Annotated in this window: 39 protein-coding genes and 1 pseudogene; 14 read left to right on the forward strand and 26 right to left on the reverse strand. The window is 69.8% G+C overall.

The window, feature by feature from the left end; translation table 11 throughout:
- Positions 1 to 2,551, forward strand: a 2,551-nt coding sequence (locus ACVNF4_RS02910; protein ID WP_461801039.1) for an ATP-binding protein, incomplete at its 5' end; no start/stop codon positions are given.
- A gap of 45 nt (positions 2,552 to 2,596) precedes the next feature.
- Here ACVNF4_RS02910 and ACVNF4_RS02915 read toward each other — a convergent pair.
- The 3 genes from ACVNF4_RS02915 to ACVNF4_RS02925 form a co-directional block, all read right to left on the reverse strand.
- Positions 2,597 to 3,406, reverse strand: a complete 810-nt coding sequence (locus ACVNF4_RS02915; protein WP_461801040.1) for an ABC transporter permease — start codon at positions 3,404 to 3,406, stop codon at positions 2,597 to 2,599.
- Positions 3,403 to 4,428: an ATP-binding cassette domain-containing protein gene (locus tag ACVNF4_RS02920; protein ID WP_461801041.1), complete on the reverse strand. Its 1,026-nt coding sequence runs from the start codon at positions 4,426 to 4,428 to the stop codon at positions 3,403 to 3,405. The genes ACVNF4_RS02915 and ACVNF4_RS02920 overlap by 4 nt, the downstream gene beginning before the upstream one ends.
- A 78-nt stretch (positions 4,429 to 4,506) precedes the next feature.
- A complete protein-coding gene (locus ACVNF4_RS02925; RefSeq protein WP_461801042.1) occupies positions 4,507 to 5,100 on the reverse strand; it encodes a dihydrofolate reductase family protein in 594 nt (197 codons plus the stop codon).
- Positions 5,101 to 5,172: 72 nt separating this feature from the next.
- On the opposite strand from ACVNF4_RS02925, the gene ACVNF4_RS02930 reads away from it, so the two are divergent.
- Entirely contained in the window at positions 5,173 to 5,754 is a 582-nt protein-coding gene (locus ACVNF4_RS02930) for a TetR/AcrR family transcriptional regulator (RefSeq protein WP_461801043.1), read from the forward strand.
- Between the two features lie 2 nt (positions 5,755 to 5,756).
- Here the strand turns inward: ACVNF4_RS02930 and ACVNF4_RS02935 are convergent, their stop codons facing one another.
- From ACVNF4_RS02935 to ACVNF4_RS02950, 4 genes are all read right to left on the reverse strand, one after another.
- Positions 5,757 to 6,977, reverse strand: coding sequence for an MFS transporter (locus ACVNF4_RS02935; RefSeq protein ID WP_461801044.1), 1,221 nt, complete (start codon positions 6,975 to 6,977; stop codon positions 5,757 to 5,759).
- Positions 6,978 to 7,120: 143 nt separating this feature from the next.
- Positions 7,121 to 8,164 carry an endonuclease/exonuclease/phosphatase family protein gene (locus ACVNF4_RS02940; RefSeq protein WP_461801045.1) on the reverse strand — a complete coding sequence of 348 codons (1,044 nt, stop codon included), beginning with the start codon at positions 8,162 to 8,164 and terminating at the stop codon, positions 7,121 to 7,123.
- Positions 8,165 to 8,353: 189 nt separating this feature from the next.
- A complete protein-coding gene (locus ACVNF4_RS02945; protein WP_461801046.1) occupies positions 8,354 to 9,022 on the reverse strand; it encodes a TetR/AcrR family transcriptional regulator in 669 nt (222 codons plus the stop codon).
- Between the two features lie 84 nt (positions 9,023 to 9,106).
- Positions 9,107 to 10,699 carry an MFS transporter gene (locus ACVNF4_RS02950; RefSeq protein ID WP_461801047.1) on the reverse strand — a complete coding sequence of 531 codons (1,593 nt, stop codon included), beginning with the start codon at positions 10,697 to 10,699 and terminating at the stop codon, positions 9,107 to 9,109.
- Between the two features lie 190 nt (positions 10,700 to 10,889).
- On the opposite strand from ACVNF4_RS02950, the gene panB reads away from it, so the two are divergent.
- Positions 10,890 to 11,756: a 3-methyl-2-oxobutanoate hydroxymethyltransferase gene (panB, locus tag ACVNF4_RS02955; RefSeq protein ID WP_461801048.1), complete on the forward strand. Its 867-nt coding sequence runs from the start codon at positions 10,890 to 10,892 to the stop codon at positions 11,754 to 11,756.
- An 85-nt stretch (positions 11,757 to 11,841) separates the two neighbouring features.
- Here panB and ACVNF4_RS02960 read toward each other — a convergent pair whose 3' ends face one another.
- The 5 genes from ACVNF4_RS02960 to ACVNF4_RS02980 form a co-directional block, all read right to left on the reverse strand.
- Positions 11,842 to 13,596 carry an NAD+ synthase gene (locus ACVNF4_RS02960; protein WP_461801049.1) on the reverse strand — a complete coding sequence of 585 codons (1,755 nt, stop codon included), beginning with the start codon at positions 13,594 to 13,596 and terminating at the stop codon, positions 11,842 to 11,844.
- A 101-nt stretch (positions 13,597 to 13,697) separates the two neighbouring features.
- The gene (locus tag ACVNF4_RS02965) at positions 13,698 to 15,641 is read right to left on the reverse strand and encodes a S53 family peptidase (protein WP_461801050.1); all 1,944 of its coding nucleotides are present in this window, start codon (positions 15,639 to 15,641) and stop codon (positions 13,698 to 13,700) included.
- A gap of 200 nt (positions 15,642 to 15,841) precedes the next feature.
- Complete coding sequence (locus ACVNF4_RS02970; protein WP_461801051.1) at positions 15,842 to 16,474, reverse strand: DUF305 domain-containing protein; 633 nt, start codon at positions 16,472 to 16,474, stop codon at positions 15,842 to 15,844.
- The gene (locus tag ACVNF4_RS02975) at positions 16,471 to 17,139 is read right to left on the reverse strand and encodes a DUF3105 domain-containing protein (RefSeq protein ID WP_461801052.1); all 669 of its coding nucleotides are present in this window, start codon (positions 17,137 to 17,139) and stop codon (positions 16,471 to 16,473) included. The genes ACVNF4_RS02970 and ACVNF4_RS02975 overlap by 4 nt, the downstream gene beginning before the upstream one ends.
- Positions 17,140 to 17,284: 145 nt before the next feature.
- The gene (locus ACVNF4_RS02980; RefSeq protein ID WP_461801053.1) at positions 17,285 to 17,560 is read right to left on the reverse strand and encodes a hypothetical protein; all 276 of its coding nucleotides are present in this window, start codon (positions 17,558 to 17,560) and stop codon (positions 17,285 to 17,287) included.
- 269 nt (positions 17,561 to 17,829) lie between these two features.
- Between ACVNF4_RS02980 and glnA the strand changes: the two genes are divergently transcribed.
- The gene (gene glnA, locus ACVNF4_RS02985) at positions 17,830 to 19,191 is read left to right on the forward strand and encodes a type I glutamate--ammonia ligase (protein WP_461801054.1); all 1,362 of its coding nucleotides are present in this window, start codon (positions 17,830 to 17,832) and stop codon (positions 19,189 to 19,191) included.
- Positions 19,192 to 19,266: 75 nt separating this feature from the next.
- Here the strand turns inward: glnA and ACVNF4_RS02990 are convergent, their stop codons facing one another.
- The 6 genes from ACVNF4_RS02990 to ACVNF4_RS03015 form a co-directional block, all read right to left on the reverse strand.
- Positions 19,267 to 20,535 (reverse strand): tyrosine-type recombinase/integrase, encoded by a 1,269-nt coding sequence (locus ACVNF4_RS02990; RefSeq protein ID WP_461801055.1) that lies wholly within the window; start codon positions 20,533 to 20,535, stop codon positions 19,267 to 19,269.
- Positions 20,536 to 21,373: 838 nt separating this feature from the next.
- Positions 21,374 to 21,613, reverse strand: coding sequence for a helix-turn-helix transcriptional regulator (locus tag ACVNF4_RS02995; RefSeq protein ID WP_461801056.1), 240 nt, complete (start codon positions 21,611 to 21,613; stop codon positions 21,374 to 21,376).
- A gap of 250 nt (positions 21,614 to 21,863) precedes the next feature.
- Entirely contained in the window at positions 21,864 to 23,540 is a 1,677-nt protein-coding gene (locus ACVNF4_RS03000; RefSeq protein ID WP_461801057.1) for an ATP-binding protein, read from the reverse strand.
- Positions 23,537 to 24,088: an HNH endonuclease gene (locus tag ACVNF4_RS03005; protein WP_461801058.1), complete on the reverse strand. Its 552-nt coding sequence runs from the start codon at positions 24,086 to 24,088 to the stop codon at positions 23,537 to 23,539. The genes ACVNF4_RS03000 and ACVNF4_RS03005 overlap by 4 nt, the downstream gene beginning before the upstream one ends.
- Complete coding sequence (locus ACVNF4_RS03010; RefSeq protein ID WP_461801059.1) at positions 24,085 to 24,993, reverse strand: sigma-70 family RNA polymerase sigma factor; 909 nt, start codon at positions 24,991 to 24,993, stop codon at positions 24,085 to 24,087. The genes ACVNF4_RS03005 and ACVNF4_RS03010 overlap by 4 nt, the downstream gene beginning before the upstream one ends.
- A 115-nt stretch (positions 24,994 to 25,108) precedes the next feature.
- Positions 25,109 to 25,540 (reverse strand): hypothetical protein, encoded by a 432-nt coding sequence (locus ACVNF4_RS03015; protein ID WP_461801060.1) that lies wholly within the window; start codon positions 25,538 to 25,540, stop codon positions 25,109 to 25,111.
- A gap of 227 nt (positions 25,541 to 25,767) precedes the next feature.
- Here ACVNF4_RS03015 and ACVNF4_RS03020 point away from each other — a divergent pair, with 227 nt between their 5' ends.
- The 3 genes and pseudogenes from ACVNF4_RS03020 to ACVNF4_RS03030 form a co-directional block, all read left to right on the forward strand.
- Complete coding sequence (locus ACVNF4_RS03020; RefSeq protein ID WP_461801061.1) at positions 25,768 to 26,103, forward strand: GntR family transcriptional regulator; 336 nt, start codon at positions 25,768 to 25,770, stop codon at positions 26,101 to 26,103.
- A gap of 160 nt (positions 26,104 to 26,263) precedes the next feature.
- Complete coding sequence (locus tag ACVNF4_RS03025) at positions 26,264 to 27,511, forward strand: XRE family transcriptional regulator (protein ID WP_461801062.1); 1,248 nt, start codon at positions 26,264 to 26,266, stop codon at positions 27,509 to 27,511.
- Between the two features lie 994 nt (positions 27,512 to 28,505).
- Positions 28,506 to 28,592, forward strand: a pseudogene (locus tag ACVNF4_RS03030) (glutamine synthetase); the annotation flags it as partial.
- A 51-nt stretch (positions 28,593 to 28,643) separates the two neighbouring features.
- On the opposite strand, the gene ACVNF4_RS03035 reads toward ACVNF4_RS03030, so the two are convergent.
- From ACVNF4_RS03035 to ACVNF4_RS03055, 5 genes are all read right to left on the reverse strand, one after another.
- A complete protein-coding gene (locus tag ACVNF4_RS03035) occupies positions 28,644 to 28,961 on the reverse strand; it encodes a hypothetical protein (protein WP_461801063.1) in 318 nt (105 codons plus the stop codon).
- Between the two features lie 3 nt (positions 28,962 to 28,964).
- Positions 28,965 to 29,258 carry an AbrB/MazE/SpoVT family DNA-binding domain-containing protein gene (locus ACVNF4_RS03040; RefSeq protein WP_461801064.1) on the reverse strand — a complete coding sequence of 98 codons (294 nt, stop codon included), beginning with the start codon at positions 29,256 to 29,258 and terminating at the stop codon, positions 28,965 to 28,967.
- Positions 29,259 to 29,323: 65 nt separating this feature from the next.
- Positions 29,324 to 30,343: a TolB family protein gene (locus ACVNF4_RS03045; protein WP_461801065.1), complete on the reverse strand. Its 1,020-nt coding sequence runs from the start codon at positions 30,341 to 30,343 to the stop codon at positions 29,324 to 29,326.
- On the reverse strand, positions 30,340 to 31,644 hold the full coding sequence (locus ACVNF4_RS03050; RefSeq protein ID WP_461801066.1) for an MFS transporter: 1,305 nt from the start codon (positions 31,642 to 31,644) through the stop codon (positions 30,340 to 30,342). Before ACVNF4_RS03050 ends, ACVNF4_RS03045 begins: the two co-directional genes overlap by 4 nt.
- Position 31,645: 1 nt before the next feature.
- Entirely contained in the window at positions 31,646 to 32,536 is an 891-nt protein-coding gene (locus tag ACVNF4_RS03055) for an alkaline phosphatase family protein (protein WP_461801067.1), read from the reverse strand.
- A 299-nt stretch (positions 32,537 to 32,835) separates the two neighbouring features.
- On the opposite strand from ACVNF4_RS03055, the gene ACVNF4_RS03060 reads away from it, so the two are divergent.
- On the forward strand, positions 32,836 to 35,832 hold the full coding sequence (locus ACVNF4_RS03060) for a bifunctional [glutamine synthetase] adenylyltransferase/[glutamine synthetase]-adenylyl-L-tyrosine phosphorylase (RefSeq protein WP_461801068.1): 2,997 nt from the start codon (positions 32,836 to 32,838) through the stop codon (positions 35,830 to 35,832).
- Between the two features lie 156 nt (positions 35,833 to 35,988).
- On the opposite strand, the gene ACVNF4_RS03065 is transcribed toward ACVNF4_RS03060, so the two are convergent.
- Together ACVNF4_RS03065 and ACVNF4_RS03070 are read right to left on the reverse strand one after the other, a co-directional pair.
- The gene (locus ACVNF4_RS03065) at positions 35,989 to 37,008 is read right to left on the reverse strand and encodes a phosphatase PAP2 family protein (protein WP_461801069.1); all 1,020 of its coding nucleotides are present in this window, start codon (positions 37,006 to 37,008) and stop codon (positions 35,989 to 35,991) included.
- A gap of 98 nt (positions 37,009 to 37,106) precedes the next feature.
- Positions 37,107 to 38,144, reverse strand: coding sequence for a LacI family DNA-binding transcriptional regulator (locus ACVNF4_RS03070; RefSeq protein ID WP_461801070.1), 1,038 nt, complete (start codon positions 38,142 to 38,144; stop codon positions 37,107 to 37,109).
- Between the two features lie 292 nt (positions 38,145 to 38,436).
- Here ACVNF4_RS03070 and ACVNF4_RS03075 point away from each other — a divergent pair, with 292 nt between their 5' ends.
- The 4 genes from ACVNF4_RS03075 (at position 38,437) to ACVNF4_RS03090 (ending at position 43,723) form a co-directional block, all read left to right on the forward strand.
- Positions 38,437 to 39,705, forward strand: a complete 1,269-nt coding sequence (locus tag ACVNF4_RS03075) for an extracellular solute-binding protein (protein ID WP_461801071.1) — start codon at positions 38,437 to 38,439, stop codon at positions 39,703 to 39,705.
- A gap of 267 nt (positions 39,706 to 39,972) precedes the next feature.
- The gene (locus ACVNF4_RS03080) at positions 39,973 to 40,983 is read left to right on the forward strand and encodes a carbohydrate ABC transporter permease (protein WP_461801072.1); all 1,011 of its coding nucleotides are present in this window, start codon (positions 39,973 to 39,975) and stop codon (positions 40,981 to 40,983) included.
- 14 nt (positions 40,984 to 40,997) lie between these two features.
- A complete protein-coding gene (locus ACVNF4_RS03085; RefSeq protein ID WP_461801073.1) occupies positions 40,998 to 41,873 on the forward strand; it encodes a sugar ABC transporter permease in 876 nt (291 codons plus the stop codon).
- A gap of 185 nt (positions 41,874 to 42,058) precedes the next feature.
- Positions 42,059 to 43,723, forward strand: coding sequence for a glycoside hydrolase family 13 protein (locus ACVNF4_RS03090; protein ID WP_461801074.1), 1,665 nt, complete (start codon positions 42,059 to 42,061; stop codon positions 43,721 to 43,723).
- 46 nt (positions 43,724 to 43,769) lie between these two features.
- Here the strand turns inward: ACVNF4_RS03090 and ACVNF4_RS03095 are convergent, their stop codons facing one another.
- On the reverse strand, positions 43,770 to 45,809 hold the full coding sequence (locus ACVNF4_RS03095; RefSeq protein WP_461801075.1) for a carbohydrate-binding module family 20 domain-containing protein: 2,040 nt from the start codon (positions 45,807 to 45,809) through the stop codon (positions 43,770 to 43,772).
- 197 nt (positions 45,810 to 46,006) lie between these two features.
- On the opposite strand from ACVNF4_RS03095, the gene pulA reads away from it, so the two are divergent.
- Positions 46,007 to 51,361 carry a pullulanase-type alpha-1,6-glucosidase gene (gene pulA, locus ACVNF4_RS03100; RefSeq protein WP_461801076.1) on the forward strand — a complete coding sequence of 1,785 codons (5,355 nt, stop codon included), beginning with the start codon at positions 46,007 to 46,009 and terminating at the stop codon, positions 51,359 to 51,361.
- 23 nt (positions 51,362 to 51,384) lie between these two features.
- Positions 51,385 to 52,227 (forward strand): response regulator (locus tag ACVNF4_RS03105; RefSeq protein ID WP_461801077.1); only part of this gene is annotated, 843 nt, incomplete at its 3' end.

The raw sequence follows: 52,227 nt of genomic DNA on the forward strand, positions 1-52,227 counted from the left end.
GCCCCTGTCCTCGACCCCACCCCCACCCCCGCCTCCCCCTCCCCCCGGCAACCTCCGCGCCCGCCTCACCTCCTTCGTCGGCCGTGAATCCGACATCGCGACCATCCGCGGCGACCTCGCCACCGCGCGCCTCGTCACCCTCCTCGGCCCCGGCGGCGCCGGGAAGACGCGGCTCTCGCAGGAGGCCGCGGAGACGGTGGCGGCCAGGGACGGCGTGTGGCTGGCGGAACTCGCCCCCGTCTCCGACCCCGCCGCCGTCGCGCAGGCGGTCGTGACGGCGGTCGGTGCCCGGGAGACCGTGCTGTACGGGGCCGGCGCGGAGGAGTTCCGGGCGGCGGGGGACCGGCACGACGACCCGGTGGAGCGGCTGGTCGACCACTGCTCCCGCCGCCGCATGCTGATCATCCTCGACAACTGCGAGCACGTCGTGACGGCGGCGGCCCACCTCGCGGAGGAACTCCTCGCCCGCTGCCCCGAGTTGACGATCCTCGCGACGAGCCGCGAACCCCTCGGCGTCCCCGGCGAACTGCTGCGCCCGGTCGAACCCCTCCCGGAACCGGTCGCGTTGCGCCTCCTCACGGACCGGGGAGCGGCGGCCCGACCCGGCTTCCGCCTCACCGACGACCCCGAGGCCTGCGCCGAGATCTGCCGCCGCCTCGACGGCCTCCCCCTCGCGATCGAGCTGGCGGCGGCCAGGCTACGGATCTTGACGCCCCGTCAGATAGCCGACCGCCTCGACGACCGCTTCCGCCTCCTCACCTCGGGCAGCCGCACGGTCCTGCCCCGCCAGCAGACCCTGCGGGCCGTCGTCGACTGGTCCTGGGAACTCCTCGACGAGGACGAACGGGACGTCCTGGGCCGCCTGTCGGTGTTCGCGGGCGGCTGCGACCTCGCCGCCGCCGAGGCGGTCTGCGGCCCCGCCGCGCTGGACGGCCTCGGCTCCCTCGTCGACAAGTCCCTCGTGGTGGCGGCCCCTTCGGCCGAGGGCGCGATGCGCTACCGCCTCCTGGAGACCGTCGCCGAGTACGCGGGCGAACGCCTCACGGAGTCCGGCGCCCGCACCGCCGCCGAACGCGCCCACCTCACCTACTACCGTGAACTCGCCCGCACCGGCGAGCCGTTGCTGCGCGGTCCGCGACAGGTGACGGCGGTCGAGCGGTTCCAGGCGGAGTACGAGAACCTGCGCACGGCCCTGCGCCGCGCGGTCGACGCCCCCGACGAGCAGGAGGCCCTCAGCCTCGCCCACTCCCTGCTCTGGTACTGGCAGATGCGCGACATGCGGATCGAGGCCCGGAACTGGTTCAAGGAGGTCACCGAGCTGGCCCCCGACCCCTTCGCCGGCTCGCTCCCGCACCGCGCCGAGCCGGTGTGGGAGCGGGTCACGGCTCAACCCCCGCCCTTCACGGGGGAGTTCCTCGCGGAGGCCCGAAGGGGCGCGCACCTCACCCATCTCGCCTACATGGACACGGAGATGGAGCTCTGGCAGACCCCGGAGGCCGAGCGCAAACTCGCGCTCATCAAGGACACCTACCGCCCCGGTCTGCCCCAACTCTGCTGGATCCCCGGCCTGCACGTGTTCTACGCCATGGTGCTGAGCGGCGACATGGACATGGTCCGGGACGTCCTGCACGCCAACATCGAGATCTGCCGCGCCCACCCCGCCCTCGAATGGGACCTCGCGTTCTGCCTCCAACTGCGCGGCAACTTCCTCGCCAACCGCAGCGACTGGGCCAGCGACGGCGCCCGCGACGCCGGAGAGGCGCTGGACATCTTCCGCCGGCTCGGCGACTCCTGGGGCGCCGCCGAGTCCCTGTCGGCCCGCGGTGAGGCGTACGAGCGGCTCGGCTTCCACGAGCAGGCCGGCGCCGACTACCGCGAGGCCATGGACCACGCCGAACGCCTCGGTGCCCGCGCCCAGTTGACGATCCTGCGGGTGCGGTACGCCAACGTCCTGCTGGAGGGCGAGGACCCGGCCGACGCGGTGGAGGGCGAGGCCATTCTGCGTTCGGCCATCACCGAGGCCGAGGGCTATGTCAACGAGTCCCGGCCCGCCGCCCGGCTCTTCCTCGCCGCCTGGCTCGGCGAGACCGGCCGCCGCGAGGAGGCCCGCGAGCAACTCCGGGAACTGCGCGAGGACTTCGCGCTGACCCGGTTCATGGTCTTCGAGCCGTTCATCGACGGCCTCCAGGCCTGGATCGACGCCTGTGACGGACTGACCGACAGCGCTCTGACCACCGTCCGGCGGGCCCTGACCGCCTCGGGAGCGCCGCTGTCGACGGTCATCGCGCCGCACATGCGGGCCCTCTACCTGTGCACGGCCGCGTTCGTCCTGACCAGCACCGGGGAACCGGACCGCGCCGCCGACGCGGCCCGCTGTCTCGGTGCCAGCGACGCCATGCTGCCGCCCGGCCACATCGCCCTGCGCCAGGAGCGCATGCAGCGCGTGGAGGCGGAGACGCAGGCGCGTCGGCTGCTCGGCGACGAGGCGTACGAGGCGGCGTACGCCGAGGGCGGCGGCCTCGGTTACGAGGAGGCCACCGCCCTGGTCTGACCCACGGGACACCGAGCGCGGAACACCGGGCGCGGGGCGTCGACGTCAGGTCTTCGTACGGAACTTGTGGATCGCGACCGGCGCCATCACCGCCGTGATGGCCGCCGACCAGCCGAGCGTGATCCACAGGTCGTGGGCGACCGGACCGCCGACCATCAGTCCGCGCGCCGTGTCGGCGAGCGTGGACAGCGGGTTGTAGTCGGTGAACTTCTGTAGCCAGCCCGGCATTTGGCCGGTCGGCGTGAAGATCGACGAGCCGAACTGGAGCGGGAACAGCACCAGGAAACCCATCGCCTGCACGGACTGCGCGCTCTTCATGATCACGCCGAGCGTGAGGAACACCCACATGATCGACGAGGCGAACACGGTCGCGAGTCCCACCGTCGCGAGCAGTCCGGCCCAGTTGGTGATCTCGAACCCGACGAGGACGGCGACGACCATCAGGACCGCCGTCGCGAACAGCATCCGCACGATCTCCACGGCGATCTTCGCGAAGAGTACCGAGCCGCGCCCGATCGGCAGGGACCGGAACCGGTCCATGACACCGGAGTTGAAGTCCTGGCTGAAGCCGGTGCCGACACCCTGCGACAGGGTCATCGACATCATCGCGATCATGCCGGGGATGACGTACTGCACGTACTTGTCCTGGCCGCCGCCGAGCGCCTGCCCGATGGCGCCGCCGAAGACGTACACGAACAGCAGGGTGAAGATCACCGGCATCAGCAGGGCGTCGGCCATCGACTCCGGGTCCTTGCGGATCCACAGCAGGTTGCGGCGGATCAGCGCGCCGGTGTGCCGCAGGTGCGACCTCAGCGGGATGCGGTCGTCGGTGAGGTGAACGGTGGCGGCGCTCATACGGCGACCTCCTCGCGGGGTTCGGCGGGCGTGATGTCCTCGACGGCACCGGCGCGGTGGCCGGTGAGGGAGAGGAACACCTCGTCCAGGCTGGGCAGTTCGGTGGAGATGGCCGAGATGGTGATGCCGCGCGCGGTCACCGCGCCCACCACGGCGGTCAGTTGCTCGTCGCTGAGCACCGGGACCAGCAGCGTGCCGGACTCGGCGTCCACGGTCGTCTGGGCGAGGCCGGTGATACCGAGGTCGTCCAGCATCCGCGCGAGCGGCGTCAACTCCCCGGCGTCCAGCGGCTTCACGCGCAGGGTCCGGCCGCCGACCCGCGCCTTCAGCTCGTCCACCAGGCCCTCCGCGACGACCTTCCCCCGGTCGACGACGGTCAGTTCGGAGGCCAGCCGCTCGGCCTCCTCCATGTACTGGGTGGTGAGCAGGACGGTGACGCCGTCGCCGACCATCCGCTGCACCTCGTCCCACACCTCGTTCCGCGTACGCGGGTCGAGGCCGGTCGTGGGCTCGTCGAGGAACAGGACGTCGGGGCTGCCGATCATCGACGCGGCGAGGTCGAGGCGGCGGCGCATACCGCCGGAGTACGTCATCGCGGGGCGGCGGGCGGCTTCCGTGAGCGAGAAGCGCTCCAGCAGTCCGTCCGCCCTCGCGCGGGAGTCCTTGCGGGACAGATCGAGCAGGCGCCCGATCATGTAGAGGTTCTCCCAGCCGGAGAGCTTCTCGTCCACGGACGCGTACTGGCCGGTCAGACCGATCACGCGGCGCAGCTGCCGGGGCTGCCGCAACACGTCGTAACCGGCTACCGTCGCCTCTCCAGAGTCGGGCCGCAGCAGGGTGGAGAGGATACGGACGAGGGTGGTCTTGCCGGCGCCGTTCGGCCCGAGCACGCCTCGTACGGTGCCCTCCCGGACGTCCAGATCGACTCCGTCCAGCGCCCTGGTCTCGCCGTAGTGCTTGACCAGCCCCCGTACGGTGACGGCGCTTCCCCCGCCGCTGGGCTTGATGTCGGTTCGCTTCATGTCCTCCACACTGGCAGGGGGTACCGACAAAGCGCCGACAGGCGGCCGACAGGGTGCGCGGGGAGGGGTGTCGGCGGTTTATCGGCGGGTGAACCGGGTCAGCGTCACGCCGTTCGTGAACGCCGTCCGCTCGGCCGGCTCGAACAGCGTCGGGTCGAATCCGCCGTCGAACGCCGGGATCCCGGCCCCCGCGACCACCGGATAGCTCTTGATGACCAACTCGTCGATCTCCGGCAGCAGTTGCCCGGCCAGCTTCCCGCCGCCGCAGAGCCAGATGTCGAGTTCGCTCTCCTCCTGCTTCAACTCCCTGACGAGCGCGAGGGGTTCACCGCTGACGACGGTGACGTCCGGGTGCGTCGCGGCCGGGTCGAGGCTGCTCGACACGACGTACTGGCGCAGGTGGGCGTACGGGCTCCCGATCCCGGCGTCGAGGGCGGGCCGGTAGGTGCCGAGGCCCATCAGGACCGTGTCGTAGCGCCGGTTGGGGACGTCGGTCAGACCCGATCCCGCGCGCAGGGCCGTTGGGACCGTGTCGGGGTACAGCGCGTTCGTCCCGGAAAGGTAGGCGGCGGCCTGCTCGGCGTCGCCGAAGGGGTAGAAGTCGTACTCGCCGCCGGGACCCGCTATGCGGCCGTCGAGAGAGAGCCCGACGTAGTACGAGAGCTTGCGCAAACCGACCAACTCCAGTCGTAGTACTCTGCCTGTAGTGGTGTGAAAGTTAGTACTACACATGGAGTGGTGTCAATGGCGAGACGGAACGACGAGCGCAGGGTGGCTCTCATAGACGCGGCCCTGGAGGTCCTCGCCCGCGAAGGGGCCCGTGGCCTCACCTTCCGCGCGGTCGACAAGGAGGCCGCCGTCCCGCCCGGCACCACCTCCAACTACTTCCTCAACCGCGACGACCTCCTCACCCAGTCCGGCGCCCGCGTCTACGAACGCCTCCAGCCGGACGAGGCGACGATCGAACGCCAGCGGACGGCGGGGCGTGACCGGGAGACGTACGCCGCTCTCATGCGCGAACTGGTCACCCGGGTCTCGGCGTTCCGCACGGGTTACCTGGCCCTCCTCGAACTCCGTCTGGAGTCCACCCGCCGTCCCGCCCTCCGCGCCCTCCTCACGGACCGAGTCCGCGCGGACATCGACGCGAACATCGCGTACCACGAGGCGAGCGGCCTCCCGGGCGACGCCACCGCCGTCAAGCTGCTGATCCTGACGCTGAACTGGCTGATCGTGGAGCAGCTCACGCTGCCGGAGGTGTTCGGGGAGGAGGAGCGGGAGGCGTTGGTGACGGCGGCGGTGGAGCGGATCGTGGGGGAGACCGGCTGAGGTCAGTGCTGTGCGGCCGTCGCCCGTTCCGGCATGTGCCCCGCGACGACGCGTTCGTGTCCGGTGCGCGGTCCGCGTCGTACGTCGACCGCGTACGCGACTCCCGCGACCCCCAGCCCCAGCACGGCCAACAACGCCCCTGCGACCGCAGGCGAGTTCACCCCGAACCCGGCGGCCAGCGCCAGCCCGCCGATCCAAGCACCCCCGGCGTTCGCCAAGTTGAAGGCGGCCTGGTTGGCGGAAGAAGCCAGCGAAGGAGCAGTAACCGCCTTCTCCATCACCATCAGCTGAAGCGGCGACCCCGTGATGAACGCGGCAACTCCCAGCAACGTCACGGCAAGCGCCGCACTCCACTGAGCCGACATCAGCACCGGGAACAGAGCCAGCACCACCCCCAGCGAACCCATCCCGCCGAACAGCGTCCTGCGCAGCGAGTGATCCGCGAGCCGTCCCCCGACCAGGTTCCCCACGGTCGCCCCGACCCCGAACAGCGCGAGCAGCAGCGTGACGCTGGACTCGGTGAACCCGGCGGAGCCGGTCAGCATCGGTGTGACGTAGCTGTACGCCGAGAACAGCGCGCCGAACCCGGCGACGGTGGTGCCGAGCGCGAGCCAGACGGGAAGCGACTTGAGGGCGGCGAGTTCACCGCGGAGCCCACTCGCGACGGCGGCCCCGGGACGGTCGTCCGGAATGAGAGCCGCGAGGGACGCGATCGCCGCGAGGCCGATCACGCTGACGCCGAGGAACGTGGCCCGCCAGCCGAGATGCTGGCCGACGAGGGTGGCGACGGGGACGCCCGCGATGTTGGCGACGGTCAGGCCGAGGAACATCAGGGAGACCGAGCGGGCCTTGCGCTCGGGGGAGACGAGGTTCGTCGCGACGACCGCGCCGACCCCGAAGAACGCCCCGTGCGGCAGCCCGCTCAGGAACCGCGCCGCGAGCAGCGAGTCGTACCCCGGCGCGAACGCGGACAGCGCGTTCCCGGCGACGAAGAGGACCATGAGGCCGATCAGGACCTTGCGGCGGGCCATCCGCGCGGTGACCGCCGCGAGCAGCGGGGCGCCGATGACGACGCCGAGGGCGTACGCGGAGACGAGGTGACCGGCGCTGGGGACGGAGACGCCGAGGTCGTCGGCGACGTCGGGCAGCAGGCCCATCATCACGAACTCGGTGGTGCCGATGCCGAACGCGCCGATGGCGAGGGCGAGCAGGGCGAGGGGCATGGGAGGGCAACCTTTGCGGAAGAGGGCGCGGGGGCGCGAGGGCAGGCGGGGGCGGTACTCTCATCGTACCGCTTGTTTGTTCGCCTAAGAAACAAACCCCGCCGACCTGCTATTCCGAACCCGGAACCCGGAACCCCGGCCCGTCACTCCTTCGTGAGGTCCACCCGCGCCGCCACCGGCAGATGATCACTCCCGGTCTGCGGCAGCGTCCACGACGACACCGGCTCGACCCCCTGCACCATGATCTGGTCGATCCGCGCCATCGGGAACGACGCCGGCCAGCTGAACCCGAACCCGCTGCCCGCCGCCCCCTGCGTGGACCGCATCTGGGACGTCACCCCGTTCAGCGAGCGGTCGTTCATGGTGCCGTTGAGGTCGCCCAGCAGGATCTTGCGGGGGAGCCGCTCGTCCGCGATGGCCTCGCCGAGCGCGTCGGCGCTCTTGTCCCGCTGCCGGGCCGTGAACCCGGCCTTCAGCTTCACGCGCACGGACGGCAGGTGCGCGACGAAGACGGCGACCTCCCCCTCGGGCGTCCGCACGGTCGCCCGCATCGCCCGCGTCCACCCCAACTGGATGTCCACGGCGGAGACTTGACTGATCGGGTACTTGCTCCACAGCCCGACCGTGCCCTCGACGGCGTGGTACCGGTACGTCGGCGCGAGCGCCTTCTCGTACGTCGGCACCGCGGACGCCTTCAGCTCCTCCAGCGCCAGCACGTCCGCCCCCGCCGAGGCGACGTCGCGTGCGGTGCCGGCCGGGTCCGCGTTGTCCGCGTTCACGTTGTGCGTCGCGACGGTCAGGTCGCCGCCGGTGCCGGTGCGGTCGAGGAGGAGCCCGCCGAAGAGGTTCAGCCACACCGCGACCGGCAGGACCAGCGCGATCAGGGCCGTCGCCGACCTGCGGATCAGCGCCGGCACCAGCAGCACCGGCACGAACACCGCGATCCACGGCAGGAACGTCTCGACGAGGCTGCCGAGGTTGCCGTACCGGTTCGGGATCTGGGAGTGCACGGCCATCACGCCCGTCAGCGCCAGCGCGAACGCGGCCAGCACGATCCCGCGCCGCCAGATGCCCCGGCCCCGCCACCCCGAGGCCACGCGGGTCACCAGGCGCCGGATCCGGTCTCCTCGACGTTCGGGACCGGGCCCGCCGTCCGCCGTCTCCGTCAAGTACGCCTGCTGCGCCATACCGTGTCGCCTCACTGCCCGCCGTGCACACCGTCCGTCCCCCGTGTGTACGACCCTAGGGGATGATCGGCTCCGATCCGGCCGTCCCATGACGGCCGTATGGAGACTTGGACGAGGGCGAGGGTGCGGGGAGTTCCGTTCCCGCTGTTCGTGACGGGGTCTGTGACGGAATACGGACAATCCGAATTCTTATGGGGAGCTGACGGGACGTGTCCCGGTGACGGGGCTGTTTTCCGGCGGTTTCTCCGCTGAGCCGACGGGTCGTAGCCCTTCGAGCAGAGTGTCCACGACGTCCTCGGCCAGCCCCTCCGGGAGGTCCCCGTCGGGGCGCAGGATCGAGCGGGTCAGGACGGGGCCGACGAACAGGTCGTTGATCAGTTCCAGGTCGAGATCGGCGCGGAGTTCGCCGTTCTCCTGGCCCCGGCGCAGGACGTCGAAGGCCATGCGGCGCCGGGGCTCGATGACGACGCTGTGGTAGAACGCCCAGAGTTTCGGGCTGCTCTTCATCACGGCGTGCACGCTGTAGAGGATGGTCGAGGAGCGGTGGGCCAGCCCTCTCCTGCGCAGGGCCTCCAGCAGGGTGACGAGGTCGTCGCGCATCGAGGCGCCGGTGAGGCCGGGGTCCTCCGGTTCCGCCGCGCGGATCACGTCGACGAAGAGCTCTTCCTTGTTGCTCCAGCGGCGGTAGATCGCCGCCTTGCCGACGCCTGCCGTGCGGGCGACGCGCTCGATGGAGAGCTCGGCGAGGGAGACGCCGTCCTCCAGGAGCTTCATCGCGCCTTCGATGATGGCCCGCTCGACCGCCTCGCTGCGGGGGCGGCCTCGGGGGGGAGGGGCCGGGTCCGTGTCAGTCGTCATCTGGGGATTTTCGTTCATGTGGGGGACGGGTGCGGCGGGGGGTGGGCAGGAAGGGCCGCCGGGGAGGCGTCAGCCCTTCCGTGTTCAGCGCTTGTGCGCCAACTCACCCTCCTTCTGCTCCCCTTGAGCCTCCGCCGGCGGCTTCCCCGGCAGGAACAGCGCGACGACGACGGCGCCGATCACCGCGACCCCGGCTCCCCAGAACGCCGTCACGTGCATCGCGTGGAGGAACGCGTCGTGCGCCGGGTCGATCAACTCCCGCCCGCGCGGCCCGAGTTTCGCCGCCACGCCGAGCGTCGCCTCGATCGACTCACCCGCCGTCTCCCGCAACCCGGGAGGCACGGCACCGAGACGGCCGTCGATGCCGTCGCGGTACGACGTCGACAGGACCGACCCGAGGACGGCGATCCCGAGCGCCCCGCCGACCTGGCGGAACGTGTTGCTGAGGGCCGACGCGGAGCCCGCCTTCTCGCGGGGGAGGGCCTGCATGATGACGACCGAGGTGGGCGTCATGATGTGGGCCATACCGGCGCCCATCAGGAAGAAGATGACCTCCAGGATCCAGATCGGCGTGTCCCGGTCGAGCGCCGCGAAAGCCACCAGCGTCCCCGCGATCACCACGAGCCCGGCGGTCGTCGTCGCCTTGTTCCCGAACCGGTCGACGACCAGCCGGGCGCGCGGCGCGAAGACCATCTGCGCGACGGCCAGCGGCAGCATCAGCAGACCCGTCTGCAACGGGGAGTAACCGCGCACGCTCTGCGTGTAGAACACCGAGAAAAACGTCACACCCATCAGCGCGAAGAAGACGAGCGCGATCGCCGCGATGGCCGCCGAGAACACCTTGTTCTTGAAGTACGTGATGTCGATCGACGGGTGGTCGCTGCGCTTCTCGTGGACGACGAACCCGGCCAGCACCGCGAGCCCCGCGAGGATCGTCGCAAGGACGGTCGTGTCCGTGAAGTCCGCCAGCTCCCCGCCCTTGATGATCCCGTACACCAGAAGGACCAGGCCGACGACGGACAGGGCCACCCCCAGGGGGTCGATCCGGCCGGGGTTCGGGTCACGGGAGTCGGGGACGAGCCACACCATCAACGCGACCGCGACGATCACGATCGGGACGTTGATGAGGAACACCGAGCCCCACCAGAAGTGGTCGAGCAGGACCCCGCCGGTGATCGGCCCGATCGCGATCGCGAGACCGACGCCGCCCGCCCAGATGCCGATCGCCTTGGGCTGCTCCTCGCGCTCGAAGACGTTCATCAGGACGGCCAGCGTCGCGGGCATCACGAACGCCGAGCCGAGCGCCATCAGCGCCCGGAAACCGATGAGTTGACCGGGGGAGGCGGACTCGGCGGCCAGCGCGGAGCCGATCCCGAACACGACGAGCCCGCCGATCAGGACCTTCTTGCGGCCCATCCGGTCACCCAACAGCCCCGCGGAGAACAGGAGTCCGGCGAAGACGAGCGTGTAGGCGTTGATCGCCCACTCCAACTCGCTCTGCGTCGCGCCGAGTCCGACCGGGGCCGGGGTGGAGATGGTCTTGATCGCGACGTTCAGGATCGAGTTGTCCAGGACGACGATCAGCAGGCTCAGCATCAGCACGCCGAGGATCGCCCAGCGTCGTCTGTGGACGGCTTCCGGTATCCGGGGTGCCGCGGGTGCGGCTGGAGTGGTCATGTTCCGAGCCTAGGCCGAATTCCGATACGGCACCGATCCGTATCGTAAAGATTTACCTCTCTCTTACCCGTAGGGGGCGGGGGCCGGGGAAGGCGGGGGCGCTCTGGCTCCCGTAGTCCTCAGGTGCGACCATGGGAGTGATCCGGGGACGCCGTAAGGGCGCTTCGAGATGACAGAAGGAGCCGTTGCCATGACGCAGCTTTCGGCTGCCCAGAACAAACCCTCCGACGGCGGCAAGACGCTGTACGGAGGAAAGGGCACCCGCCGCATCACGGTCCGCGACATCGCCCTCGCCAAGGAGCGCGGCGAGAAGTGGCCCATGCTCACCGCGTACGACGCGATGACCGCGTCCGTCTTCGACGAGGCCGGGATCCCGGTGATCCTGGTCGGCGACTCGGCGGGCAACTGCCACCTCGGCTACGAGACGACCGTCCCCGTCACCCTCGACGAGATGACGATGCTCTCCGCCGCCGTCGTCCGGGGCACCACCCGCTCGCTGATCGTCGCCGACCTCCCCTTCGGCTCCTACCAGGAGGGCCCCGTCCAGGCCCTGCGCTCGGCCACCCGCCTGGTCAAGGAGGCCGGCGTCGGGGCGGTCAAGCTGGAGGGCGGCGAGCGCTCCCACGGCCAGATCCGCCTCCTCGTCGAGTCCGGCATCCCGGTCATGGCCCACATCGGCCTGACCCCCCAGTCCGTCAACGCGATGGGCTACCGCGTCCAGGGCCGGGGCGAGGAGGCCGCCCAGCAGCTCCTGCGCGACGCCAAGGCCGTCCAGGACGCCGGCGCCTTCGCGGTCGTCCTCGAACTGGTCCCGGCGGAACTCGCCGCCGAGGTCACCCGCGTCCTCCACATCCCGACCGTCGGCATCGGCGCGGGTCCCGAAACGGACGCCCAGGTCCTGGTGTGGACCGACATGCTCGGCCTGACCTCCGGCCGCGTCCCCAAGTTCGTCAAGCAGTACGCGGACCTGCGTCAGATCATGACCGGCGCGGCGCGCGCCTTCGCCGAGGACGTCGTGGGCGGAACGTTCCCGCAGGAGGAGCACTCCGTCCACTGAGTGAGCGGCCCTGAGCCATCTCCGGCACGACGAAGCAGCCCGCCGACCGTCCCCCGTCGGCGGGCTGCTTCGTCGTGCGGGCCCCTTACACCGACTCCCGCCACCCGTTCGTGATCGGCAGCCGACGGTCCTTGCCGAAACCCTTCGCCGAGATCTTCGTGCCCGGCGGGTACTGGCGGCGCTTGTACTCGGCGGTGTCGACCATGCGGAGGGTCTTGACGACGAGGTCGCGGTCGTAGCCGGCGGCGGTGATCGCGTCGGCGCCCTGGTCGCGGTCCACGTACAGCTCAAGGATCGCGTCGAGGACGGGGTAGTCGGGGAGGGAGTCCGAGTCGACCTGGCCGGGGCGAAGCTCCGCGCTCGGGGGCTTGGAGATGGAGTTCTCCGGGATCGGCGGGGTCTGGCCACGGGCGGCTGCCGCGCGGTTGCGCCACTCCGCCAGGCGGAAGATCGAGGTCTTGTAGACGTCCTTGATCGGGCCGTACGCGCCGACGGAGTCGCCGTAGAGGGTCGAGTAACCGACCGCCAGCTCCGACTTGTTGCCGGGGGCCAGCACGATGTGGCCCTCCTGGTTGGAGACGGCCATGAGGAGGGTGCCGCGCAGACGGGACTGGAGGTTCTCCTCGGCGAGACCGGTCAGCTCGGTGGACGCCATGTACGCGTCGAACATCGGGGCGATGGAGATCGTCCGGAAGTTCAGGCCGGTACGCCGCGCCAGCTCCGCCGCGTCCCCCTTGGAGTGGTCCGAGGAGTACTTGGACGGCATGGAGATGCCGTAGACGTTGGCCGCGCCGACCGCGTCGCAAGCGATTGCCGCGACGAGCGCGGAGTCGATGCCGCCCGACAGCCCGATCAGGACCGACGTGAAGCCGTTCTTCTCGACGTACGCCCGCAGGCCGACGACCAGCGCCGAGTACACCTCCTCGTCGTCGTCGAGCCGCTCCGCGTAGGCGCCGTGCCGCGTCGCCTCGTACGCCGGGACCGGCTCCTCGGTGAGGACGACACGGTCGATGCGCAGCCCGTCGTCCACCAGGCCCGTCGGGGCGGTGGCGGAGGCGGCGGGGAGGTCCAGGTCGAGGACGACGCAGCCCTCGGAGAACTGGGGTGCGCGGGCGATCACCTCGCCGCTCGCGTCGACCACGATCGAGTCGCCGTCGAAGACCAGCTCGTCCTGGCCACCCGTCATCGCGAGGTAAGCGGTTGTGCAACCGGCCTCCTGCGCGCGCTTGCGGACCAGCTCAAGACGCGTGTCGTCCTTGTCCCGCTCGTACGGCGAGGCGTTGATCGACAGCAGCAGACCGGCCTCGGCGGAGCGCGCGGCGGGCACCCGGCCGCCGTCCTGCCAGAGGTCCTCGCAGATGGCGAGCGCGACGTCGACACCCCGCACCCGGACCACCGGCATCGTGTCGCCGGGCACGAAGTAGCGGAACTCGTCGAAGACGCCGTAGTTCGGCAGATGGTGCTTGGCGTACGACAGGGCCACCCGACCCCCGTACAGCACCGCGCCCGCGTTGCGCGGAGCCCCCGCCGGCTGGCCGAACTTCGGCTGCGCGGCGTCGGAGCGGTCGAGGTAGCCGACGACGACGGGGAGGTCGCCGAACCCCTCCTCGGCGAGCCGCGTGGCAAGCGTGTGCAGCGCCGCCCGGGACGCCTCCACGAAGGAGGTGCGCAGCGCGAGGTCCTCGACGGGATAGCCGGTCAGCACCATCTCGGGGAACGCCACGAGATGCGCTCCCTGCTCGGCGGAGTGCCGGGTCCAGCGGAGCACCGCCTCGGCGTTGCCGGCGAGATCACCGACACGGGAGTCGATCTGGTTCAGGGCAAGACGAAGTTGAGGCACGTCTCGCAGTGTAATCGTCAGAGCGACGCGATGGGGTGGTGCGCGGTGTCGGCCACCTCACTGCGAAGGCCCGCACCGCACACCACCCCAAGCGGTTACCGCTACTTCTTCTTGTACGAATCCACGTAACCGATCGCGGGCGAGCCCACACCGGTCACGTCGTCGAAGCCCTTCACGGCCTTCAGCGAGCTGTCGTGGCCGAGGGTGCGGACGGACGTCTCAAGGCCGCCCGTCGCGTCGAACCCGTTGAGGAAGGCGACGCGGGCGACCGCGAGGCCCTTGCCGGTCGGGTTGTCGGTGACGTCGTGGTACACCTTCGTCCCGAACTTCGCGTAGATCTGCGGGTTCGCGAAGCCGATCGCCTTGCCGCGCGCCTGCTGGGCGAGCGCCTGGACGGCGGCGATGACCGGCGCGGCGAGCGAGGTGCCGCCGATGCGGTACTCGTTGTACTGCTGCGTGCCGTCCGGGAACGTCTGGGTCTGGCCGACCCGGAAGCCGGTGTTCGGGTCGGCGATCGCGGCGATGTCCGGCAGGACCCGGTTGCCGTCGGCGCTGTTGGCCTTGGCGAGCGCGTCCGGCACGACACCCTTCTGGTAGAAGGGCTCGGGAACGTTCTTGCTGGTGCCGCCGCCCGCGCCGGAGGTGAACGCCCCCGGGAACCCGGTCCAGCTCTTGCCGTCGGCCGACAGGTTCGCCTTCGTGGTGCCCCAGCCGGTCTCCCACAGGTACTTGTCGCCCTTGCCGACCGCCAGCGAGGTCCCGCCGACCGCCGTCACCCACGCCGAGTTGGCCGGGGTCTCGACCTGCTTCTTGCCGCTGTTGGCGGCCTGGTCGCCGTCGTCACCCGACGAGAAGTAGAAACCGATTCCCTCGACCGCGCCGAACTGGAACGTCTGGTCGTAGGCGGCGGCCGAGTCGGGCGTCTGGTTGCCCTCCAGGTCGGCCCAGGAGTTGGAGACGATGTCGGCGAGGTGGTTGTCGACGACCTTGTTCAGCGCGTCGAGCAGGTCGGGGTCGTTGCAGGAGGCACCGCCGACGTACGTCACCTCCGCGTCCGGCGCGACCGCGTGCACGGCCTCGACGTCGAGGGTCTCCTCGCCGTACCAGCCGGACGCGTCGCACTCCTTCGCGCCGGTGTGCGTGTACGTCTTCGGCAGCACCTGCTTGAGCTGACCGGTCTTCCACTTCGCGTCGCCGTGCGCCTTGGCGTAGGTCTGCGCGTCGAACGCGATCGTCGGGGAGGCGAAGGCGTCCGTGATGGCGATACGCACCCCCTTGCCGGTGTACTTGCCGGCGCCGTACGCGGCCCGCAGCTGCTTGCCGGTGTAGCCCGACACGGCGTACGGGACCTTCGTGCCGTACGCGTCCGGCAGCGTCTTCGCGATGTTCGAGCCGTAGTACGTGGAGAACGGGCCCGCGACCCTGAACGCCTTCTCCGGGCCGGGGAGTTGGTCCTTGGCCTGGGCGCGGTGCGGCGCGTTGTCGAGACCCGTGACGGTCAGGACGGCGCCGTTCAGGTCCGCCGGGACGGTGGCCGCCTTGGCGGGGGCGCGGTAAGTGTGGCCGCCCTTGGTGTAGTTGTGCAGCTGCGTGCCGAACGCCCGCTCCACGGCGGCGACATCGCCGCTGACCGACACGTAGTGCTGTGTCGTGCCGGTGACTTGGAGACCGGCCTTGGTCAGCCACGCCTGAACCGCGGCCACCTGTGCCTTGGTCGCGCCGAAGCGGTCCTTCGCCTCCTGGGCCGTCAAGTACGTTCCGTACGCGGCCGAGTTCGGGTCGGAGACGGCCTTCGCGAGGGCGGCGAGGCCCTGCGCGTCCCGCCCCGCGAGGTAGACGCGGGCATCGACCTGGGCGCTGTCCGGCGTCGAGCCCTTGTCCGCCTGCGCGGTGGCCCACGCCGGCTTGGTCCCGGCCAGCGTGGCGCGGGCCGGGGTGTTCGCGGCGTGGGCGGCGGGTATGCCGAGCGCCAGCGCACCGGCGACCATGGGCAGCGTCGCCGCCAGGCTCACTCCGGTGCGCAGCGCGGCGCGGTTGGATCTCATGAGACCCCCTGTTTCGTGGTTCGTCACGGGTGGATCGCCCGAGGTGGCTGCCACTCTCGCCATGAACCGTTCATGCCAGGGGAATGCGATGGTTAAGAGGAACCCAAGTGGGGTACCGCTTGGGGGGTTTCGGGTGATTCGTACGTGAACCGTAGGGAAAACCCTATGGCCCTTGAAGGCCTCTTTTCAGGGCTTCTCCCTCAGGGCTTCGCCGCCGCCCCCCGCTCCTTGAGCATCCCGGCCATCAGCTCGATCTCCGACTCCTGCGCCGCGACCATCCCCTGGGCCAGCCGCTTCTCCACGCCCACCGCGCACTTGGCGACACAGCCCTGAGCCATGTGCACCCCGCCCTTGTGGTGGGCGGTCATCAACTGGAGGAAGAAGACCTCCGCCTGCTTGCCGCTGAGTGAACGCAGCTTCTCCAGTTCGGTGTTGGTCGCCATGCCGGGCATCAGCGCGCCGTCCTTGCCGGAGGCCATGTCACCCATGCCCATCCAGGTCATCGGCGCCTGCGCGGACACCTTCGGCAGGCCCCACAGGTCCAACCAGCCGATCAGCATGCCGCGTTGGTTGGCCTGCGTCTGCGCGATGTCGTACGCGAGCCGCCGGACCTCCTCGTCGTCCGTGCGGTCGCGCACGATGTACGACATCTCAACCGCTTGCTGGTGGTGGACGGCCATGTCCCGCGCGAACCCCGCGTCCGCGGAGTCGGCCGCGGGCACCGGCAGGGTCTGCCCGGAGCCGTTGTCCTGCGCGACCGCGTACGTGATGCCGCCGGCCGCCAGCAGCGCCACCGCCGCAGCGCCGGTGACGAGTCCCGTGCCGAGCTTCACTGCGCCAGCCCGTTCGTGCACGCCGCGCCCGGCTCCGGGGTCTGCTCGCCCTGGACGAACTTCGCGAGGAACTTGTCCACGTCCGGGTCGGTCGCCGAGGTGGCCGTCCGCTGGTGGCCCCACGCCGTCAGCATGATCGGGTCGGCCTGCTTGTCGTCCGGGCTCATCAGCGTGTACGGCGTCTTCCTGACCTTCTCGGCCAGCGCGTCGACGTCCGCCTTCGGGGCCTTGTCGTTGTACGTCACCCAGACCGCGCCGTGCTCCAGCGAGTGCACGGCGTTCATGTCGTCCACGGGCTTCCGGTAGACGTCGCCGTTGCAGTTCATCCACACGGCCGCGTGGTCACCGCCGACGGGAGGGACGGTCGGGTAGACGACCTTCTTGGTCACATGCGTACGCCCCAACGTCCCCTTCCACGTCTTGACGCCGTCCGACCCGGCCTCGAACTTCCCCGAGGACTTGGCCTCGTCGACCGCCTTCGCCTCGTTGTCGTCCTTGCTCTTCTGGATCACGAAGACCCCACCGACCACCAGCCCGGCGACCACCACCACACTCCCCACGACCATCAGCAACCGATTACGCCGCTCCCTGGCCTTCTCGGCCCGCCGCATCTCCTCTATTCGCGCCTTGCGCTCGGAACTGCCGGTCTTGTCAGCGGAACCCATGGGTCTGTGTCCTTCTCGAAGGCGGGGACGGTGGGGGTGTTCGAGGTGTTCGAGCGGGCTGATCGTAATGCGGGAGGTGAGCGCCGGTGTAGAGATGTCATGGCCAAGGGACGGCTGGTTCGGAAGTGACGACGCGATACGCGCCCTATGCGCCGGAATGCTCGCTGCGGAAGCGGTGGCCTTCAGGGCTGACGACCTCGCCCGCACCCCCCGAACCACGGACGACCAGCTCCCACCCCGGCAACGCGACGTCCTCGCGACGGAACTCCGCGCACGCCGACGTCGTCCCGAGCGCCTCCCGGTAGAACCGCCGCGCCTCCTCGGGACGCCGGCAGCGCAGCGGCATCCGCACCGGCAGTCCCTGCCCGGTGCCCAGCGGGTCCAGCAGGGTCGCGATCCGGCCCCCGGGTCGAACGCCCACCCCGGGACACCGAAGAGGTGAGTGGCCGTCCCGTGCGGGTATTCGTGAGACGGGCGAGGCCGGGCATTACGGATGTCAGTCCGAACAGGCAAGATGGGTGGGACAGCGGTACACCTGGCGTACGTGAGGCGTTCAGGAGGGGGCCGGATGGGTGATCATGGTCCGCAACGCGTACGAAACGGTGTTGTGGTGTGATGCTCGGGTGCCCGACCGCCTCCCGAAGGGACGAGGGGCCGGCGGCCTGACCAGCAAGGATGGGGAAGCGGAAGATGGACAAGCAGCAGGAGTTCGTGCTCCGGACGTTGGAGGAGCGCGACATCCGGTTCGTACGTCTGTGGTTCACGGACGTGCTGGGCTTCCTCAAGTCCGTGGCGGTGGCCCCGGCCGAACTTGAGCAGGCGTTCGACGAGGGCATCGGCTTCGACGGCTCCGCCATCGAGGGCTTCGCCCGCGTGTACGAGTCCGACATGATCGCCAAGCCGGACCCGTCCACCTTCCAGGTCCTCCCCTGGCGCGCGGAAGCGCCCGGCACGGCCCGGATGTTCTGCGACATCCTCATGCCCGACGGCTCCCCGTCCTTCGCGGACCCCCGCTACGTCCTCAAGCGCGCCCTCGCCCGCGCCTCCGACCTGGGCTTCACCTTCTACACCCACCCCGAGATCGAGTTCTTCCTCCTGAAGGACCGCCCCCTCGACGGCACCCGTCCCACCCCCGCCGACAACTCCGGCTACTTCGACCACACCCCCCAGAACATCGGCATGGACTTCCGCCGCCAGGCGATCACCATGCTGGAGTCCATGGGCATCTCCGTCGAGTTCTCGCACCACGAGGGCGCCCCCGGCCAGCAGGAGATCGACCTCCGGTACGCCGACGCGCTCTCCACCGCCGACAACATCATGACGTTCCGCCTCGTCATGAAGCAGGTCGCGCTGGAGCAGGGCGTGCAGGCGACGTTCATGCCGAAGCCGTTCTCGGAACACCCCGGTTCCGGCATGCACACGCACCTCTCCCTCTTCGAGGGCGACCGCAACGCGTTCTACGAGTCCGGCTCCGAGTACCAGCTCTCCAAGGTCGGCCGCTCCTTCATCGCGGGCCTGCTGAAGCACGCGGCGGAGACGTCCGCGGTGACGAACCAGTGGGTCAACAGCTACAAGCGGATCTGGGGCGGCACATCGCGCACCGCCGGAGCCGGCGGCGAGGCCCCCTCCTACATCTGCTGGGGCCACAACAACCGCTCCGCCCTCGTCCGCGTCCCCATGTACAAGCCCGGCAAGACCGGCTCCGCCCGCATCGAGGTCCGCTCCCTGGACTCCGGCGCGAACCCGTACCTGGCGTACGCGCTGCTGCTCGCGGCCGGCCTGAAGGGCGTCGAGGAGGGCTACGAACTCCCCGCGGGCGCGGAGGACGACGTCTGGGCCCTCTCCGACGCCGAACGCCGCGCCATGGGCATCGAACCCCTCCCCCAGAACCTCGGCGAGGCCCTCTCCCTCATGGAACGCTCCGACCTCGTCGCCGAAACCCTCGGCGAGCATGTCTTCGACTTCTTCCTGCGGAACAAGCGGCAGGAGTGGGAGGAGTACCGGTCCGAGGTGACGGCGTTCGAGCTGCGGAAGAACTTGCCGGTGCTGTAAGGGCAGGTCAGGGCGGGTTTCCCGCCGGGCACACGAGTGGGGCCGACGGTTCGTGACCGTCGGCCCCGCGTCGTCTCAGTGCCCGTGGGCCGTCTGTGGGCCGTCCGGCGCCGGATCGGTGGCCGTGTACAGGTCGTTCACGGCGTTCCGGGCCCGCGCGTCGCTACTCGGCATGAGGTGCGTGTACACCCGCAGCGTGAACCCCGGATCGTTGTGCCCAAGGTAGTGGCTCAGCGCCTTGATGTTCTCCCCGGCGTTCAGCAGCACGGACGCGTAGAAGTGCCTCAGGGCGTGCATCCCGTGTTCGCGGGCCGCCTGGTGGCGCTCACCCTGCTTCGGCTCGGGTATCACGCCGGCCGCCACGAGGGCGGGCTTCCAAGCGCGGTCGTTGAAGTCGGTCCGCCGGACCGCGCCCGCGCCGTCGAGGCGGGTGAACAACAGCTTGCGCGTCACCATGCGGCCGTCCTTCCGCAGCCACGGCAGGGTGACCGGGACCGGCGGGAACTCCTTCATGTGGAGCTTGAGGACGTCCGCGACACGATCGGGCAGGGGGACGTCACGGAGCTTGTCCCGCTTCGGCGGGCCGAAGACGAGACCACCGGACGTCACCTTGACCTGGTTCACGATGTGCAGCCAGCCCGACTCCCAGTCGATCTCATCGACAGGCAGTCCGAAGATCTCCCCTTGCCGTAGGCCGCATCCCGCTCCAAGGTCGACCGCCGCGCGGAAGCGCTCCGGAAGCGCCTCTCGGACGCCGAAGACCCGTTCGGCCGTCCACGGCACCACGCGGCCGGTTCCCGGCGCGGGAGGGCGTACGGATTGCGCATGGCACGGGTTCTTGGCCAGGTGGCCGTCATCCACGGCCGCGTTGAGGATGGTCGACACGTTGTTGTAGATCACGCGCCGGTACGACGTCGCCGGTACGGCCTGCTCCAACGCGCTGAGCCAGTCGCGAATGTGCTCGGGCTTGAAGGAACCGAGGGGGCGTGACCCGAGGTAGGGGATCGCGTGGCCGCGAACCGAGGAGGTGACCGTCTCTCGGGTCGTGAGGTCGGTGGTCTGAGTCTTCAGCCACTTCTCGGCGTACTGCCGGAACGTCGTTCGACTGGCTTTCGGGTCGACGTAGTTGCCGCTGCCCATGTCGGTCTCGATCTTCGAGAGCCATTTCTCAGCGAGGCGCTTTTGTCCGTCGGGGTAGCTCTTGGACTTCTCGGTGCCGTCCGGGCCGATGTAGCGGGCGCGGTAGCGGAGGCCGGTGCCGTGGCGGTCGGTCTTGGTGCGGACGGTCTTGCCGTCTGCGGTGGTCTCGGTCTTGAACCAGCGGTCTTGGATGTGGCCAGCCATGGGGGCTGACTCCCTTCTCGGTAGCAGGGCGCGGCGGGCGTGGTGGGCGCCGCCGGGCCGGTTTTTGGGTGTGCTGGGCCGGGCCCGCTACTTGCTAGGGGCCTGGTCATCGGGGAGTTGGGTTGCTAGTGGGGTTGCTACCGGTAGCGGGTGGGGGTGCTACCGCTAGCGGGGCCGGGCGGGGCCGGGGTGGTTCCGGCGGGCTGGTTTCGGGGTGTGCCGGGTGGGCTCTGCTAGGTGCTAGGGGCCTGGTCAGTGGGGGGTTTGGGGCGCTAGGGGTGTTGCTAGACCTAGCGGGGCCGGGTGCTAGGTCTAGCGGGCCCACTGGGGGTGTTCCGGCGGGCGGGGTTCGGGCCTGTTTCGGGATGTGGTCGGGTGTGGTCGCTTGTTGCTTCCGTGCTGATCAGCGAGGGTCCGGGTTGCTATCGGGGTCGCTTGCGCAAGCGGGTCCTGTTGCTTGCGCAAGCGGGCTTCAGAGGGTGGTCAGGGAGGTGGTGACAGGGAGTGCCGGGTGTCTTCCTGAGGGGGTTTCGGGGGTGGTGGGGGTGTGCCTCCCTGCCTCCCTGAGGGGGTGTTAGTGCTGGCCAGATGGAGGGAGGCGGGTCAGGGAGGGGGTGAGGGAGTTCTCCCTGTCTCCCTTGGCCGACGGGGGTTGCCTCCCTGCGGGGCGGCGGCCCCCTTTACCCCCTCTACCGGGCTGGTCAGAGGCCGTTACCGGGGGCTCTACCGGGGTAGAGGGCTCCCCCTTACCCGGGGCCCGTGAGGACGGGCCGCGCGGGCGGTCCGGGGAGGAGTGCGGCCGGGGTCCGGGGTAGGGCCGGGGGGCTTTACCGGGGGCTCAGGCGGCGTCGTCGAGGGCGGTGCGCTCGTTCTCCCAGGCGTGGACGGCGGCGGGGTTGAAGCGGAGGTAGCGGCCGACGCGGAAGCCGGGCGGTCCGATGCGCTTGCGGCGCCAGGCGTAGACGGTTTCGACGCTCGGGAGGCTGAACATGGTGACCAGGTCCTCGGGGGTGAGGTAGCGGTCCGGGAGTCCGCCGCGCAGGGTGGCGCGGGGGTCGGCCGGCGGTTGGGTGGCCATGACGCTGGTTACTCCTCGTGTCCGGGGTGCGGTGCGTGGGAGTGGTGCCGGGTGGTCGTCCTAGAGAGCTGGCGATTCCAGCGTCCGCAGCATCCGCAGCGTCCGCACGGCGTGTTCGTGCAGGTCGGCGGGGGTGTGTGGTGCGGACGCTGATGCGGACGCTGCGGGTGCCGGACGGCTGTAGCGTCCGCAGCGGTGACGTGTCCGGGCCACTCGTGTGTGGCCCGGCCCGGCGGGTTGTCCGGTGACGTCAGTGCAGGTGGGGCGGGGGTTCGAGGTGCCCCGGCGGGGCCACCTCCGGCCACAGGGGGCCCTGTTCGGGTGCGGACGCTGCGGACGCCGGTTCGGGTTCGTCGGGTGCGCGGGAGAGGGTGAGGAGCTTGTGCCGGGTCCGGTCGCGGCTACGCTGCGTGTCGTCCACGGTGATCCCGACGGACCGCAGGAGCGGGGCGAGGCGCTTGACCCTGCCGCCCGCGCGGGTGGCGTCCACGGGCCAGTTCTTCGGCCTCACCAGCGGCATGGGGAGCGCTTCGAGCAGCTGCCCGGCGGTCCCCTGCCACGTGCCGGTCCGGTCGACGAGCGCGGCGATGGCCATGGCGAACGCGTCGCCTTCCATGGCGTCGGTGGCGACGTTCGCGGAGGTGGCCAGGTAGTCCCCGAGGGTGTTCCAGCCTTGGGTCCGGTCGACGGCCGCCAGCACGCGGGCGAAGTCCGCCATGCGCGGCATGCTGTCCAGTTTTATGGACGGCAGGACCGCCAGCACGCACGCCAGCACATCGAACAGGGCCCCGAGGACGGCGGGCCTCACCACGTCGAACGTGGCGTCGAGTTCCTCTTCGGAGCGGCGCCGGACGGAGTCGATGAGCTGGAGATCGAGCATCAGCACACGTTCCGCGAGGTCCCCCGCGAGCGTCCCGGCCTCGATGGTGGTCATGGCCAGCACGCGCCGGAAGGTGAGGACCACGACGTCGTCGTCGGTGAACAGGGCGCGCTCCACGACCCCGTCACCCGTCACGGCCTTGCACAGGGTGTCAGAGAGCCACGGCGGGATCGTGCTCACGTTGTCCAGGCACAGCGCCCACGAACTGAACGCCTGCCGCGACCACTCCTTGCCGTCACGCGGCTGACTGCGCTTCGCGGCCGGGGACGGGTCGATGAGATTGATGAACATCTGCGCGGCCTTGGACTTCCCCGTCCCCTGCTCCCCCTTGCACACCATGGCGGGGTGCGGGATGTCGGGAATCCACGCGGACACCAGCCACGCCACCAGCATCCGGAACGCGGACGTGTCCATGTTCAGCAGCGCGTGCAGCTTGGCCAGCCCGTCACCGTCCAGCACGGGTTCGGGCATCGGGGCCATGGCCCCGGAACGCCGGAACAGCACCGGGGCCTGGTCGACCACCTCCCACCCGAGCGGGGTGACGACGACCGCACGGCCGTCGGAGCTCCCCAGGTCGACGACCACCGCCCCGTCCGGGGCGCGTCCGACCCGCAGGTTCACGGGGACCGGGTCGGTGTCCGCCGCGATGCCTTCCAGCACCGTCATCGCGTCCGCGAGCGCGGACTGTGAGGCCACCTCGCCGGGCCAGGCGTCCGCGAACTGCCGGGCCAGGCGCTGGCGCAACCCGCCCTTGTTCCGCAGCGGCAGCGCGACGTTCGGCCCGGTGAGAGCGACCGCGTACGGGCGGCCGTCCGGGGACATCACGAACCGGTACTCCTCCCGCGCCATGGCCACGATCCGCGCGGCGGCCGGCGGCTTCTTGCCCCCCTCGGAGTCGGCGTGCGGGGACCGTACGGCCGGGGTGCGTACGGTCGTACGGGACGTGTCCGTACGGGGTGCGGTCTGCGCGTACGCACCCTTGTCGGGGGTGGGTGTACGCGAGGGCGTACGGGTCGATCCGTTCACCCGAGTGTTCACCTCGTTCATGCGTACACCGCCTCTCCGGCCGGGCCCGCACACGCCCGCACCGATCGACCTGCGGAGCGCAGGCAAGCGGGTCGGATCGACCCACGGCGGTCGACCGGTCCGCAGACCGGTCGGGCGACTCGCGGTGCGCTGTGACGCCGGGTGTGACGCGGGTCGTCACGCAGGTCAGGGGTAGATCCTTGGCCGATCGGGTCGGGCGTCCACACCGCCTCGAACACCGGCCGGTTGGCGTGGGCGAGTCGGGCCAGTACCGGCAGATCGACCGGGCGCACGACCGGCCCGGCCGGGTCGGCCCACCCCAGGATCAGCAGGGCGATCGAGAGCGGGAACCGGTCGGCCTTGGCCCGGTTGCAGTCGACACACGCCAGAACCAGCGAGCCGACCGACCACGACCGCCACAACGACTGAGGCACCACGTGATCGAACGTCGCCTCCCGCAGATCCGGGAACGGGCGGCGGCAGTACGCACAGCACCGCCCGTCCCGCCGCAGCAACTGCATCCGGCGAGTACGCCGCATGGCGGAGTTGAGCGCATGTCCCCGGCTCATGCCGCCTGCTCCATGTCGTCGGCGGTCAGCGCCCGCAGCGCGGTGGCACAGGCCCCCAGCACCGGCAACACCTGGTAACGCGGGACGTCCAGCCGCCGGGACACCTCCGTGATGTTCAGCCCCTGCCCGACGTGCAGCAGCAGGGCCCGCCGGGACACGCTGTCCATACGCAGGAGCGCCGCCCGCTGCGCCACGCTCATGCGCGCCAGCTCCTCGCGCTCCCACCTCTCCAGCGACTCCACCGGCACGGGGTCCGCCGACAACTCCGGGTTGTCGATCTGGATCAGCAGCAGCGCGGTCTCCACCAGCCGGTTGGCCGTCGGGTAACTGACGCCCATGTGCTCGGCCAGCCGCCGCATGGGCATGTCCTCCAGGCGCAGCAGCAGGGCTTCCCGCTCACGCTCCGGGAGCTTGGCCACCATGGCGTCCAGGTAGGCGGGCAGCGTCGTACGCGCGCATCCGGACGGCAGCACGGGGCACAGGGTGTTGCAGGTCACCGGGTCCGTGAAGTCCACCGGGTACTCCGTCGACGACCCGACACGGAAGTACTGGTGAACCTCCGTCTTGACCCGGCCGAACAGGAAGATCCGGCGCTCATCCGCGCTCAGCTCGTCGGCGGCCATGAGGGGCTTGGTGGTCTCCCGGGCGACACCCACCCACACGTTCTGTGTCAGGTCTTCGGCCAGCTCCCGCGCCCGGCCCGGGTGCATCCCGTAGTTCATCAGCTTGCGGGCCGTGTAGCTCTCCAGACGCCCACCGCCGAACTCCGCATACAGCTCGGCCAGCCGCGCCGACTGCTCCGGCGTGAGCGGGATGATCTCGCCCACCGCCAGCTTCCGCCCACCGGGACCATTGCCCCGGACGCCGGTCCGGTCGGCACTGCGTTCCGTCGTGGTTCCAGGCATGATGAACACACCCCTTCGAGGGTCGGGGAGCGGCTGACTGCTTGGCGGTAGGGAGCCGCTCCCTGCTTGCCCCCGGCTCTTGCCGGAGACCTTGCTTGTGCTGTGGTGCGATGGGTCAGGCGTAGAGGTGGCGGGCGGCAGCCTCACGCAGCGCGGTGTGCGCCACCCGCGCCCGCACCCCCGCCGTCTCCAACTCGGACTCCGGCACGTCCCCGACCGCCATGGCCGCGTCCACCGCGCTCTGAGCGAGTTCCAGAAGCCCCGCGTCGCAGGTGGCCATGTGGAGGGTGTCCATCGCCGACGTCACCGCAGAACGGGCCGCATACCGGGCGCTACGCGCTTCCGGGGTGTCCGCACGGCCCTCACGCCGGGCCGCGACCTTCAGATACTGCTGCTCCCGGTGACCGACCAACGCCGCCAGCAACGCCGGGACCGCCCTGGCAAGCGCCTGCCGACGCTGCTCCACCAACGCGACGCGGGCCGTACGGGCGGCCGTCAGGTGCTGCATCAGCCCCGCGACGACCGCCCCAGCGAGCGTGCCGACCACAGCGATAAGCGTTGCAAACACGATGGGTACACCCCTTCAGATAGAGGGCGGCTGCCTGATTGGTCTGGGCGCCACTCCCTGCTTTTCCTGGCTTTGACCAGGCGTTTTGCGGCTACTTCACCCCGTAGGGGGCGACTGCTTGATAACTAGCTTGCACTAGTCTGCTGTGGTGCACAAGTCCCGTGTTGTGATGCGCTCTAGTTCGCTGTGGTGGGTACCCTCAAGGCATGACTGTCACAGGTGGGCCCAAGCCGAAAGCCGTGCAGGTCGCGGACGCGCTTCGCGAAGAGATCAAGAGAATGAGGCCCGGCGACAAGCTTCCATCTCAGCGAGAGCTGACGGACCGATTCGGGTTCGCGAGCCAGACCGTGCAGAACGGCTTGGCCATGCTTCGGTCGGAGGGGCTGATCGTGTCGGCGGGGAACCTCGGCAACTTCGTGGGGGACGGGTCTGCTCCGGAGAACGATGTGCGCGGCGAGATCAATGAAATCCGCTCCCTGATTCAGACGTTGACTGAACGGGTGGAAGCGCTCGAAAAGCGTTCCATCGTGAGTGGTGCGTGATCTGCAACCAGCATGGAGGGAACAGGGTGCGACAGGTAAGTGACATCAAGGGGGCAGGTCGGAGCGCTGGGGACATGTCCTCTGTCCCCTCGATGTCCCCTTCCCTGTCCCCAGGTGTGAGGCGAGAGACTCGGCACGTGAGCACCCGAAGGAGGGGCGTATGAGCGACGGCAGGCCCGCGTGGGCACAGCGCATCGCGGCTGAGCGGATTGCGCGTGACTGGTCTCAGCGGGACGCGGTGAAGGCACTTCGCGCTCATGCTCAGGAAGAACTCCCGAGTGACGACAGCCTGATCCGGCAGTGGAAGCGGTGGGAGTCCGGGCAGCTCCCGAACGAGTTCTACCGACCGATCATCGCGGCAGTCTTCGGCACCGTGACGCACGCGCTCTTCCCCGCGCCGGCGCGGCGAGATGGCGGTAAGGAGATCCTGGCTGTGAGCGGTATGGAGACACTGGAGATCGTGAGCCGCCTCAACCGCTCCGATGTCGACACGGCCACGCTTGATGCTCTCCGCATCACCACGGATCGGCTGTGCTCGGAGTACCCGTACATGCCGAGTGCGCAACTCCTCATCGAGGGGCGCCAGTGGCTCCGGCGAGTCGTAGAGCTGCACTCCAAGAGCCTCACGCTCTCGCAGCACCGCGAGGTGCTGGCGCTCTCTGGATGGCTCGCGCTCTTGGTCGGGTGCGTGGAGTACGACATGGGTGAAAGGCACGCTGCCGAGTCGACACGTCGGGCAGCGCTCTCGCTCGCAACTGAGTCTGGCCATGCCGAAGTCGCTGGGTGGGCACATGAGATGCGAGCCTGGTTCGCGCTCACGACGGGCGACTATCGGGGGGTCATCGCGGCGGCTCAGGCGGGGACCGAGGTCGCCGCGCAACAGGGGGTGGCCGTCCAGCTTGCTGCCCAGGAAGCCAAGGCGTGGGCCCGGCTCGGGGACCGGCGGCGCGTTGAGGTCGCGCTCGATCGGGGGCGCAACTTGCTCGAAGAGATGCCCCACCCGGAGAACTTGGACAACCACTTCGTGGTGGACCCGGCGAAGTTCGACTTCTACGCCATGGACTGCTACCGCCTGGTGAGGGAGGACAAGTTGGCGCAGACGCTCGCTCGGGAAGTCCTCCGGGCTGGCACCGACTTCGACGGCACGGAGCGCTCCCCCATGCGCAACGCGGAAGCACGGGTCACTCTGGGCGTGACGGCCGCGCGTGAGGGCGACCTCGAACAGGCGCTCATCATGGGGGAGCAGGCTCTTGAGGGTGAACGGCAATCGGTGCCCTCTCTCATCATGACCAGCCGCGAACTGGCTGCTGAGATGCGGCAGAGGTACGCGACGGAGCCCGCAGCTCAGGACTACCTTGCCCACCTACGAGAGCTGGGGCAGGCGGCGCCGGGCTTCCTGCCTCAATGACAAGTTAGGTGCGGCTACGCCGCGCGACCTTTGGCAGCGACGGTGTCCGGAGGGTACGGGCGCCGTCGCGCGCGTTCGGCGGCGGACGGAGAAGAAGCCACCCGGCCCGGCGGGGTGGTCTCTTCTCACCCGTACAAGCAAGAAGAGCACCCCGTCCCGGCGCGGGGTGCTCTTCTTGCTTGTGGCTGTGACCGCCCTCGTCTTCGGGTCTTAGCGTCCGCAGCGTCCGCAACCCGTCCCCTTCTAAGAGTGGTCCTGACCAGCGGAAAGAGGCTCTTGGTAACGGAGCGTGCCCGGACGCTGCGGACGCTGGCGGACGCTAAACAAAATGTTTAGCGTCCGCATCAACAGTGCAGGTCAGAAGGCGTGCGAGAGGTCCGGCGGACGCTGCGGACGCTGTTTTCTCTTAATCTCTAGTAAGAGAAGAAGGAAGGTTCTTCAGCGGGGCGCGGTACGAACGGCCGTCTCCCGCCTGAAGAGCCATGGTGAGCCGCCCGGAACGGTAGAGGCCGGGAGTGCTTACCCATGCCAGCCGCCACCCCTTGGAAGGCATACGGGACGGCCTTCCAAGGGGGAAGAGTGCTCAACCCCGGCGGCGGGGCCCGCGCGAGCGCAGCGAGCTGCCAAGGGACGTGCGGCGTAGCCGCACCTTCTTGCTCTTCCCTGCCCGGCGATCCGGCGCGGCGGCCCGGTCCGATAGCGTCCCAGTGACGCCCCTCTCGAAGGCGCCCTACCGGCCGATTCTGGGGTCTGCCCAAGTGGGGCCGCTATCCGCTAACGTGCTGGTCACCTGAGGTTTTTGCCGCTATCGGGGTCGCTATCGTTAGCGACCCCTGCCGCTATCGATAGCGGCAGATCGGGCCCCGGGCTGGGCCGCCTGTGGGCCGTCCGAGGGGGACCAACGACGACAGACGACGACAGCTAACGACTGCCTCCGGTGCAGTTCAGAGGCGGGTTGCGGACTTCGCCCCTGGTCGGCTCAGCCGTCCGTCACTTCCTGCGGAACAAGCGGCAGGAGTGGGAGGAGTACCGGTCCGAGGTGACGGCGTTCGAGCTGCGGAAGAACTTGCCGGTGCTGTAAGGGCGGACATACGACAGCGGCCCACTTCTCGGTGGGCCGCTCTCGGTTTCCTCAGGCGGGCCCGGGGTCGAAGATCTCGTGTCCGCCGACCCGGCGCCAGATGACGTGTCGTTCGCCCGCGCGGAGTTCGTCGCCGTACTGCCAGGTGGCGCGTCCGTCAGGAGCCCACGTCATCTCCATGACCGGATGTTCGCCGTCAGGGAGGCGTACTCCTTGGACCGGCTTGACCCGGAGGCCGGGCCGGAACCGCCCGGTGGTCACGTCCGGTACGAACTTGTTCCGGACGGTGTCCTCGAACCGCTCCCGCTCCTGCGCGGTGAGCTTCCGGAAATCGCGGACGAACCGGGCGGTTGTCTCAAAGGTCGGCAACGATCAGTTCTCCTCGCCGAGGTGCGCGAACATGTCGTCGACGCCCTCGTGACGGGTCGTGCGCCCAGCCGCGATGTCCTCGCTCGCCTCACGCTCACCGGCCTGCCAGCGCGCCGTCCAGAACCATGCCTGGTCGGTGCGGATCTTCCTCAGTCCGTGCACCTCGACGACACCCGCGTCGCTGATCTCGAACTCAAGCTCGTCACCCGGGGAAACCCCCAGCGCCTCGCGCACTCCTGCGGGCAGCGTCAACTGCCCCTTCTCGCGCACGCTGGCCTGGAATGTCACCGTAGCCATGGGTACCCTCCTCTCCTCCTTCGAGAGTACCCTCAAGGTTCCCACTTTCCAATGTTCCGACTTTCCTACTCGCTGAACGCCGCCGACACCGCCGCCGTACTGATCCGCCTCGGCACCCCCGTCCCGTCCGCCTGCATCTCGTACAGGTCCGCCCCGTAGTCCCCGGGCAGGGCGTAGACGAGGGTGTGGTCGTTCTTCCAGACGGCCTGGTCGTCGACGCTGCGGGGTTCGGTGAGAGCGGTTTCGCGCAGGGTGCGGAGGTCGAGGGTGTAGAGGCGCCAGGGGGCGTCCGGGGAGAGGCCGGGGACGCGTTTCTTGTAGGCGACGCGGGTGCCGTCGGGGGAGAGGGAGGGGCATTCGACGTTCTGGTGGAGGACGGTCGCCGTGCGGGTCGTGAGGTCGCCTCGGATCAGGTACGTCTTCCCCCGGCTCGCCATCGTCGCGTAGAACGTCCGGTCGTCCTTCGCGAACGTCACACCCCAGAAGTTGACGTCGGGGGAGGCGTACGCACGCCCGTCCTTGACGACCCTGAAGTCCTCCAGCGTCGGGATCAGCGAGCCGGTACGGGTGTCGACGATCGCCGTGCGCGTCGAGAAGTCCGTGCCGGCGTAGGAGTCCCCGCCCACGAACGCGGTCCACGCGGCGAACCGTCCGGACGGCGACACGCGGGCGCGGGAGGGGATGCCGGGTACGTCGTAGCGGGCCCGCTCATGCAGGGCGGCGTCCAGGATCAGCGCGCGGTACGTGTCGGAGACGGCACCGTGGACGGCCTGGAGACACACCCCGGTCCCGGCGGCGGCGTAGAAGCGCAGGCACTTGACGCCGGAGGCGGTACGGGGACCGGCGGGATCGGCGGCGTCCACCGAGGACACCTCGTCCCGGTGCGGCCCCCACGCCATGTTCCGGAAGACCATACGGCCGGGCGCGGTCAACTCCACGTCTCCGGACGACACTTGCGGCCCCCCGGCCTGCACCTGGTTCCGCCGATCGGCGCGAGCCGACGCGTGCAGCACGGCCCCCACCGCGACCCCGGCCAGCACGAGCACCGCACAGACGAGCACCAGCAACCGGTTACGCACACTCACGCCGACTCCGTCGGTCGCAGCAAGGTCAAGGAGGCCACCGCGCAGCACGCCAGCACGCCCGTCGAGATCCCGAGCGCGGTCCGGTCGCCCCACAGCGTCCACATCGCCCCGAACCCCAGTGAGCAGGCGAAACGCGCGAGCGCCTGCCCGGTCTGGACGAGCGCGAGACCGGACGACCGCAACTCCTCGGGGACGCTGTCGGAGGCCGCCGCCATGAGGACCCCGTCGGTCGCCGCGTAGAAAGCGCCGTGCAGCAACAGCACCAGATACGGCAGCGCGGGACTGTGCCAGGAGGTCAGCAGGACGACGTACACCGCGAGCAGCGCCGCGTGCCCGGCGAGGAACACCTGCCAGCGGCCCACCCGGTCCGCGAGCCGCCCGAGCGGCAGCGCCAGCAGCAGGAACGCCGCCGCCGTGCCCAGTGGGAGCAGCGCGAACCAGCGGTCGGGGACGCCGAGTCTGCGTTGCAGCAACAGGTAGACGAAGGAGTCGCTGACGGTGGCGAGGCCGAGGAGGAGTGCGCAGGTCGCTGTGCGGCGGAGGGGGCGGTGGCGGAGGAGGGAGAGGGCTGCGCGGAGGGTGGGGCGAGGGGCGGTGGGGTGAGGGGCCTCGGTCTCGGCCTGCTCGGCGGAGGGCCTGCCTGTAATACCCGTAGCACCCGTAATACCCCCAGCCCCCTTCCCGCCCGGCACGAACAGCACCAGCACCAGCACCCCCGTCACGGCGACACAGAAACTCACCGTGAACACCGCGTCGTACCCGTCCACCGTCGCCCGCAGGATCAGGAACGCGACCAGCGGCCCCAGCAGCGCCCCCGCCGTGTCCATCGCGCGATGGACCCCGAAGGCCCTGCCCCGGTTCTCAGGGGTGGAGGAGAGGGAGATCAGGGCGTCACGGGGAGCGGTCCGTAGTCCCTTGCCCGTCCGGTCCGCCGCGAGTACCAGCCCTATGGGGGTAAGGGTGTGCACCACAAGGAGTAGGGGTTTGCAGACCGCCGAGAGCGCGTACCCCGCTCCCGCGACCCACTTGTGCCGCCCGCCGCCCCGGTCCGCGAGATGCCCCCCGACGAGCCGGACGACCGCGGAGAACCCGTTGTAGACCCCGTCGAGGAGCCCGAAGCCCAGCGGGGAGAGGCCCAGGCCGGCCACCAGGTACAGCGGCAGGACGGCCGTCACCATCTCCGACGACACGTCCGTGATCAGGCTGACCGCGCCGAGTGCGAACACGGTGGGGGCGACCCGCGCCCCCACCGCCGCGGACGCCGCCTGAGGGGTGCCGGTGCGGCTGTCCGCCACGTACACCTCAGGACGCCCAGATCCCGGTGATGTCCTCCGCGTCGGCCGCGTTGCCCGCGTGGGTCGTCAGACCCTGGGTGTCCTCGATCGTACGCAGCAGGTCGTAGTGGTTGTACGTGGTGGAGGACGACGACCCCGGCGTCACCGGCTGCCCGTACAGCACCGTCGGGATCCGGTTGCCGGAGAGCCGGTTGTCCTCGTCGAAGGTGACGACGAGGAGGCTGTTGTGGGTCTTGGCCCAGGTCGCGTACGCGCCCAGGTTGTTCTTCAGCCAGGTGTCACCGGAGGACACCGAGCAGTCGTGCATGTCGCTGCACAGGTTCGGGACGACGAAGGAGACGTCCGGCAGCGTCGTGAAGTCGGCCGGGAACTGCGCGAACGTCTTCGCCGTGGAGGTCGGGACGTTGCTGAACCCGAACCACGGGTTGTGCTTGCGCGCGTACCGCCCGCTGCTGCACGTCGTCGAACCCTGGCTCGGCAGCGTCTCGTTGTAGCTCGCCCAGGTCCTGCCCGCCGCGAGCACCTCGGAGGCGAGGTTCGGCGCGGCGGAGAAACCGGGGGAGTAGCAGCTGTCGTCGGTGACGCCCTGCGTCGAACCCGAGAACAGGGCGAAGTAGTTGGGCTGGCTCGGGTGGGTCTCGGCGAACGACTGCGACAGGTTCGCGCCGCCGGTCTTCAGCGAGTTGATGTACGGCGCGCTGGAGGAGCCGATGACCTGGCTGTAGCCGTGGTTCTCGAAGACCACGACGACGACATGGTCGGGGGTGGGGACGGCGGCAGCGGCGTGGGCGGAGCCGCTCGCGCCGAGGCCGGTCCACAGGCCGAACGAGGCCGCGGCGAGGGCCGCCGAGCCGGCGACGGCCGTGCGGGCACGGCGGAAGAGGGGACTGCCGGACACATCATCCTCCGGTGGGGGAGTACCCAAGGGGTACGGGGAGTACGGGTACGGGCGGTGCGGGTACTACGGGTACGGGTGGTGCCGAGCGGACATGGCGGTGCGGGCCGAGCATGTACACGCCAGCCTGCCCTCCGGCGACATCGCCCGTCCAGGTGGATGAAGTCCGCGTGAACGCCTGTAGTGGGCACCGACGACCGTGCCACCGACCGAGACGCGGCCCCCGGACCGGCGCTTCTCTCCACCCCGAGGGTTAGTCTCGAAGTCTCGTACGACCTTGATCGGACAAAAGGAGGCCGGGGATGACGGGGCCGGGGCGCAGGAGCAGTACCTTCTCGCGGCTGCTGCGGCACGGGTTCACCGACCCCTCAGCCGCCGAACGACTCCTGGACGGCGCCGAACTGGCGGACGTGCGCAACGACCCGGTCCTCCTGGAGGCCCTCGGCGCCACCGCCGACCCCGATCTCGCCCTGCACGGCCTGGTCCGCCTCCTGGAGGCCCAGCCCGGCCCCACCCCCACCGCCCGCCGTGAACTGCTCGACACGGTGATAGCGGCGAAACCCCTACGGGACCGCCTCCTGGGGGTACTCGGGGCCTCCGCCGCCCTCGCCGACCACCTCGCCCGCCACCCCCGCGACTGGGAGGCCCTGGTCACCTACGAACCCAGGGACCTCCACCCCGGGGTGGAGGAGTTCGAGCGTGGCCTCGCGGAGGCCACCGACCCCGTCTCCCTGCGCGTCGCCTACCGCCGCTGCCTCCTGTCGATCGCCGCCCGCGACGTCTGCGGCACCACCGACATCACCGAGACCGCCGCCGAACTCGCCGACCTGGCCACGGCGACCCTCCGCGCCGCGCTCGCCATGGCCCGGGCCGCCGCCCCCGACGACGCCGCAGCCTGCCGCCTCGCGGTCATCGCGATGGGCAAGTGCGGCGGCCACGAGCTGAACTACGTCTCGGACGTGGACGTCATCTTCGTCGGCGAGGCGGCCGACGGCGCCGACGAGGGCAAAGCCCTCAGATCCGCCACGAAACTCGCCTCGCACATGATGCGGATCTGCTCCGAGACGACCGTCGAGGGCACGATCTGGCCGGTCGACGCCAACCTCCGCCCCGAGGGCCGCAACGGCCCCCTCGTCCGCACCCTCAGCAGCCACCTCGCCTACTACCAACGCTGGGCGAAGACCTGGGAGTTCCAGGCACTCCTCAAGGCCCGCCCGGTCGCCGGCGACCTCGACCTCGGCCGCAGCTACGTCGAGGCCCTCGCCCCCATGGTCTGGCAGGCGTCGCAGCGGGAGAACTTCGTCACCGACGTCCAGAAGATGCGCCGCCGCGTCGTCGAGAACATCCCCGCCGCCGAGGTCGAACGCGAGCTGAAACTCGGCCCCGGCGGCCTGCGGGACGTCGAATTCGCCGTCCAGATGCTCCAGTTGGTGCACGGCAGGACCGACTCCTCGCTCCGCAGCGGCACCACGCTGGACGCGTTGCGGGCGCTCGCCCAGGGCGGGTACGTCGGCCGCAGCGACGCCGATCAGCTCGACGCCGCGTACCGCTTCCTGCGCTCCATGGAACACCGCATCCAGCTCTACCGGCTGCGCCGCACCCACCTCGTCCCCGAAGCCGAGGAGGACCAGCGCAGGCTCGGCCGCTCCCTCGGGATGCGCTCCGAGCCGGTCGCCGAGCTGAACCAGGAGTGGAAGCGCCACTCCGGGGTCGTCCGGCGCCTCCACGAGAAGCTGTTCTACCGCCCCCTCCTCGACGCCTTCGCCCAACTGGGCCCCGGCGAGGCCCGGTTGAGCCCCGAGGCGGCCCGCGAGCGGATGGTCGCCCTCGGCTACGCCGACCCGGCCGCCGCCCTCCGCCACCTGGAGGCGCTGGCGTCCGGGGTGTCCCGCAAGGCCGCCATCCAACGCACCCTGCTGCCCGTCCTGTTGGGCTGGTTCGCCGACTCCGCCGACCCCGACGCGGGCCTCCTCAACTTCCGCAAGGTCTCTGACGCCCTCGGCAAGACCCCTTGGTATCTGCGCCTGTTGAGGGACGAGGGCGCCGCCGCCGAGAACCTCGCCCGCGTCCTGTCCGCCGGCCGCCTCGCCCCCGACCTCCTCATGCGGGCCCCCGAAGCGGTCGCCCTGCTCGGCGACGGCGACGACCTGGAGCCGCGTGGGCGGGCCCAGTTGGAGCAGGAGGTGCTGGCCGCCGTCGGCCGCGCCGAGAGCGGCGAGGCGGGGGTGTACGCGGCACGCGGCGTCCGGCGCCGCGAGCTGTTCCGGACGGCCGCCGCCGACATCGTCCACTCCTACGGCACCGAGACCCAGCCCGCCGAGGCCGACCAGGGCGCCCTGGTCGACGAGGTCGGCGCCGCCGTCTCCGACCTCACCGCCGCGACCCTCGCCGGGACCCTGCGCTCGGTCGTCCGCGACGGCTGGGGCGACACCCTGCCGACCAGGTTCGCCGTCATCGGCATGGGCCGGTTCGGCGGACACGAGCTGAGCTACGGGTCGGACGCGGACGTCGTCTTCGTGCACGAACCCCGTGAGGGCGTCGACGAGCGGGAGGCGTCCGAGGCCGCGAACCGGGTCGTCTCCGAGATGCGCAGGCTGCTCCAAGTCCCCAGCGCCGACCCGGTGTTGCTCATCGACGCCGACCTTCGGCCCGAGGGCAAGTCGGGGCCGCTGGTGCGGACCCTCAAGTCCTACGAGGCGTACTACCGGCGCTGGTCGCTCGTCTGGGAGTCACAGGCGCTGCTGCGGGCCGAACCGGTCGCCGGGGACCCGGAGTTGGGGCGGAGGTTCATCGACCTGATCGACCCGCTGCGCTACCCCGCCGAAGGGCTCGGCGAGGACGCCGTCCGGGAGATCCGGCGCCTCAAGGCCCGCATGGAGTCCGAGCGGCTCCCGCGCGGCACCGACCCCAAACTCCACGCCAAACTGGGGCCGGGCGGCCTCTCCGACGTCGAGTGGACCGTGCAGCTCCTCCAGATGCGGCACGGCTGGGCCGAACCGGGCCTCAGGACCACCCGCACCCGGGAGGCCCTCGCCGCCGCCCGCGCCGCCGGACTGCTCGGCACCGAGGAGGCCGAGATCCTCGACGAGGCCTGGGTGCTGGCCTCCCGCGTACGCAACGCCGTGATGCTGGTGCGCGGCCGGGCCGGCGACACCTTCCCCTCCGAGGCTAGGGAACTCGCCGCAGTGGGCCGGTACTTGGGCTACGCGGCCGGTCATGTGGGGGACATGCTCGACGCCTACCGGCGAACCACCCGGCGCGCGCGGGGAGTTGTGGAGGAGCTGTTCTACGGCGGGTGAGGGTGACCCCGGCGAGGATCACCGCCATCCCCGCCGACACCCTCGGCGTCACAGGCTCGTCCAGCAGAACGGCCCCTGACGTCATGGCGACGACCGGGAGTAGATGACCGACGGTCGCCGCGCTGGTTGCTGCCTCCCTCAGCGAGGCTACGGCGCTCAGACGGGCCGCTGAACCCGGGCGGGATCTTCGAGACGGGGTTCGGGCTGGGTGACGGGCGCTTGCCGCCCTTTAGGGGAGCCTCCCGTAGACCCCGTAGACCCCGTAGGGCCCGTAGGGCCTGTGGACCCCGGCTCCTCAGAGGCCGCCCGCCCCTTCCCCGACACCTTCGCCAGCGCCCCCTTCACCACCTCGACCACCGGCACCCCCGCCCCCGCCTCCCGAGGCAACCCGTAGGGCGGCCCCCCGTACACCACCCACGCCACGAAGAACCCGAACGCCAGGCACAGCATCCCGCCCACCGCGTCCAGCCAGAAGTGGTTGGCCGTGGCGACGATGACGACGAGCGTCGCCACCGGGTACAGCAGCCCCAGGATCCGCACCCACGGCAGCCGGGCCAGCGCGAAGATCGTCAGCCCGCACCACAGCGACCACCCGATGTGCATGGACGGCATCGCCGCGTACTGGTTGGACATGGTCTTGAGGTCGCCGGAGGCCATCGACCCCCACGTCTCGTGCACGAGGACCGTGTCGACGAAGTCGCCGCCGTTCATCAGCCGGGGCGGGGCGAGCGGATACAGGTAGTAACCCGCGAGAGCTACCGCGGTGGTCGCGAAGAGGACCAGCCGCGTCGCCGCGTACCGCCCGGGATGGCGGCGGTACAGCCACACCAGAACCCCGAGCGTGACGACGAAGTGCAGCGTCGCGTAGTAGTAGTTCATGCCCACGATCAGCCAAGTCACCGAGTTCACGGCGTGGTTGACCGACTCCTCGACCGCGAGGCCGAGGTGGTGCTCCGTCCGCCAGATCCAGTCGGCGTTGCGCAGCGCCTCGGACTTCTGCTCCGGGACCGCGTTGCGGATCAGCGAGTACGTCCAGTAACTGACCGCGATCAGCAGGATCTCGAACCAGAGGCGCGGACGCCGGGGGCTCCGCACACGTCGGGAGGACTTGGCCGCGACGGAGGGGGGAACGGCCGAACCCCGGCCTTCCGAAGTTGTCACGGTTTCGTCACCCATAGATACGAGTCTGCCAGAAGAGAGCTGTCCCCTCGATCATCCTCTTGGCTGGTTCGTCCCGCATGTCCTACAGCGCGCGCACCGGACCGGCCTCCCCCTCAGGTACGAGGCGTACGGTCCCCCGGTACCGACGCGGTAGAGCCGCGTACGACGAGTTCCGGCATGAAAACGAACTCGCTGTGCGGCGCGGGCGTGCCACCGATCTCCTCCAGGAGCGTCCGCACCGCGGCCTGCCCCATCGCCGGGACCGGCTTGCGGATCGTGGTGAGCGGCGGATCGGTGAACGCGATGAGGACGGAGTCGTCGAACCCGACCACGGAGACGTCCCCGGGGACGGTCAGCCCGAGCTGGCGGGCGGCCCGGATCGCGCCGAGCGCCATCATGTCGCTCGCGCACACCACCGCCGTGCAGGACCGCTCGATCAGCGCGGTCGCCGCCGCCTGCCCGCCCTCCAGCGTGTACAGCGAGTGCTGGACGAGGTCGGTCTCCACCGCCTGTGCGGACAGCCCGAGCTGGTCCTGCATCGCCCGCACGAACCCCTCTGTCTTCCGTTGCACGGGCACGAACCGCTTGGGGCCGAGGGCGAGTCCGATCCGGGTGTGGCCGAGGGAGACGAGATGGGTGACGGCGAGGGACATCGCCGCCCGGTCGTCCGGCGAGATGAACGGCGCCTGCACCTTGGGTGAGAAGCCGTCCACCAGCACGAACGGCACGCCCTGCGCGCGGAGTTGCTCGTAGCGCTGCATGTCGGCCGTGGTGTCCGCGTGCAGCCCCGAGACGTAGATGATGCCGGCGACACCCCGGTCGACGAGCATCTCCGTCAGCTCGTCCTCGGTGGAGCCGCCCGGCGTCTGCGTGGCGAGGACGGGGGTGTAGCCCTGGCGGGTGAGGGCCTGGCCGATGACCTGGGCCAGCGCCGGGAAGATCGGGTTCTCCAGCTCCGGGGTGATCAGGCCGACCAGACCCGCGCTGCGCTGCCGCAGCCGTACCGGGCGCTCGTAGCCGAGGACGTCGAGCGCGGCCAGCACGGATTCGCGGGTGGTGGCGGCGACGCCCGGTTTCCCGTTCAGGACCCGGCTGACCGTCGCTTCGCTCACCCCCGCCTGTGCGGCGATGTCGGCCAGCCGTGTGGTCACAGGGCCGGACTGTACCGGGCGGCCTGAGAGACGCGGGCGCGCACGTCCCGGCTGCTGTGTCATCGGGCCCCCTCGGGAAAGTGTCAGCAAGAGCTTGCAGAGTCTTTCATATGCCAGGACCGCCTGTGAGTCCCCTGGAAACAAGGGTCTCACAGGGATCGCCGCCGGGTCACGCCACGATAACTTCGCCGGGTTCTTGCACTTTTTTGCTGCAAGACCTTTCGCAACGCTTGCAGCCTTGTTACGTTCCCTGACGCCCGGCAGGCACGGGCTTCGACCCAAGGAGAGACTCATGCGGCGTGGCATAGCGGCCACCGCGCTGGTGGCGTCCGTCGCCCTCACGGCAACGGCGTGCGGCGGGGACGACAGTGGCGGCGACACTTCCGGCCCGACGACCATCACCTGGTGGGACACCTCCAACGCCACGAACGAGGCGCCGACCTACCGGGCCCTGGTCAAGCAGTTCGAGGCCGCCAACAAGGACGTCAAGGTCAAGTACGTCAACGTCCCCTTCGACCAGGCGCAGAACAAGTTCGACACCGCCGCCGGTGCCTCCGGCGCCCCGGACGTGCTGCGCTCCGAGGTCGGCTGGACGCCCGCGTTCGCCAAGAAGGGCTACTTCCTGCCGCTCGACGGCACCGAAGCCCTCGCCGACCAGGCCAAGTTCAAGCCCAACCTGCTGGAGCAGGCCAAGTACGACGGCAAGACGTACGGCGTCCCGCTGGTCACCGACACCCTCGCCCTCGTCTACAACAAGGCCCTCTTCGCCAAGGCCGGCATCGCCGCCCCGAAGACCTGGGACGAGCTGAGGACCGCCGCCGCCACCATCAAGGACAAGACCGGAGCGGACGGCTACTGGGGCTCCACCCAGGGCTACTACGCCCAGACCTTCCTGTACGGCGAGGGCACCGACACCGTCGACGCCGGCGCCAAGAAGATCACCGTCGACTCCCCGGCGGCGAAGAAGGGGTACGGCACCTGGCTCTCCCTCTTCGACGGCAAGGGCTTGCACAAGGCCGACACCACCGCCGACGCCTACGCCCACATCCAGGACGCGTTCGTCAACGGCAAGGTCGCCGCGATCATCCAGGGCCCGTGGGAGATCACCAACTTCTACAAGGGCAGCGCCTTCAAGGACAAGGCCAACCTCGGCATCGCGACCGTCCCCGCCGGCTCCACCGGCAAGGCGGGCGCACCGACCGGCGGCCACAACCTCTCCGTGTACGCCGGCTCCGACAAGGCCCACCAGGGCGCCGCGCTGAAGTTCATCAACTTCATGACGTCCGCGCAGTCCCAGTCCACCATCGCCCTGAAGAACGCGACGCTGCCGACGCGGGACGACGCCTACACCGCCCAGGTCAAGGCGGACCCGGGCATCGCCGGCTTCCAGACGGTCCTCGCCGCCGCCCAGCCGAGGCCCGCGCTCCCCGAGTACAGCTCCCTGTGGACCCCCCTCGACACCGAACTGCCCAAGATCGCCGGCGGCAAGGAGTCCCTCGACAGCGGCCTCGCCACCGTCCGGACCGCCTTCGCCAAGCTGGTCCCCGACTTCGGCAAGTGAGCCCCGCGTGGCCGCCGGATCTCCGCGAGCGCGAGACGCGGGGGAGGGATCCGGCGGCCACCGGTCACCCGTAATACCTGGGAGCTACGGGCTCTCCCGTAGCCCCGACGGCTCTCCCGTAGCCCCGACGGCTTTCCCGTGGCCCCGGCGGCCTTCCCAGTACCCGTAGTACCCAGGGCCCACCGGCACCCGTAATACCGAGGGCCTGCCGGCACCCGTAATACCCAGGTCGTAGTACCCCCGTCGAACCATTCAGAAGGTGTCGAAATGACCGTCGCCATCGACCGAGCGACCGGCCGCAAGAGGCCCGGTGAACCGGCGGCGCCGAGGCCCGGCCTGGGCAGGCGCCTGAAGCGCAGCTACGACCGGCACTGGTACGCGTACGCCATGATCGCCCCGGTCGCGATCGTCCTCGGCGTCCTCGTCCTCTACCCCCTCGCCTACGGCCTCTACCTCACCCTCACCGACGCCAACAGCCTCAACACGGCCCGCACCATCGGCGTCAACCACATCGACGCCACCTACAAGTTCATCGGCCTCGACAACTACGCCGACATCCTGTGGGGCGACACCGCCTACGACCGCTTCTGGTCCCATTTCATCTGGACGATCGTCTGGACGGCCCTCTGCGTCGCCCTCCACTACACGATCGGCCTCGCCCTCGCCCTCCTGCTCGACCAGAAGCGCCGCGGACGCACCCTCTACCGGCTGCTCCTCGTCCTGCCCTGGGCGGTACCGACGTTCGTCACGGTCTTCGGCTGGCGCTTCATGCTCGCGGACGGCGGCATCGTCAACTCCGCCCTCGACGCACTCCACTTGCCCACTCCGCAGTGGCTGGAGGACACCTTCTGGCAGCGGTTCGCCGCCATCATGGTCAACACCTGGTGCGGCGTCCCCTTCATGATGATCTCCCTCCTCGGCGGCCTCCAGTCCATCGACAACTCCCTCTACGAGGCAGCCGAGATGGACGGCGCGAGCCCCTGGCAGCGCTTTTGGTACGTCACCCTGCCCGGCCTGCGCTCGGTCAGCTCCACCGTCGTCCTCCTCGGGATCATCTGGACGTTCAACCAGTTCGCCGTCATCTTCCTGCTGTTCGGCACCACCGCGCCCGACGCGCAGATCCTCGTCACCTGGGCCTACTTCCTCGGCTTCGGCCAACAGCCGCGCGACTTCGCGCAGTCGGCGGCCTACGGGATCCTGCTGCTCGGCATCCTCGTCGTGTTCACCTCGTTCTATCGGCGCTGGCTGAACCGCAACGACCCCAACGTCGCGATCTGAGAGGAGAGTTCACCGTGACCGCCACCGTGCCCACGCCGACGCCCGCGACGCCCCGCCCCCGGGGGAAGAGCAGCCCGCTCGCCTCCCTCACCGCTCACGCCACCCTGATCCTGGCGAGCGTGATCGCGCTGTTCCCGGTCGCCTGGCTGGTCTTCCTGTCGCTCGGCCCCGACAAGGACGACTACCTCCACCCCGGGCGCATCTGGTCGAAGATGACCTTCGACAACTACAGCTTCGTCCTTCAACACACCAGTTTCTTCGACTGGTTGAAGAGCTCCCTCATCGTCTCCCTCGGCACGACCCTCATCGGTGTCTTCGTCGCCGCCACCACCGGATACGCCGTCTCCCGCATGCGCTTCCCCGGCTACCGCAAGTTCATGTGGCTGCTGCTGCTCACCCAGATGTTCCCGGTCGCCGTCCTCATGGTGCCGATGTACCAGATCCTCGCCGACCTCCGGCTCATCGACAGCTACCTCGGCCTGATCCTCGTCTACTGCACGACGGCCGTCCCGTACTCGGCGTGGCTGCTCAAGGGGTACTTCGACACCATCCCCTTCGAGATCGACGAGGCCGGACGCGTCGACGGACTCAGCCCGTTCGGCACCTTCGCCCGGCTGATCCTGCCGCTCGCCCGCCCTGGCCTCGCGGTAGCCGCCTTCTACAGCTTCATCACCGCGTTCGGCGAGGTCGCCTTCGCGACGACGTTCATGCTCGACGACAAGAAGTACACCCTCGCCGTCGGCCTCCAGAGCTTCGTCAGCGAACACGACGCCCAGCGCAACCTGATGGCCGCCACCGCCGTACTGATCGCGATCCCGGTCTCCGGATTCTTCTATCTCGTCCAGAAGAACCTGGTCACCGGTCTCACGGCGGGCGGCACAAAGGGCTGATTTCCCTTGAACTCCCGCTCGTGGAAGCCCATGCGCTGATATGCATGGCCATGAGCGGGTGGCGGTCGCAGGGCCTTTCCGACCCCGCCGGCCCTGCGACCGCCTCTCCGCGAACCGTGCGACACGACCAAGCTCCGCCCGACTGCTCCGCCCCACTGCTCCGTCACACAGCGACTAAGGACGCCATGAGCCAGCAGCACTCCGCAGCCGACCAGGCCCCGACCTCCGCACCCACGGCCGTCGCCGCCCCGGCCGACCGCCCCGACTGGTGGCGGGAAGCGGTGATCTACCAGGTCTATCCGCGCAGTTTCGCCGACGCGAACGGCGACGGCATGGGCGACCTGGAGGGTGTCCGCGCCCGCCTCCCCTACCTGCGCGACCTCGGGGTCGACGCCGTGTGGCTCAGCCCCTTCTACGCCTCCCCGCAGGCCGACGCCGGTTACGACGTCGCCGACTACCGCGCCGTCGACCCCATGTTCGGCACACTCCTCGACGCCGACGCGCTGATCCGCGACGCCCACGGACTCGGCCTGCGCGTCATCGTCGACCTCGTCCCCAACCACTCCTCCGACCAGCACGAGTGGTTCAAACGGGCCGTCGCGGAAGGGCCGGGCTCGCCGCTGCGGGAGCGCTACCACTTCCGCCCCGGCAAGGGCGAAAGCGGTGAACTCCCGCCCAACGACTGGGAGTCCATCTTCGGCGGACCCGCCTGGACCCGGCTCGCCGACGGCGAGTGGTACCTCCACCTGTTCGCCCCCGAGCAGCCCGACTTCAACTGGGAACACCCCGCCGTCGGCGACGAGTTCCGCTCCATCCTGCGGTTCTGGCTCGACATGGGCGTCGACGGATTCCGCATCGACGTCGCCCACGGCATGGTCAAGGCGGCCGGACTCCCCGACATCGGGGGCGCCGATCAGGTGAAGCTCCTGGGCAACGATGTCATGCCGTTCTTCGACCAGGACGGCGTCCACGACATCTACCGGGCCTGGCGCAAGGTCCTCGACGAATACTCGGGCGAGCGCATCTTCGTCGCCGAGGCCTGGACGCCGACCGTCGGGCGCACCGCGAACTACGTTCGCCCCGACGAACTCCACCAAGCCTTCAACTTCCAGTACCTCAGCACCTATTGGGACGCCGAGAAGCTCCGCGAGGTCATCGACCTGACGCTGGACTCGATGCGCCCGGTCGGCGCCCCGGCGACCTGGGTCCTCTCCAACCACGACGTGACCCGCCACGCCACCCGCTTCGGCAACGACCCCGGCCTCGGCACCCAGCTCCGCCTCGCCGGGGACCGCGAACTCGGCCTGCGCCGCGCCCGCGCCGCCACCCTGCTGATGCTCGCCCTCCCCGGTTCCTCCTACGTCTACCAGGGCGAGGAGCTGGGCCTCCCGGACGTCGTCGACCTCCCCGACGAGGTCCGCCAGGACCCCGCCTACTTCCGGGGCGCGGGCCAGGACGGCTTCCGCGACGGCTGCCGGGTCCCCATCCCCTGGACCCGCGAGGGGAGTTCGTACGGCTTCGGCACCGGTGGCAGCTGGCTCCCGCAGCCCGAGAGCTGGGCCGAGCTGAGCGTCGAGGCGCAGACCGGCGTGCCCGGCTCGACGCTGGAGCTGTACCGTTCGGCACTGGCCGTGCGGCACCGGCATCCCGACCTCGGGGCGGGGGAGTCGGTGGAGTGGCTGCCGTCCCCCGAGGGTGTACTCGCCTTCCGGCGGGGGGAGTTCGTCGCCTTCGCCAACACCACCGGGGATCCGGTGAGTGTTCCCGAGTACGGGCAAGTCCTGCTCGCCAGCGGGGAGTTCGACGGGGTGAGTGTTCCGGCGGACACCACGGTGTGGTTCACGGCCTGAGGCCGGAATGAACGAGTCGGCCCCTCGACAGGGGGCCGACTCGTGGTCACTTCCAGGTGTCGCTGGTCGTGTATCCCGACGAACTACCCGTCGTGAACGACCTGTTGGTCCCCGACTCCCACGTCACCGTCCCCGAGGCGTCCTTCTTCAGGTACTTGTACTCGAAGGAGGTGCCCTTCGGGACGATCACCGCCTTCGACCAGGTCGGGTAGGAGGCCGAGGACAGCGGGATCGCGTCGGCCGTGTTCCAGGCACCCAGCGAGGCGATCGAGCCGACGACGTAGACGTTCGTGCCGGACGTCGTCGTGGCCGACTCGTTGAACGTCACGTCGGTCGCGTTCGCGTCGGCCACGTTCCACGAATTGTTCAGGGTGAGCGCCGAAGTCCCCGCCGTACCAGTTCTGTTGGCGTTGGACTCCCAGGTCACCGCACCTGACGAGTCCTTCTTGAGGTACTTGTACGCGAAGGACGCGCCGGCCGGTACGGACACCGTGCCCGACCAGATCGGATACCCGCCGGACGAGAGGGCGACCGCCTTCGAGGCGTCCCAACTCCCCAGCGCGGCAACAGAACCGACGACGTAGACGTTGCTGCCGGACGACGTGGGGGCGTACGCGTTGAAGGTCGCGTTCACCGTCTTGGAGCCACCGCCACCGCCGCCACCGCCGTAGAACGCGACCGCGTTCTTCGCCGGAATCGTCAGACTCGCATTGCCACCGGACACCGTCACCGTGCTGCCGCCCCCGTCGACGACGTTCCGGTACGTCCCGTCGGCCATCCCTGTCGCGAACGTGTAAGTCACCGCAGAAGAACCGTTGTTGAGCGCGAAGAACCCGGTACCGCCGCGCCCGAAGCCGATCACGGACGACGACTTCGTCTGCCAGTCGGAGACGGCGGCGGTGCCCGCGGCGTTGTGCCAGGCCACCATCCCGACGACGGCGGTGTCGCGGTTCAGGCAGTACCACCCCTTCGAGCAGTCAGTGTCGGTGACGAACCCGCCAGAGTTCGGCGGCGCCTGGTCGCTCTGGCTGAACTGCCAGCCCGAATACACCGTCGGTGTCGACCACTTGTAGGCGAGCTGGAAGAGGTTCGCGAGCCGGTAGGTGTCGCCGTCCTTGTACGACAGGTGCAGTCCGTTGCGTTCGGTGTCGTGGTTCGTCACGAACGACACGGAGTTGTCGGCGGGCAGGACGCCGGAGGACGGCAGGGATTCCAGATCGCTGACGTTGCCCTGGAACGCCGACTTCAGCTTGCTCGCGTAGGTGAAGTCGAGGACGTCACCGGAGGCGTAGTAGTCGGCCGGCTGGGGTGTCGTACCCGGGTACACCTCCTGGAAGACGTAGGGGGCGGTCCCGGCGGTGGTGTTCGTCAGCTTCGACTCGATCGCCGCGAGGTCGGCCTCGGGGATGTGCTTGGCCGCGTCGACGCGGAATCCGTCGACGCCCAGGGCGAGTTGGGAGTTGAGGAAGTTCGCGATGCCGGTGCGGACGTGGTCCGTGCCGGTCTTCAGGTCGGGCAGGCCGAGGAGTTCGCAGTTCTGGACCTGGGTGAGGTTCCCGTAGTCCTTGATGGTGAGGTCGGAGGTGGGGCAACTCGACGCGTCGTGGTAGTCGGCGCGGTCCCACTCAGGGGTGTCGTACTTGTCGGTGACGGCCGTGCCGTTGTAGCCCGTGCCGGTCTGGGCGGCCGTGTGGTTGATGACGGCGTCCGTGTACACCTTGACGCCCGCCGCGTGGCAGGCGTTGATCATCGCCTGGAACTTCGCGGCCGTGCCGAACCGGCTGTTGAGGCTGTAGGAGTAGGGCTGGTAGACGTCCCACCAGTAGAACGACGCCTGCTTGAGCGACTCCGAGGGCGGCGCCACCTGTACCGCGCCGTACCCGGCCGGACCGAGGACGTCTCTGCACTCGGCGGCGACGGAGTCCCAGTTCCACTCCCACAGGTTGGCGATGACGTCGCCTTTCCTGGTGGTGTCGGCGTGGGCGGACGGGGTGGGGAGGGCGAGCGCACCGGCGAGGGTGAGGGCGCCGGCTGCGGTAAGGCGCAGCGTGCGGTGGAGGACACCTGGGGAGTGGTGTCGGTTCATGTTGCGGCTCCGGAACATGAGGGATCACTGTTCAACAATTCGTGAGACTGGGGCAGTTGAGACGGGCACGTCAAGACGGTGCGTGCAAATTCTTTCTGACAGTTGCAAGGCTCTTGCTGTAAACCTTGCGTGAGCGATACGGTCACGCGGGGTCGGACCCGCAGTAACCGCCCGGCAATCGCTAGGAGTTCCCGCCCGTGACACCGAGATGGCCCCGGCGGATCGCCGCCGTCGCGCTCACCGCCCTTACGGCAGCCCTCGTCCCACCCGCCACCGCCCGCGCGGCCACCCCGCCCGCGCCCCCGTCGGACGCGAAGCTCGCCGCCGAACCCGCCCGGCACGACGCGACCCGCGAGCAGTTCTACTTCGTCCTCCCGGACCGCTTCGCCAACGGCGACACCGCCAACGACCGAGGCGGCCTCACGGGTTCACGCCTGAGCACCGGCTACGACCCGACGGACAAGGGCTTCTACCAGGGCGGCGACCTCAAGGGCCTCACCGGGCGCCTCGACTACATCAAGGGGTTGGGCACGACGGCGATCTGGCTGGCGCCGATCTTCAAGAACCGCCCGGTGCAAGGCAGCGGAAACGACGTCTCAGCCGGTTACCACGGTTACTGGATCACCGACTTCACACAGGTCGACCCGCACTTCGGCACCAACAACGACCTCGAAACCCTCATCTCCAAGGCGCACGCCAAAGGCATGAAGGTGTTCTTCGACGTCATCACCAACCACACCGCCGACGTCGTCGACTACGACCCCAAGTCCTACAACTACCTCTCCAAGGGCGCCTTCCCGTACCTGACGAAGGACGGTCGCCCCTTCGACGACGCCGACTACGCGGACGGCAAGCGCAAGTTCCCGCCGGTGAACGCCAGTTCCTTCCCCCGCACCCCGAAGAACACCGGCGTCACCAAGGTCCCCTCCTGGCTCAACGACCCGACGATGTACCACAACCGGGGCGACTCCACCTTCGCCGGAGAGAGCTCCACCTATGGCGACTTCTCCGGCCTCGACGACCTGTGGACCGAGCGCCCCGAGGTCGTCAGCGGCATGGAGAAGATCTACGAACGCTGGGTCAGGGACTTCGGTATCGACGGCTTCCGGATCGACACCGTGAAGCACGTGAACATGGAGTTCTGGACGCGGTGGGCGACCGCCCTCGACGCCTACACCGCCCGGCACGGCCGCGCCGGCTTCTTCATGTTCGGCGAGGTCTACTCCGCCGACCCCGACATCACCTCCCCGTACGTCACCCAGGGCCGCCTGGACGCCACCCTCGACTTCCCCTTCCAGGACGCGGCCCGCCGGTACGCCTCCCAGGGCGGCAGCGCGCAAGCCCTTGCACAAGTTTTCGGCGCCGACTACAAGTACACGACCGACAAGGCGAACGCCTACGAACAGGTCACCTTCCTCGGCAACCACGACATGGGCCGCATCGGCACCTTCATCGAGCAGGACAACCCGAAGGCCACCGACGCCGAACTCCTCGCGAAGGACCGGTTCGCCAACGAGCTGATGTTCCTCAGCCGGGGCAACCCGGTCGTCTACTACGGTGACGAACAGGGCTTCACCGGCGCGGGCGGCGACAAGGACGCCCGCCAGACCATGTTTGCCTCGAAGGTCGCCGACTACCTCGACGACGACCAGATCGGCACCACCCGCACCCACGCGACCGACGCCTACGACACGAAGGCGCCCCTCTACCGCCAGATCGCCGCCCTCTCTCAACTCCGCACGAAAAACCCGGCGTTGACGAACGGCGTCCAGACCGAGCGTTACGCCGCGAACGGCCCCGGCATCTACGCCTTCACCCGAAGCGACCGGCACACCGAGTACCTCGTCGCCCTCAACAACGCCCCCGAACCGAGGACCGCGACCTTCGCGACCTCCTCACCCGGCATGACCTTCCAGGGCGTCTACGGCACCAGGTCGACCGTCCGCTCCGCCGCCGACACCCGCGTCGCCCTCACCGTCCCGCCCGGCACGGCCCTCGTCCTCAAGGGCGGCCTGGCGAAGCCGACTTCGACCCCGAAACTCACCCTGACCGCACCCCCGGCAGGCGCCACCGGCACCGTGGAGATCGCCGCCGACGTCACCGGCGGACAGCTCAACCGCGTCATCTTCGCCGCCCAGACCGGCAACGGCCCCTGGCGCACGCTGGGTTCGGCCGACCACGCCCCGTACAAGGTCACGCAGCGCATCGGCAAGGACGTCAAGCCCGGAACCCCCGTCCGCTACAAGGCGGTTGTCGTCGACTCGGCCGGACGGAAATCTTCAGAAACCGCATCCACCACCACCGGCACCCCGCCCACCACTCCACCCCCCTCCGCGGCGAACCGCGACTACGCGATCGTCCACTACAACCGCCCCGCCGGCGACTACACCGACTGGGGCCTGTACGCCTGGGGTGACCTCGCGGACGGCGAGGCCACGACCTGGCCCGCCGGCCACCCCTTCACCGGCCGTGACGCCTACGGCGCCTTCGCCTACGTCAAGTTGAAGCCGGGCGCCTCGAACGTCTCCTTCCTCGTCGTCGACAAGGACGGCACGAAGGACGTCACCACCGACCGCACGATCGACGTCACCAGAACCGGCGAGGTCTGGATCGAGCAGGGCAAGCCGGACGTCCGCACCGACCGCCCCGACCACCCGGCGCAGGACAAGACGAAGGCGGTCCTGCACTACCACCGCGCCGACGGCGACTACGACGGCTGGGGTCTGCACGTCTGGACGGGCGCCGCGCACCCCACCGACTGGACCAAGCCGCTCCAGCCCACCCGCACCGATCCCTACGGCGCGATCTTCGAGGTCCCTCTCAACCCCGGCGCCACCAGCCTGAGTTACATCCTCCACAAGGGCGACGAGAAGGACCTCCCCACGGACCAGTCGCTCGACCTCACCGCGACCGGACACGAGGTGTGGCTCTTGAACGGCCAGGAGAAATACCTGCTGCCCCAGCCCGCCGGAAGCGCCACCGCCCTCGACCTGACCACCTCCAAGGCGATCTGGATCGACCGGAACACCGTCGCCTGGAACGGCAGCGAGGCCGCCGCCTCCACCCAGCTCCTCTCCTCCCACGACGGCTCGATCAGGGTCGACAGCGGAACCCTCACCAGCGACGACGAACGCTGGCTCCGCCTCACCAGGACCACCCTCACCGACGCCCAGAAGGCCAAGTACCCCCACCTCAAGGACTACACGGCCTGGACGATCGACCCCCGCGACCGCGCCCGCGTGAGGGACGCCCTTAGGGGTCAGCTCGTAGCCTCGCAACGCGCCGTGAACGGCGCCGTCCTCGCCGCGACCGGCGTCCAGATCGCCGGCGCCCTCGACGACCTGTACCCGGCGGCGACCAAGGCGACCCTGGGCCCCACCTTCTCCAACGGCCGCCCCACGCTCGCTGTCTGGGCCCCCACGGCCCGGTCCGTCGCCCTCGACCTCGACGGCAAGTCGGTCCCCATGAAGCGCGACGACACCACCGGCGTCTGGTCCGTCACCGGCCCGGCGAGCTGGAAGGGCAAGCCCTACCGGTACGCCGTCGAGGTCTGGGCGCCCAGCGTCCGCCGGATCGTCACCAACCACGTCACCGACCCCTACTCGGTCGCCCTGACCGCGAACTCCGGGCGCAGCCTGATCGTCGACCTCGACGACAAGTCCCTCGCGCCGAACGGCTGGACGACCTACGCGAAGCCCAGGGTCGTCCCGATGAAGGACGCCCGGATCCAGGAACTCCACATCCGGGACTTCTCGATCGCCGACCGCACCTCTCGACACCCCGGCCAGTACCTCGCGTTCACCGACAAGGACAGCGACGGGGTGAAGCACCTGCGGGAGTTGGCGAAGTCCGGCGCCAACTACGTGCACCTGCTCCCCGCGTTCGACATCGCCACCATCCCCGAGAAGCGCGCCGACCAGGCCGTCACCGACTGCGACCTCGCCGCCCTGCCCGCCGACTCCGAGAAGCAGCAGGAGTGCGTGGCGAAGATCGCCGCGAAGGACGGCTACAACTGGGGGTACGACCCGTACCACTACACGGTCCCCGAGGGGTCGTACGCGACAGACCCCGACGGGACCGCCCGCACGGTCGAGTTCCGCAAGATGGTGAAGGCGCTCAACGGTGACGGACTGCGGGTCGTCATGGACGTCGTCTACAACCACACGGCAGCCGCCGGGCAGGCCGAGACGAGCGTCCTCGACAAGGTAGTACCCGGTTACTACCAGAGGCTGATGCCCGACGGCGGCGTCGCCGACAGCACCTGCTGCGCCAACACCGCGCCCGAGAACGCCATGATGGGCAAGCTCGTCGTCGACTCGATCGTCACCTGGGCCAAGGAGTACAAGGTCGACGGCTTCCGCTTCGACCTGATGGGCCACCACCCCAAGGCCAACATCCTGGCCGTCCGCAGGGCCCTCGACGCCCTCACTCTCCGGAGGGACGGGGTGGACGGCAAGGGGATCATCCTCTACGGCGAGGGCTGGAACTTCGGGGAGGTCGCCGATGACGCCCGGTTCGTGCAGGCCACCCAGAAGAACATGGCTGGGACGGGCATCGCCACCTTCTCCGACCGGGCCCGGGACGCCGTGCGCGGCGGCGGCCCCTTCGACGCCGACCCCGGCGTCCAGGGCTTCGCGTCCGGCCTCTACACCGACCCCAACCCGGCGGCGGACAACGGCACTTCGGCCCAGCAGAAAGCCCGGCTCCTGCACTACCAGGACCTGATCAAGGTCGGCCTGACCGGAAACCTCGCCGGCTACCGCTTCACCGACACCAGCGGCCGTCAGGTCACCGGCGCCCAGGTCGACTACAACGGACAGCCCGCCGGATACGCGGCGAACCCCGGCGACGCACTCGCCTACGCCGACGCCCACGACAACGAATCCCTGTTCGACGCCCTCGCGTTCAAACTGCCCGCGCGGACCGGCGCGGACGATCGCGCCCGGATGCAGGTCCTCGCGATGGCCACGGCCCTCCTCTCCCAGGGCCCGACCCTCTCACAGGCCGGCAGCGACCTGCTCCGCTCCAAGTCCCTGGACCGCAACTCCTTCGACAGCGGCGACTGGTTCAACGCGCTCCACTGGAACTGCGCCGACGGCAACGGCTTCGGCCGCGGCCTGCCCCCGGCCGCCGACAACGCCGCCAAATGGCCCTACGCGAAACCCTTGTTGACCACGGTCAAGGTCAACTGCCGCCAGATCGAGGCGACCGCGTCCGCCTACCGCGACCTGCTGAGAATCCGTACGACCGACAAGGCGTTCACCCTCGGTACGACGGCCCAGGTGCAGTCAGCCCTGTCGTTCCCGCTCTCGGGTCCTGGCGAGACACCCGGTGTGATCACCATGCGCCTCGGTGACCTGGTCGTCGTCTTCAACGCCACTCCCACCACCCAGGACCAGAAGATCACCGAACTGGCCGGTTCCGGATACCAGTTGCACTCTGTTCAACGAGCGGGCGCGGACTCTACCGTGAAGGAGTCGCGCTACGAGCGGGTTTCGGGCACCTTCGCCGTTCCGGGGCGCACTGTGGCGGTTTTCTCCCGTACGGCCTGACGGTTCAGTAACTTGTCTCACGCATGAGATCCGCAAGCACGGCTCGCCTCGCACACGCGCAGGGAGAGGAGACGGCCGTCGACGCTCAGCGCAGCACCGAAGACGACCCCGGCGCGACCGTGCTGGTGGTCGACGACGTGGCGGCCAGCCGCTACGCCATGGGCGCCGTCCTGCGCCGCGCCGGACACCAAGTGGTGGACGCGGCCAGCGGATCGGACGCCCTGCGGCAGGTCGACGTACGGCTGAGGGACGGCACCCTGTTCGACATCGCGCTGGTGGACGTCGGGCTGCCGGACATGAGCGGCTTCGAGCTGTGCCGCCGCCTCAAGTCCATCCCGGGGACGGCCACCCTGCCCGTCGTCCACTTCTCCGCCGCGGCGGTCGCGCCGAGCGACCGGTGCCAGGGGCTCGACGCGGGCGGGGAAGCGTATCTCACCGTTCCCGCCGACCCGTTGGAGATCCAGGCCGTCGTCCGCGCGGCCCTGCGCGGGGCGCGTACCCGCGGTGACGCCGAACAGACGGCCCGGCGGCTCGCGTTGCTCGCCGAGGCCGTCGTCGCCGTACAAAGCGCGCGTGACGTACAGGAGTTGGCGGACGTGGCGGCCGAGAGCGCGGCCCGGCTGACCGGCACCCCGGCCGTCGTCCTCGTCGTCGGCCCCGAGGGGCGGGTGCACCGGGGACTGCCGCGCGGCCGGTCCCTCGTCCTGGCGCCCGACGCGGACGCCGACGAGGCGGTCGTCCGGCTCGTCACCCGGCTCGCGGACAGTCAGGGCGGCGCCCGGAACGTCGTCGTGCCCGCCGCGCTGTGGCCGCCGGGCTACTTCCGGCGGAGCGCGCGCGACGACGCCCGGCTGATCCTCGCGCCC

This window comes from Streptomyces sp. S6, from assembly GCF_054880855.1.

What these genes read in the sequence shown, in the direction of transcription:
- ACVNF4_RS03095 (WP_461801075.1), bottom strand. Translation starts at nt 45,809, where the DNA reads ATGAACCGACACCACTCCCCAGGTGTCCTCCACCGCACGCTGCGCCTT.
- ACVNF4_RS03005 (WP_461801058.1), bottom strand. Translation starts at nt 24,088, where the DNA reads ATGAGCCGGGGACATGCGCTCAACTCCGCCATGCGGCGTACTCGCCGG.
- ACVNF4_RS02975 (WP_461801052.1), bottom strand. Translation starts at nt 17,139, where the DNA reads ATGGGTTCCGCTGACAAGACCGGCAGTTCCGAGCGCAAGGCGCGAATA.
- ACVNF4_RS02920 (WP_461801041.1), bottom strand. Translation starts at nt 4,428, where the DNA reads ATGAAGCGAACCGACATCAAGCCCAGCGGCGGGGGAAGCGCCGTCACC.
- ACVNF4_RS03060 (WP_461801068.1), top strand. Translation starts at nt 32,836, where the DNA reads ATGACGGGGCCGGGGCGCAGGAGCAGTACCTTCTCGCGGCTGCTGCGG.
- ACVNF4_RS03000 (WP_461801057.1), bottom strand. Translation starts at nt 23,540, where the DNA reads ATGAACGAGGTGAACACTCGGGTGAACGGATCGACCCGTACGCCCTCG.
- ACVNF4_RS03065 (WP_461801069.1), bottom strand. Translation starts at nt 37,008, where the DNA reads ATGGGTGACGAAACCGTGACAACTTCGGAAGGCCGGGGTTCGGCCGTT.
- ACVNF4_RS02990 (WP_461801055.1), bottom strand. Translation starts at nt 20,535, where the DNA reads ATGGCTGGCCACATCCAAGACCGCTGGTTCAAGACCGAGACCACCGCA.
- ACVNF4_RS03020 (WP_461801061.1), top strand. Translation starts at nt 25,768, where the DNA reads ATGACTGTCACAGGTGGGCCCAAGCCGAAAGCCGTGCAGGTCGCGGAC.
- ACVNF4_RS02915 (WP_461801040.1), bottom strand. Translation starts at nt 3,406, where the DNA reads ATGAGCGCCGCCACCGTTCACCTCACCGACGACCGCATCCCGCTGAGG.
- ACVNF4_RS03040 (WP_461801064.1), bottom strand. Translation starts at nt 29,258, where the DNA reads ATGGCTACGGTGACATTCCAGGCCAGCGTGCGCGAGAAGGGGCAGTTG.
- ACVNF4_RS03025 (WP_461801062.1), top strand. Translation starts at nt 26,264, where the DNA reads ATGAGCGACGGCAGGCCCGCGTGGGCACAGCGCATCGCGGCTGAGCGG.
- panB (WP_461801048.1), top strand. Translation starts at nt 10,890, where the DNA reads ATGACGCAGCTTTCGGCTGCCCAGAACAAACCCTCCGACGGCGGCAAG.
- ACVNF4_RS02940 (WP_461801045.1), bottom strand. Translation starts at nt 8,164, where the DNA reads ATGGCGCAGCAGGCGTACTTGACGGAGACGGCGGACGGCGGGCCCGGT.
- ACVNF4_RS03090 (WP_461801074.1), top strand. Translation starts at nt 42,059, where the DNA reads ATGAGCCAGCAGCACTCCGCAGCCGACCAGGCCCCGACCTCCGCACCC.
- ACVNF4_RS02965 (WP_461801050.1), bottom strand. Translation starts at nt 15,641, where the DNA reads ATGAGATCCAACCGCGCCGCGCTGCGCACCGGAGTGAGCCTGGCGGCG.
- ACVNF4_RS02930 (WP_461801043.1), top strand. Translation starts at nt 5,173, where the DNA reads ATGGCGAGACGGAACGACGAGCGCAGGGTGGCTCTCATAGACGCGGCC.
- ACVNF4_RS02995 (WP_461801056.1), bottom strand. Translation starts at nt 21,613, where the DNA reads ATGGCCACCCAACCGCCGGCCGACCCCCGCGCCACCCTGCGCGGCGGA.
- glnA (WP_461801054.1), top strand. Translation starts at nt 17,830, where the DNA reads ATGGACAAGCAGCAGGAGTTCGTGCTCCGGACGTTGGAGGAGCGCGAC.
- ACVNF4_RS02950 (WP_461801047.1), bottom strand. Translation starts at nt 10,699, where the DNA reads ATGACCACTCCAGCCGCACCCGCGGCACCCCGGATACCGGAAGCCGTC.
- ACVNF4_RS03080 (WP_461801072.1), top strand. Translation starts at nt 39,973, where the DNA reads ATGACCGTCGCCATCGACCGAGCGACCGGCCGCAAGAGGCCCGGTGAA.
- ACVNF4_RS03075 (WP_461801071.1), top strand. Translation starts at nt 38,437, where the DNA reads ATGCGGCGTGGCATAGCGGCCACCGCGCTGGTGGCGTCCGTCGCCCTC.
- ACVNF4_RS02945 (WP_461801046.1), bottom strand. Translation starts at nt 9,022, where the DNA reads ATGACGACTGACACGGACCCGGCCCCTCCCCCCCGAGGCCGCCCCCGC.
- ACVNF4_RS02935 (WP_461801044.1), bottom strand. Translation starts at nt 6,977, where the DNA reads ATGCCCCTCGCCCTGCTCGCCCTCGCCATCGGCGCGTTCGGCATCGGC.
- ACVNF4_RS03010 (WP_461801059.1), bottom strand. Translation starts at nt 24,993, where the DNA reads ATGCCTGGAACCACGACGGAACGCAGTGCCGACCGGACCGGCGTCCGG.